This is a genomic window from Sphingomonas aerophila, from assembly GCF_014199305.1.
GTDB lineage: Bacteria > Pseudomonadota > Alphaproteobacteria > Sphingomonadales > Sphingomonadaceae > Sphingomonas > Sphingomonas aerophila.
In genome coordinates this window covers 1-56,519 of the sequence record NZ_JACIJK010000015.1, presented here as the reverse complement: position 1 = coordinate 56,519, position 56,519 = coordinate 1, and the positions used below count along the sequence as shown (strand labels likewise).

Here is a 56,519-nt window from a genome sequence, read left to right as displayed (position 1 = left end):
AGAGCAGGCGGGCTTGCTGCTGCGGGCACCCTGGTCGGTCTTCTTCAGGTCACAGAACCGGTCCTATTCGGCCGTGCTGTCAATGGCCTCACCGCCAGCGCCGACCCACTCGCCTTCGTCGCGATGTGGTGCGCGGTCAGCCTAGCCGGCTTCTTTGGCGCAATGGTCATCTCGCTCGTCTCGGACCGCATGGCACACAGGCGCCGCTTGAGCTCGATGTCCCGGTTCGTTGAACACCTGCTGGCGCTTCCCCCTGCCTTTCACTTCCAGGCTCGCGCCGGCCGGCTGATGCGCATCATGATCGCCGGCTGTGAGAACTTGTTCGGGCTGTGGCTGCCGTTGCTGCGCGAGCAGTCGGTGAACGCCGTGATCCTGGTCACTCTGATACCGGTGTCGCTGCTGACCAACTGGCGGCTGGCGCTGGTGCTGGTTGCGCTGCTTGTTTCCTATGCTGCCGTGAACGTCGTCGTGATGCGTCGCACCTCGCGCGGCCAGGAGGGCGTCGAGAACCGCTTTGCGGACCTCTCGGGTCAGCTTGGCGACTTGTTCGGCAATGTCTCCGTATTGCAGAGCTTTCTGGCTGTTCCAGGCGAGCTCCGCTCGGTTCGCACCTCGTTGCACGAGCTACTCCACGCTCAGTACCCCGTCTTGAACTGGTGGGCCTTGTCGGCAGTGCTCACCCGAGGCGCGTCCTCGATCGCCATCGTCGCGATCTTCGGTGTCGGCACCGCCCTGGTCCGGCAGCAGCTCGCGACCATCGGCGACGTCGTGACCTTTGTCGGATTTGCAACGCTGATGATTTCGCGATTGGAGCAGCTCACCTCGTTCATCATCGGCACGTCGCAACGCCTGCCCTCTCTCGAGCAGTTCTTTGAGGTACTGGACGCCGGCTCGCACATCACCGAGCGACCGGATGCCAAGGCGCTCCAAGTCGAGCGCGGTCATGTCGCGTTCGAGAACGTATCCTTCCGCTATCCGGGCGGCTCGGGACAAGTATGTGACCTGTCCTTCGAGGTTCAGCCCGGCGAGACGATTGCGATCGTCGGACCAACCGGATCGGGGAAGTCCACTGCACTGGGGCTTCTCCAGCGTGCGTTCGATCCCGACAAGGGCAGAATCCTGGTTGATGGCCAGGACATCCGTGACGTGACCCTCGCTTCCCTTCGCGCCTCGACCGGTGTGGTGTTCCAGGAGGCTGGCTTGTTCAATCGCACGATCGCGGAGAACATCGCCATCGGTAACCCTGAGGCCGAGATGTCGGCGATCGAGGACGCAGCCCGGATGGCGGGGTGCCACGACTTCATCATGCGCAAGGAAGGTGGCTATGCTGCCAGCGTCGGGGAACGAGGTCAGGGGCTTTCGGGCGGCGAACGCCAGCGCCTCGCGATTGCCCGCGCCTTGCTGAAAGATGCACCGATCCTGCTGCTCGACGAGGCTACCAGCGCGCTGGACGTCGCCACGGAAGCACGGCTTCAGAAGAGCCTTGATTGCCTGCGACAGGGCCGCACCACCTTTATCATCGCACATCGGCTTTCGACGATCCGCTCGGCTGACCGCATCATCGTTCTGGACCAGGGCAGGATGGTGGAGGCCGGCACCTTCAATGATCTCGTCGCTCAAGGTGGGATCTTTGCCATGCTGGCGCGCGATGCAGGCCTTGCTGAGGTGGCGAACGATGCGCCCGTGCTCGCCCTGGCAGCGTAGGAGCTACTCTCACGGGCGTTCGCGCAATGCTTGAAAGAGTGGAAACCAGTTGAGGGGGCAATTGCGGGACTGGGCGGTCCGGTAACGGATCGCGTGACGGCCTCCTTTGGCTACCGCTACTTCGCAACCCCGACCGCTGATCTAAGTACGCCACTTCTCAGATCAGGTCGCGTGCGCGGGCTGCGTCGCACGGCATCAAAGCCGGCCTGCGTTTCGGCTTCTGATAAAGCCAGGCCTGTCGTGTCACATGCCGGCGTTAGCCAGCTGCCTCGTCTGACGCCGCCTGTCTCACCAATGTTCTCAATAATGCAAAACCCGGCTTACGTTGGGTGCGAGTTGAACTGAACGTGCGGCTAGTTGCCGGCCTGACCGCCCCAAAAAGTTTATGGCCTCGATATCAGCTTCCGACTTTCAGCATCGTTGAGAGCGACCTCCCGAAAGGTTTCGACACCAAGATCCTCTAGCCCTGTTATGCCGTGCAGGTGATTAGCCGACACCCATGGCAACCAGAAACGGTGTGCGCCGACGCCTCGTCCCCGCCCACCAGGCCCAAGCCCGAAATTTTCCTGCTGCCAGCCTGGACCCAACATGTCGTAGGTCCGGCCCGGCATAGCTAGCATCGCCTTCGTGTCATGAAGCAGCACGCGTGCAACCGCGAGGTAGTGCGGGTCCCCCGTCAGCTGATAAAGCTTGGCATATGAGGGTACGGCCCAATCGAGGTACTCGTCAGTACCTCCGGCCGCTAGCGCAGTGATGCCCTGCAGCCCAGTAGTCGGCACGCCCTTTTTCCAGTGCAGAGCGCGGTCATCGGCGTCGATCGGCATCGGGAGATCCCAGATCCAGATCCAGCTCTCGGCGAAATCTGCCGCGGCCCGCGCGCGGCTGAGCCACCGGTCGTCACCAGTGGCGTCGTAGAGGCTAAGGAACGCTTCCATGCTAAGCATGCCGGCTTCCTTGTCGGTGATGTCAGGAGCATCGCTTGCTCCGCCGACAAAGAGGCCGCGACGGCCGAAGCTGTTCCAGACGTACTCGCCGGCCCGAGCTGCCGCATGCGTGTAGCGTTGATCACCGGTCTGTTTCGACAGTGCGACCAGCAGCGGAACCGGCGCATAACTCGCGGTCCCGCTCGGCTCAGCAGCGATGGTGCTGTTCGGGTACCACCGCCTCGGCCATGATCCATCAGGTCTTTGCTGCTGCAGCAACCAGTTGGCGTATTGGCGTGTCCAGGCGAGCCACTCGGGGTGATCACGCCCGAGTGCTCGCTCGCGTACATAGGCTCCCAAGAGCACGCGCATGTCCTCGCTGGCGTTGCGCAGCCAAGGAGCAAGCCAGTGGTGGTTGTACGGCTTGCCCGTCGCGAGGTCGTACCCCGTCGCGGGAAGCGGGACCGTCGGCAGAGATTTAATCATCGAGCCGATGATGGCCAGCCCTGTTTCCCGCATCTTGGTCCCGCGAGGACTCGGATCGCGATCCCCCTCGCGGAGAAGCTGGTCCGCGCACTCCAGGTTCTTCGAAACGAAGCCCATGCCGGCCATGGTCCAATTCCATTGTCGCTCGCGCACCGGAATTGTAGAAAGAACAAACGGAATGGCCGTGCGATCGCCAATCGTGACCGCTTGCGACTGGAGGTGGTCGAGCAGCACCTCACGCACGAGCGGGACGTTCAATGGCCGGACCACCGGGTTTAGCGTTTCCCAGGCCCAACGCCACGCCTCGCGGCCGCTATCTGGGAAACTTGCCTCTTTCCCGAGCCGGAAGCGAACTTCGTAGCTGTCCACGGCGCCCCGGACGACGGGATGATAGCGGTCGGCCCTGACGGGCTCGGTAGAGGGACGTCGTCGGTCGCCATAGCTGCTCACGCTCGCAGGGTAGCTGAAGCGCAGCGTTGTTCCGCCCTGCGCACCGCTCACCGACAGCGCGCCGACCTGAATCCGAGGATCAATCAGGGTGGGCGAGGCGAGGGTGGTATCGGCCATAATTGTGGACCCACCGGGCTTCGCGTCCAGCATGGCCAGTGATCCACCCTCCCCAAAGGAAAGCGCGAGCAGCGGTGCCGGCATGATATCCTCTCGGAACTCGAGCTTCCGAGCCGCATAGGCCAACGTCCCGCCCGGCGAGCGATCACCATCATGGCTTGGGTCACCATAGATGATCCCCGGCGCCATGACCTGCATGTCACCCCAGCCGACCGCCGGATCGATGCGCCACCCGATTGCGGACGAGAAGCCACCAGGCTGGGACGCGAGCACTTCCAAACGTCGGCGCACCGTGACCACTGCACCAGCGACGGACCAGCGATCTCGAACGCGGAACAGTGGCCTGCCTTCCTCAAGGATGTCGGCGGCTGCCTCCGCCTCACCAGAGACCAAATTTACGGTGTTGTAAGGGACTGAAATCGTCCGGGCTGCCGTCCCAGGCCGAACCAGCTCGATCTGGGCAGGCAGCGGCTGATCGAAGGAAGGCGTGGTTGGCCCTTGCATGAGAAGGCTCCAACCATTCATTCCGTGCACAAATGCGACCAGCGCGCCTGTGCTCGTGGCACCCAGCTTGACCGTTCCAGGCATCTGCTGGCCGGCACTCGCGTGCGTTCCGAAAGCAAAAAGGAAGCCTGCGCCGAAGACCAGAGGCGCAGCTGTGAACCGGAGCTTCTTCACAGGTTTAAGTCTCTCGTGTTGAGAACGCACTCGTGATCGGACTTCCATCATCCGTGACCCTCTAGGTTTGCTGTCGGGCACGGACGAGTTCTCGATCATTGGCCGAAGCGCCAGTAGTCGATCCCGAGCGTCGAGTGCTCGCCGGTGTTTCTGAAAACCAGGAAAAGGTCGTGGCGTCCGATCGCGTTCGAGACCGGAGTTGTGCGCTCCTGCCAGCGCTCGCCCACGTCAACGGCGGGCAATGCCCCGATCACTGGTCCGTCCGCCCGATCCAGACGGAGCTCGATGGTTGCTCCCGCCCTGCCGCCGGTAACGCCGGCGGTGAAGCTTTTCGCGCCAGCCTTTCCAAAGTCCACGCCGGCAACCTTGATGTAACTGCGATCGACCGTGCGAGTGACGTAGACGCCGACGCGGTCGTCCTGCGCCGTGGTGACGCCGGGCGCCCATGCATAGGCCCGATCACGGTCCCGCGGCATACGGGAAGTCCAAGCGATGGTCTCGGCCTCGACACGCCGGTACGGGTCAAGCAGCTCGATCTGTGGCGCGCTGGTCGCGTCCCACCAATGCAGGTTCGGGATTGTGCCGTCGGGATTGTAGCTGAAGCGGGCAACCGACACGGAACGGCGCTCGTGGTGCATCGGTGTCATGGCGAAGTTCAGCTCGTAGCTGAACCCGAAAAGGTAGGAGCCGCCCTTGTAGTCGATGATGCCGGGATGGTTTCCGGTCGCACGCCGGTCGTGGTCCATGATCGGCCCTTTGTAGGTCCATGGACCGGTTGGGCCGTCGCTCATCGCGTAACCGATGCCTTCCGAGCAGCAGGTGGACGCGAACGCCATGTAGTAGCGTCCGGCTCGTCCGTAGAACCATGGCCCTTCCTGATAGTCGGCGATGCGTGGCTGCACCTTTGTGATCGGACCGGCATAGGAGACCATGTCGCGATTGAGCTTCACGTACCAAAGGTCGGGATTGCCCCAGTAGAGGTAGGCCTGCCCATTCTTGTCGATCCAGACGGTGGGGTCGATATTGTCTTTGCCCGGCGCGATCAGCGGCTTGCCGAGCGCGTCCTTGAACGGTCCCTCCGGGCGATCAGCGACCGCAACCGCAATCACGTTCTTAGGCGAGCCGGCAACACTGACCGGGGCATAAAGATAGAATTTACCGTCACGCTCGACCACTTGGGGGGCCCAGGCGTCGTTGTCCTGAACCGCCCAGGGAAAGGTCTTCAGCGAAGCTACGGCGCCCCGGTCTGTCCAGTTCACCATGTCGATGGAGCTGTACAAGCGCCAGTCCAGCATCCTGAAGCCTTCGGCATCGTCTTCGTCGTGGCTGGTATAGAGGTATACGACGCCGTCATGCACGAGCGGTGCGGGATCCGCCGTGAAGCGCGTCTGCACGATTGGGCTTTGGGCTTCAGCTATGCTGCCGCTGGCGAGGGCGGAAACGCCCACCAGTGCTGCAACTCGCCACAAACGTGCCATCGACATAGCCTCTCCTATAGTCAGACTATTACAGCATGTGCGTAAGCAGCAGCTACGCCCTTCTCTACTGCGACATGCTGAATCGACTAAGGTCTTAGCGATGGCGCTCGACTTGCCGCATGTAGATCCTTTCGTTCCGATCTCCCCAGTTGCGACCGCGCACGGTCGCCCACAGCCAACGCCTCATTGCGCGATCGACAGTACCGTGACCGACTTGGGCGGCAAGGTCAGGGATAGCCGCCCCTCTGTCACGCGCGCCGTGATCGGCCGCGGTACGACTGAGTTCGGCTTCTCGAAGGTGTTGACGGTGTCGACCCGATCGGCGGTCAGCACCGTGCCGGAAGCGGTGCGAGCCCGTATGCCTTGGATCTGGGCGTTGATCTCAGCCGGCTTGTTGGCGTCAACATTCGTAAGCGCGATCCAGAGCTTCCCATCGGCACTTCGGGCTGCGATCACATCGATACGTGGCACACTGATATCGCCGGAACGGTACGTGCCGGCGTCGAAGGTGATCGGCAGCCGTGTCGCGTTCTGGAACGGCACGTACATCTTGAAGAGGTGATAAGTGGGAGTCAGCACCATCTTCGGTCCGTCGGTCAGGATCATCGCCTGTAGAACGTTCACCATCTGCGCGATCGCGGTCATGCGAACGCGGTCAGCGTGCCGGGTGAACATGTTCAGATTAATGGAGGCGATGATCGCATCGCGGATCGAATTCTGCTGGTGCAGAAAGCCATCGCGGCTACCGGGCAGCTTGGCGAGCCAGACGCCCCACTCGTCGATCACGAGCGGCACCTTCTTGTCCGGATCGTACTTGTCCATGACCGCCGAGTGGATGCGGATCATGTCCTCCATCTTCAGCGTGTCCTTGATCAGCGCAGCGTACTCGCGCTCGCCAAAGCCGGTGCTGGCATACGAGGGTGGCCAGCTGACCCACGTGTAGTTGTGCATCGACAGACCCTCGATGCTCCAGCTCCAGTCGTGCTCCTTCCAGGCGCGCATGACCGCTTCGGTGTAGTCGGTTCCTGGAGATCCTGGCCCGACCGCGATGCGCTGCATCGGGCTCGACCCCGCGATCGATCCTCCTGCCGGGTTGTCCGTCCCTTGCTGCTGGAGGTTCAGGTTGCGGACGAACCGGGCGTACCTCTTCATCTCGTCGACATAGTAGCCCGATCGGTATGCTCCGCCGCAGCTCCAGCTTTCATTGCCGATCCCAAGGAACTTGACGCGATAGGGCTCGCGGTGACCGTTGGTGGCACGCTCGGCACCAGCAGTCGTGCCCGGATCGGCCGTCATGTACGCCATCCAGTCTGCCGCCTCCTTGACGCTGCCGGATCCCATGTTGACTGAGATGTACGCGTCCGATCCGATCTGCTGGACGAAGTCGAAGAACTCATCGGTGCCGAAGTCGTTCTTCTCGAGCGCGTTGCCCCAGCTGCCGTTGACGGTGACGGCACGCTTCTGCCGCGGGCCGACGCCGTCACGCCAATGATACTCGTCCGCGAAACAGCCACCAGGCCAGCGCACGCTGGGTACTCTGAGGGCCTTTAGAGCGGTGACGACGTCCGTGCGCAGACCGCGCACGTTCGGGATGGGCGATCCTTCGCCGACCCAAACGCCACCATAGATCCCGGTACCCAAGTTCTCGGCGAACTGGCCGAAGATGTTGCGATCGATCGTGGGCCCCGTCGCATCCGCCGAGATGACGACCCTGATCGAGGCCGGCTGTGAAGCGGCCGAAGTCGCACATGTCGCTGTCGCAAGCGCGAAGGCACCTAATAACCTTTTCATTTCGTCCTCTTATCGAGCCACCCGAGCACCATACTACAGCGTCCGGCGTTGAGCGTAAGCAGCCCAGCCTTACCGTTGGAAGTCAGACGGCAGACTGCGGCATCCGGCTCTCGATGATCTCAAGTTTCCTGAGCGCTTGGTGCGAACTGTGCGTCCCATTGCTTATGCAACGCTAAAGCTTGCCGGTACATCCGCGAAGGCGAGGGGAATCTACAAGGGCGGCAAGGCGCGGATCGACCCTGAAGCCGTGCGCAAGCTGGCGAGTGAAGGGGTCAGGCCTTCTCACATTGCTCGTCAGCTCGGGATCTCACGCGGCACGGTACGGCGTGAGATCCCGAGCTGACAATGAGCCTATCGAAAAAGCAGGGGCGCCATCTCGTACAGGCTACGTCGCCAAGTCAGGAACTCATGTGCAGTTTCGGGTGAAACGTAGAAGACGCTGTTGATCCCGGCCGCTTTCAGAGCTGCAGCGTTGGCGCGTGGGTCGGACGAAGGCGCTCCTGGCGGCAAGTTCGACCCTCCGCGGTCGAGCTCGCGACTACCGAAGCTTACGAAAACGAGCTTCACTTTGTCTTTGAAAGCGGGCGTGCTGTTTATATCTTCGAGAGAGAACGTCCCGCCGCTCAGCAATCCGATATAGGCGAACTTGTCGAGGTTCTTGGGGGCAATCAGCTTGGTTTCAAATCCACCCATCGACAGCCCAGCCATCGCGCGATGGCGTGCGTCGGGCAGCGTACGAAAGTGGCTGTCGATGTAAGGCATCAGCTCATCAACCAGCACCGTCCGGAACGGATTTATATCGAAGCTCGCGAGACCGCGCGGTGCGCCAGGTCTGATGTCGTTGGTCATGCCGTAGGTCATGACGATGAGAAAGGGTTTGGCCCGACCTGCAGCGATCAGGTTGTCGAGGATGAGGTTGGCATGGCCCTGATTTGACCACGCTGTCTCATCTTCTCCCCAGCCATGCTGAAGGTAGAGGACAGGATAACGCGTAGCCTTGGTGGCGTCATAGCCTGGCGGAGTATAGACGAAGGCGCGTCGCTGGCTGCCGGTGCTTGGCGATGCAAACAGAACCTGCTGCACATTGCCGTGCGGCACGTCCTTGAGCGCATAAAAGTCAGCGTCGTGCGCTGGTATCTCGATGCCGCTCTCCCAGCGCGTCGAGCCATAGAAGTTGAGGGTGCCCGGATCGTTGAAGGTGCCGCCATCGACGGTCAGATGGTAGTAGTGAAAGCCTTCATCCAGCGGCCCCTCAGAAGTGCCGATCCAGCTTCCATCGGGTGCTTTGGTCAGCACCGTGCCTCCCCGGCCGCCCAGGCCCAGGCTGACCTTAACCGCTTTTGCGTCAGGGGCCACAATCCGGAAGCGGGCATAACCTTGCGAATTGACCTGAGGGTACTGCTGCCCGGGCTGGTTGAGGGATGATGGCCTGAAGTCTTCCACAGGAGCTGTGGTTGGAGCCGTGGTCTGAGCTGATGCAGCGCTGATTGCGAAAACGACAGCTGACACTCCGCCGACGACTGATCTCACCTCTGGCCTCCTTCTTCGTTCCGCTCCTTGTTTGGGCGGCTTCCGAGTTGTCTGAGTATTGAAGGAGATGTTGTAGATTGCCAAGGCAAGCTGATCGGGCGCCTGGTTCAGGACTTCGTCGTCGAGCTGGCACGCGCCTCGCACGAGGAGTTCAATCGGGGCACCGTGCGTTGACCCGCTGAGCACCTTTTGAAGAAGCATCTCAGTGATCGTCGTCAGTGTCTATGGCGTTCCAAGGTGTGGCCGATGGCAAACTGATGGCCGTCCGTTGCGGACCGTTCCCGTACTACCCTGGCCGTAGGCTCGTACCGCCAGCGCTGCGTGCTATTGTCGCGAATGTGCTAAGTTCTGCAACAGCGATGGAACGCACCTGCTCGCCTCGTTGCGGCGTGTCGCAAATATTTGTTGCACAAGAGGTTGTTTTCGGATCACATTTGCAACAAGCGGATCAGCTAAGGACTGTTCGTTCCTCCGCCTTACGCACAAATGATCACAGGTGGGACGATTGTCACGGATGATGACACTGCCGAGTGCCTTCGCAAATATGTGCGCCGATCGGCAGGGTGGCCGGCCTACCGGCCCCGGTTCCTAGTGCACTGTTCGCATCTATAGCGCGCTCGAGGCTCGCAGCAGTGAACATGGCTAAGGAACCGGCTGCCGCTAAAGTCGGGAACTGTGCGGCGAGGAGGGCAGGTCACCCTCCGGTCGAAAATGCCCACCCGTGTAAGTATCCCCTGACTCAGATCACGTGAGAACCTCTCGGGTTAAGCTTACATTCCTCTGCTCGACCTTCGACGATCATGACGGACGCAATAACTCCGATAACGACGTTGCCAGCAAAGAGGGGGCTAGCCATGAGAAAAGCGCTTTTTACAGCCTTAGCCTTCAGTGCCGTGTTTAGCTCCTCTGTAGCCGCTCAGGATCAGGTCGAACAAACTGCCTGGAAGCGGTACCTACTTGAGCTTCACGACCATTTTTGTGGCGAGGTCACACCCTGCACTGACGTTCACATTCCGACATCCACCATCGAGGCAGAGTGGAGCGGCGATACGGTTGGGCGCTTAAATTTGCACACGTTGGCCGATCCTATTCCAGCGCCCGGTCTCGTTCAAAGGCGAACTTCTTTCAACTTTGGGTCCGAGTTTCAGAGGTTTGCTGATAACATTGACTATACGCCGCGCATAACGTCGCCTGCGTTGCAGAGTCAGGTCCGCGCCGCGAGGAAGGTATACGATCGCGAGACGACCCGCTTCTTAACACTCTCGCGAAATAACGATGGAGAATGGAAGACCTTCAACGAAAGTCAGGCTGCACTGCCTCGCTTTCAGCAGAAAACCCGGCTGCAATGGTCTGCCCAGTATGCACCGAAGGAGTACACAGCCCGTCAAACTGCAGCCGCATCAAAGCAGTCATGGGATAGTATGGTACAAAAGACCTATCCTGGCCAGGTCGGGACCTGGCTTGATAGCGCTAAGAACCCGGCTCTGGAAACCGCCGTCGATAGCGCGGGTCAGTCAGTTGATGTCTACCCCTATCTTGTGAATGGTAACCTCGAGGACTTTCGTCGACAATCTCGGGAGGCGCTGACTGGCGACGACTGGCAACCTGAGCGGAGGATTGCAGTTAAGGCCAGTCGAAGTACGACAGACTTTGAACAGAAGTCGGGCGGTCTTACTTTAGGAGTAGAGTTCGACAACTTTTCGCTCGATCTCTCAGGTAGAAGGATGAGCTTTAGTCGGCATATTACAGCAAATAATCAAAGCATGGAAATCGGGTTTGGCCGAACAAAGACGTTCACTGTAACGCCGGGTCGTTGGTTCAACAGCGGATTGATCAGCGAGTTTGGTCAGGGTCCTTTCTTTAATAAGCCAGCGAAACCGTATTTTGGTGCGAGCGGCATGATGCCCGCGCGCGTACACGAGATCATCGTGGGTTACCGGCCGACCGTGTTGGTTGAACTCACGGCCGGCGAGTTGTCGGAAGCACAGACAATCTCCGCAGGAGGTGGTGGTCTGAAGATCGGCCCGTTTCGCATTGGCGGCAGTGGGAGCAAGCTAAAGTACACTAAAGTTGAGAGTGCGGGCGGTAACTTATACCGCCTATTCGACGACTCCGACCGGGTGTACATTATAGCAATGCGCTCCTTACCGCTTCAGTAGGTGTGTCAGCCCGGTCGTCCTTCATCGCGCTTGCTGCGCTGGTGATTGGGGGATCAGTCGCGCTCGCAGCACAACTCTCATCTTTGTCGATACCATACCTTCATCGACTTTCCTCTTCCGCGGCGCGCTTATTTATGACGCCTGCACCGGGGTCAGTTACGGCCGGCTCGGACCTTGGGAGTCAGTTCGAAGCGGTGCTCCCTTCCGACACGAGTATCCGCTTCTTACGAGAGCCGATCCGCCTAACACGAGATGATGCAGCAGCTGCCGATTGGCACTATCGCTTAAGCGACCACACTATACGGTTGCTTGGTAGCAGATACGCTCCTGGCTATGATTTTTCAGATCAGTATGAAGCGCTTGTTGAGAAGGTAGACCGCGCTAGCGCAGACGGCGAGATTCCAAGAACTAAGTCAATCAGTCGAGCGGTCCAGTTGTTGCGGAGCTCCGAGTTCGACGTGGTGAATATCCTCTCCGGAGGCACCGTTATGAAACAGGATCGACCTTACGCCTTGGGAGACGAGGACGAATTCAAAATAGAGATTGGCAGGGGCTTACCATCCTCCTTGGCGCAGGTCGCAATTCAGGACTCTGTGGCATATGTCGGACTGACAAATGGGAGTGCCTTCCCTTCCGCTGAGGTCAGAAAGGACGTGGTCGCGTATAGGACCGGACCTAGTTACGCGACATGTCGCCGGATCATACGCGGAGATTGGTACGATCCAGCGTTTCTAGCCGGTGTTGCTCCAGAGCTGCCGCACAATACTCGAGAGGTTTACTTCGGCGTATCGGCAGGCTCACTTCGGTATGTTCCTTACTGCATTCTCATTATGAAATCGCCAACCGTACGGTTAGATGCGCCATTCGCAGCTAGCGGTGTGGTACTACCGACGTCAGTGTACCTTGGAGGTTCAATCGATCGACTTGTGGTAGATGCGAGGCAGCGGCCGGAAGGAGGCTGGTCAGCGGTTGGAGGAGGCGAGTTCATTATCGTGGGAATTGCTTTCTCGGATTCTTTAAAGCCTGGGCGTACGGGTCATGATTAGGACCGCTATTCTGGGCCTTCTAACGGGAGCTTTCGGGTTCTTGGTCGTTTATACAGCGATAGACATGGTGAGACTCTTCGCAGGCAGAAGGGCGCTCGACATATTAGAAATACCGTCAGACAGGGTCTACGTGCTTGCGTCGCAGCCTGTACAAACCTCGATAAGATCACCCGCGCAAAGCGGATTCAGTATCTTCTTTGGCCGAGGCAGCTCGTCTCTCGGCAGGGAAGCTTCCGAGTTAGTAGGTCAGATCGGCGTCGCGTTAAAAGAATGTAATAGGACGGCGAGATCAGTCATTGTGGGATCAGCTAGTGCGGAGCCGTTTGCCGACCGGTCAGATGAGAAGAACATAGCTTTAGCCCACGAACGTGCGGAACTCGTCAAGGCGCTGATTGTGCAGTCCGGGCCCTCGCCCGACACTTTGACGGTGAAACGATGGAGCAGCTTCGGTCAACTTACTCGGTCAATAAGTCCGTCGAGGATAGCCAACCATATCGGGCGGGCGAATATGGCGAGACGGGTCGACGTATTTCCGGAACAGGGGCACGAGTGTGTTCCCCATTGGGCAAACGGCACCATCAACTCACCGTGAAGTGGGTACGCACGTGTTAGGCGCCATCGTAACTCGCTATAGCTTACCTGCTGCTCTTGTTGTCGAAAGAATGGTCCGCAAGCCGGCGTTTACAGTTTGATCCAATATTAGAGCGATGAGTTTCAATCGACCCTTCAGGGCCATCCCGATCCAGTTAGGCGAGCACTACCGGGCCAAAGAGAGGCGCAAGCGCTTAAGATTTAATCTGCTCTATGGTTTGCTGCTCGGAGCAGCGGCGCTCATCGGGGGCCTTATCGGGATTGTATCAACCGCGGACCAGTCAGGCCTACGACCTGGTTACGATGACGTCGTGTCTGGATGCACAGTCACGGACGGCGACACGATCCGCTGCAGTGGCGAGCGCATCCGCTTGCTGGGCATCGATGCTCCAGAATTCCCGGGCCATTGCAGGAGCGGTCGTGTTTGTGCGCCAGGGGACCCTTACGTCTCGAAGGCCAGCCTTGAGCGCGCGATGGTGGGAAGCTTACGGATCAATCGGTTTGGGCAGGATCGTTATGGGCGAACGTTGGCGGCAGTGTCAGGGGACCGTGGCGATCTTTCCTGTTACCAGCTCGAACACAGCCACGCGATCTACAAGAGCAATTGGGACAACGCTCGTCGGATAGCCCGAACGTGCCCTTCTGCGGCGCTGTTCTAACAGACGCTTCTCGTTTGAGTTGCTGCAATCCGATCTCGTACGCCGGTTTGAATAACGGCGGACAAGTCGCCTTGGACGACAGGAGCAATGACCCTTTAATTAGCCAGGCATGCACCTGCACTCGTCCGCGGTTGCGACAAGTCGACCAAACTGGCCATACGAGCTCTCGCCCTTTTCAATGGAAACACGCATGCCGCTAGAGCTCTATGGTGACTATGATCGTCGCGCGGTTCACGACATCTTCGATCCGAGCTCCTCCTTCGCTACCGGCGCCGGTATGTGGGGTATTCGTGGCATCATCCGAATACCTAATCAGCCACGCGATTTTGTGCTGTTCGTAACCCTCGGCAAGCAAGAGGGCGCACACCAATTTGATGAAAGCATCAACGATCAAGGTATCCTGCGCTGGCAGTCGCAGCCGAAGCAGGATCTCTCGAGCCCCGTGATTGCCGACTTGATCCGCCACGACGCTAAGGCAAGCACCGTCCACCTGTTCCTCAGAACCAATCGAATGCGTGGTGGCGTAGCTCCGCCGTTCACCTATCTCGGCCCCCTACGATACCATGATCACGATGTGGACCGGGCTCAGCCTGCGCACGTCGCCTGGGAGTTGCTCGCTTGGCCTATCCCTGAACCGGTGCTCAGTGCGATGCAGCTTACGCTGGCAACCGAAGTAGCCGACCACAATGACACCGCCATTCTACCGAACGGTGTGGAAGCCGAGTCACTGATTGAGGAGGAGCCGCCGACCACGGCAACTCCGCCCGGCGAACCGACAGGTAGCTTCAAGGCACGCAAGCTTCGATACCAATCTTCCGACCAGTCGCGTGCGCTTGGTCTTGCTGGTGAGCTCTTGGTGCTAGAGCGCGAACGTGCACGGTTGATTGAGGCGGGGCGTAGCGATCTTGCCGCTCAGGTGGAGCATACCTCGGTGCTGAAGGGTGACGGTGCCGGGTACGACATTGCATCCTTCTTTCTCGACGGCCAGTCTAAGTATATCGAGGTCAAAACGACCACTGGTACCAAAACCGCAGACTTTCTCGTTTCACCCAACGAAGTAGCTTTTTCGGAGAAGCATGCCGATCAGTTCGAGTTGTGCCGTGTGTTCGCCTTTAACCGCGAGGCAGCCTCGGCGCGCAGCTACTCGATATTTGGGAGTATGAGAGAGAAGCTGTTCCTGATTGAAACCCAGTATCGTGCACGAGCGAGCATGGCTTAAGTGTTCTTGATGGGGAGCGGAGCGTGTCAATGTGAATATCAGACTTGATCCAGGCTAGTCTGCTGACAAGATGCACGCGGAACTTCGAGCCATCGGTCACAACATCGCTGACTCTCTTGGAATCGGCATCAGCATATGAGACCGACGAGATAAGTTCGCCGAGCGATTGATGCGATGGATGGTCGAACTGCGCGAGGGCGGCAAACTGTGCTTAGATCGAAGCCTCTCCGGGCGTCGGGCAGGTTGAGGGCCAGCCCGCGTTAGGAGGCGCACCGCGGTTGAAGAAAGACGCTAAAGGTATCTACAGCTTATAATACATTTTGACAATGTCACCTATACCTTCCATATACCTCGCCGCGGTCGATAAGGCTGTAACAGGAGGCAGGTATGTCGGATAATGTCGTTCAGGTCCTTACTTACAAGTCGGTGGCAACGATTTTAGCTGTTGGCGGAACGCAGTCGTGGACGCTCGATCGCAATCGAGCCAAAGGGTGTAAGTATGTCGTTTGCTGCCGAAACGCGAACACGCGCGAGGCGGAAGGTAACGAGGCACATGGCTCCGCGTTCATGGTCGGAAAAGTGTCTGACGTGGTGTCATCAACCGACCATGACGGCCGGTGGCTCATCTTATTTAGCGAATATGCAACAGTCGATGTTGGCGAGCAGTGGGAAGGACGTAACCCGGTGCGCTTCTACACCGTCGAGGATTATGAAGGGCACATCGATTTTGACGCTCTTGACTGGAAGCCTATGCCCGAGCCGGAGGCGAAGATTGGTACGGTGCCGCCGTCACAGGGATTGACCATCACGCAAGCCAAAGCAGCTCTGGCTGCAACGTTCGGAGTTGACCCGTCCGCTGTGGAAATCACCATCCGAGGCTGAGTTATGGCTGTTGTGCCAAACGCAAACGAGGCTTGGAGGGCGGCAACCTCCAGGCCTCGATTGATCGCCGTGACACATGCAGGTGCGAGGCGGGCGTGAAGATAGGACGTTCTCCACGATCTGCCGTTACAGTTGAACCGACAGCTGCCAGTTCATGGACTTGGTACGAGCAAGGATCTCCGAGACCGACGTGAGCAGCAGCTCTCCGGTCAGCTTGTTGAACAAAGCAACACGATGCCGGGAGCCAAGCTGGTCGGCCGCGGCGATCTCACTCTCAGTCAGCGCAAAGAAGAACCCGGCAAAGTCGGGCTGTACCCGCGGCTGATTAGCGGCCTTGATTTCCACAAAGGTGATTGTGGAAAGGCAGGCTCGAACCTGCGTCCGATCGGCGAGATCGATAGGGTGAGGGATAGCGAGCGCGTCGAAGCTGGATGCCTTAATGACGATCCCGGTCTCAGCCAGTTCCTCAAGCAGAACCCGCAAGCCTGGGCCTTTCGGGCGAGGAACCCATTGCTCCATGGAGAGGATTGCTTGCTGCTCTCCGGCAGCACCTCCCTCATTCGCAAGCCGAGCCAGATGGGCCCGCTTCGCGGCAATCACCTCCAACGGAGACAATGCTCAGCTCTCTGCTTCCTGGGCCGGCGTGACTGGCACCGATCGTCCCTCATAGTCGAGACCAGCAATTTTGAGGGCAGGGGAGTCCGCAGCCCATTCGAGCCGGCGCGTCTTGCTGGCGAGATCCGGTGCGCTGGTCACGAAGCGCTCATCATAGCGAAGATAGAGCGTGTTGAAGAACCGCTCGATGCGGAGCACACTGTCGTCCTCCGGATAATGATCAAGCAGGCCGCCTCGAGCGCCGGGTTTCATTTCGACCATGCCAAAGCCGATAGCCTCGTATCGGCTCACGTCATTGCGGATGCCGCGGCGCCCAACCAGTTCGCGGAGGGCATTATGAAAGCGCATGATGCCGGCGACTGGATCACCCCCAGCCGTTAGCGCCAGGTCATTCGCCGCCAGAACCTTCTCAGGTTCGGTACCCGCGGCCTCACCCACTTCCTCCAGCAACTCCTCTGCCTGCCGATTTGCGCGCAAGAGAACGAGGTATCCCAGAACCAGAGCCGGATAGGTGATGTGCAGATTGGTGCACTCGCCGATTGTCTCTTCCATGCGGTTGGTGAGATTGCGAAAGGCCCCGGTCACCCCTTTGCACGAAACGGCCAGCACTGGCCCGATACCGTCGCGTGTGACCACTACATCGACGTTCTTGGTTTTGAGGCCCCCGAGAATGGTACGCTCGCCCCCGCCAGCGCGACCCTCATCATAATGGAGGACCGGCGGTCGACCGGACCGGCGTTCAACCCTGAATGGCGGTCGCGGCGTAATGTCGTCGGGATCGAAGCCGCCCTCGAGCACCAGCCGGCACGCAACGTACCAGTGGAGAGGCTTGATGTGGCTGGCGCTCTGCGTCTTGCCGGTGAAGTCCGCGAAAGCGGAAAGAGCCTGAGCTTGGGTCGTCCAACGGCAAACCTCACCCGCCATAATGACGCCAGCGCTGCATGATCGAAATTCCCTCTTCCAGCGCCGATGCGCTCGCCGGCGTGATTGCGCCTGATGGCGCGAACAGCAAGCGGCCCGCCTCCCGCGGCTCCAGTTTCAGCATGCCACCACCCAACGGATGACCCTCGAGCTCGCAACTGAGCTGGGAGAGGGGGGTCCCCCAGCCTGGCAATAGCTTGGTCGCCAGCGTCCGATCGCGCACGCGAACGCCATGCACCGTATTTGTGCAGGTCACACCTGCCGAGTTTTGCACGAGGTTGGCGCTACGACCGGCCATGTAGCTCATGATGAAATCGGGCACCTGGACATCGGGGACCGCGTACCAGGGTTCACGGTTGCGGCATTTATAGCCCTGCCGTGCTTCCTGACCCGCACTGCTGTCGAGATAGCGGCGCACCGATGGCGAGATCTCTTGCCCACGCTGCAGACGGAGTAACATGACCGGCTCATCCGCCTTTTGCCATGCTGCGACCGTAGTGGGCGTGATTGATCGCTGAGCGAGCATGCGCCCCGTCCGCACCGTTGGGTGGAGATATGCAGTTGGGATCTTCCAGCGCTTCGCCTCTGACGGTCGAAGGTGGAAGAAGCCGTTGTCGCCACTGACATAGCCGATCCCGACGCTAGCAAAGCTGCTCAGCCGATGGCTGCCAGGATCGCCAGCTATGGTGCGGTATGCGTCCCGGATCGAAGCGGGCAGCAGGTAAGGCCGCAACCGCCGGTTCCAATTCTCGCGCCATTCGCTGAGCGGTATCTTTTCCGCCTGCTTAGGCGGCCGGGCAGACCACGCGAAACGGTCCAGAACGGTGAACGCGATGTGGTCCGTCGTGCCGCCAAAGCCTTCGGTGTAGAGAAGCCAGCAGTCCTCAGACAGGTCTGGAAACAGCTTTTCACGGACGGCGACGAGCTGCACGCGCTTGAAGTGGGCCACGAGGTACTCGAGCAGCGGTGCGGCGTAAGGAGCGTGCCCAATCTCGGCCGGCACGACAAACGCCATGCGGCCTCCCGGCTTCAACAATCCCGCTGTCGCGACCAGAAACGGTGCCCACGAGGAGGCCAGCCCGCTGAAGGTTGCTCCCTGTGCTGCACACAGAGCTAACGCTCGAGCGCGGACTGCGCCTTTGAAGGTCTGATAGCGGATGAAAGGCGGATTGCCGGCTGTGCACTCGAAGCGTTCAGCCGTGGCCTCGGCCCATTGGAAGAAGTCACCCTCGTGCACGAGGGCCGCTGGCGCCCGGGTGATCGCCACATGAGCTGACACAGGGTCTTGCTCGATCCCGACGCTATTTGAGTGCTCGACCAGGAAGCGGCCATCGCCGCAGCTTGGATCAAGCATGCGGTCCCCATCTCGCCGTACCGCCCAGCTGACGAGGGCAGATACAACGTCGTTGGGGGTGTAATAGGCGCCGGCCTCCTTCTGCGACAGACGCACGGTCATGCTGCCTGCCCGAGCGAGCTACGGCCACCTGGTATGTGCCGGTATAGCGTCGATGGCTGAACCCCCATCTGCCTCGCGACTTCCTCAACCGTGATAGACGGATCAGACAGCATCGCCTTGGCACGCCGGATCTCAGCTTCGCCCATCGAGGGTTTACGACCACCTCGACGTCCTAAAGCACGTGCATGAGCCAACCCAGCCTGGGTGCGCTCGAGGGTTAGCTCACGCTCAAACTCAGCAATGGCCGCGAGCAGGTGAAAGGTTAGCCGCCCGCCCGGGCTGGTTGTGTCGATTGCCTGGGTGAGGACCTTCAGACCGATCTCGCGCCCCTGCAGCAGCTCCGCCGTCTCGACCAGCTGACGAACGGACCGGGCAAGGCGATCAAGCTTCCACACTACCAGCACGTCACCGGCGCGGAGGTACTCTAGCGCAGCCTGCAGCTCAGGCCGGTCGCGCTGCGCGCCCGACGCCTTCTCCATGAAGACTTTCTCGCAGCCGGCTCCACGAAGAGCCTCGAGCTGCAAGGCTGGGTTCTGATCGCGGGTCGAGACGCGTGCATAGCCGACGAACAAGGCTCAACCTCCGAAAACTCATACCGGCAGCCCCGGATTTCGGAGACGCGTACAAGAGAGCGTTTTCGGAGACAATAGAAAAGAACAGACGGGGTACGCTGACCAGAGGGGTCAGCTCCCCGTTAAACCGCCGTATTTCGGTGAAGCGTCGAATGATTATCCGAAGCAATAAGATCAGGAAAGCGCTCCGAAGTGCTTGCCCGATACATAGGCAGTCAAGCCCACAGACGTGCTGGCGCGGTATAGGGACGTACGCTACCCAGCCATCATGCCCTCCATTCCCCTAATTGAGCGTCGTCGCTCCTGCGCTTAGGCCACTAGCAGCTAGCGAGCATCATAAGCCATGTGATGGTCGACATTTCAGAGTCACAGATTGTAACGTGTCGTGACGCTCGGGCCAAATCGATGCCTCTCATCAAATCTCCTGGATTAATCAATGAAGCAGCAGGCCGAGCCTCCGGCACCACATTGGATCATGGCGCTCATCGGTATCGTTGTGGCCCTGATCCTCGCGTTCGGTCTCGGCTTCTCCATTGGGACGGACCAGCACCTTGGAAGTAGCTTGCGAATCCCGACTTATCGTTTCGCAGCCGATGATCCAGGCTTAGCTGAGCCGTCCAAGAATGGTCTGCACTCTTCGGCTTTAGAGCGAAGGCGACCTTGCTCAAATCCGAGGGGCCACGAAGAGGCTGACCTGTGCGCGCAATGGCGATCAGCTGTAGCCGGTGAACGAGCGGCCTGGGCCAGCGAGTGGTCGATGCGCCTCACAGCAGTTGGAGCCTTACTAAGCGCGTTAGGTCTGTTCGCTCTCGTGGCAACTTTGAGCCAAGGCAGAAAGGCTCTTGCACGCGCGAGGAAAGCAAACAGAATCGCGGACAAGTCGTCCAGAATTGGGCTTCGTGCCTACCTTGTGTTCGGCATAGAAGTAATTGATGTTGACCTTAAAGGACCTAGTCCCAGCGTAACCGTAAAATTCTATTTGAAGAATACCGGTCAAACGCCCGCTAAGGGTCTGATGGTCTCTCGGCGACTTAAGGTTGGTAAGCCGTTTGAGGATGACGCCTTTTTCATGACGAAGACGTGGAGGCCTACTCAGAGTCGCGCTCTTTTAGGTGCTGGTCAAGAGGCACCGCGGACTAAGCGTTACGGCATCACAATCGGCGATGCCCGCGATATTCAGATGGGAAAGAAGCACATCTACTTCTTCGGCGAAGCCGAATACGAAGACATCTTCGGACAGGCTCAAAGGCTTCAATTCCGCCGGTGGATGAGCAAGTCCGACCTGACACACTTCAACTCCAGCCCTTCGGGCGAGACATCAACGTGAGGAACACAAGGGAGCGCCCATTCACACCTGCCCTATAGTACAAGGCGTCAGCCGGTTCGTCTCCCCACTACTTTGTCTAGGTTCCGAGTTTAACAGCTGCTCTGGCGACCACGCACGGTCTAACGCAGTTCTGGAGATGGTAATGTTACTCAAGCGCGTCAAGATCGAGAACTTTCGTGGAATTGTTAGCTTTACCATCGACCTTGATGACATTTGCGTTCTCATTGGCGAGAACAACGCCGGCAAGACTTCCGTCCTTGATGCTGTTCGGGCATGTCTAGCTAGAACAGCTAGTCGCCGGTCGTCCCCATTTTCGGAGTACGATTACCACTTGGACGATGAAACAGCTGATCCAAGGCAGGCGCCTCCAATCGCGGTCACACTCCACTTCGAGGAGACGCCGGGCCTTGAGTGGCCCGACGAGGTTTTCCAGCTTCTAGAGGGCGTCACGCAGGACCTTGGCGATCGAAACTCGGTGACCCTGAGGGTAAGCAGCCATTTTGACGACACCCTGAATGACTATGTTACAGACCATTCTTTTTTGGACAGTGCGGGAAATATTCTTTCACCTGCCAAAACTGGTAGGGCCTTAAGCAACCTTCCACAGCTGGTGCCCAACTTTTACCTTGCCTCCCTTCGGGATGCCGCACAGGAGTTCAAACCCCGTTCGCAGTTTTGGGGCCCTTTTGTTAAAAGCCTCAGTCTAAGTTCCGAGGACCAGCGTGAGCTAGAAGAGGCTCTTGCTGCTCTCAACGCGAAGATATTAGAGAAACACACCGCGTTTGACGAAGTGAAAACTCATCTCGCAAGGGCGACATCACTTCTGCCATCTGGTTCATCCGATCCTGTTTTGATTGAGGCGCTTCCAGCTCGCGTCTTCGACATTCTCTCTCGTACTCAAGTCAGCCTATCTGCGCGTACAGGGGCGAAGATCCCGATCATGAGACATGGGAACGGAACGCAGAGCTTGGCTGTGATTTGCCTATTTGATGCGTTCCTGAAGAGCCGGTTGGCTGATGGATATGGCACATCTGCTACTCCACTCCTCGCTCTCGAGGAGCCGGAGGCCCATCTGCATCCATCGGCTATACAGGCCGTCGGCAAGATGCTGCAGTCCTTGAGCGGGCAGAAAATAATCACCACTCATTCGGGCGACCTGTTGGCAGGTGTTCCCCTCACGAAGATCAGGCGTCTTCATCGTAAAGATGGTCATATTCAGGTCAAGTCGCTCAGGTCTGCCGCACTAAGCCCGGACGACGTAAGAAAGCTTGATTACAAGGTGCGTGCGACACGTGGCAGTCTGCTATTTTCTAGATGCTGGCTCCTTGTTGAGGGTGAAACGGAGGGGCAGCTTTTGATGGAGTGTGCTCGTACGATGGGACACGACCTCTATGGCGAGGGCGTATCGTTTGTAGAGTTCGCTCAGGTTGGCCTAGAGAAATACATCACGCTCGCAGACGAGTTTGGCATTGCGTGGTTTGTTTTAGTGGACAGGGACACAGCAGGATCGGCCTATCAGGCGACAGCGACTGACTGTTTAGGCACCCGATCGGCAGTAGATCATATAGCTATGCTAGATCATGGCCCTATGGAGGTATACCTCTCCGTAGAGGGTTATGGGAGCATCTACGAAGAGAACGTGTCCGAGCAGAAAAGACATAGCATTCTAGCCTCCCCGGGAACGCTCGATTATTGGACGCAGGTTTGCAAGGCGCAGGCCAAGGGCGGGAAGCCCGCCGCTGCCCTCAAGGTCGCCGAGAGAATCGTAGAACAAGGAGCCGCTGGAGTGCCTGAGATTTTGAAGAACACCATAATTCAGGCTATCAAGCTGGCGCAGGAGGCGGCTTGATGCTGGATCTCTCCACTTTAAACGAAAACCAGCTTGCCGCGGTCGAATGGAACGACGGCCCGTTGTTGGTCCTGGCCGGACCCGGCTCCGGGAAAACCAGGGTTTTGGCCTACCGCCTGGCAAGACTGATCGACGCCACGCAAGATAAACACTTTAAGGTTCTCGCTCTCACGTTTACCAATAAAGCGGCAGCGGAAATGCGCGAGAGAGTTGGCGACCTGTTGAGCGGGTCGCTGCAGCGTACTCTACTCACCACCTTTCATTCCTTTGCTGCGGACATTGTTCGCCAACATGGGCAGCATTCCGGACTGCGTCCCGATTTTACCATGTTAGTGGACGATGGAGATCGGCACTCGTTGCTTGAAGAAGCCATAGCCGCCGTCGAGGATCACTCGACGCGTAGCCAGCTTTCCAGCGAACGTCTGCTACCTCTCGTCAATCGCCTAACTGAGAACAATGTGAAGCCTGACGAAGCGTTATCTACACTGGAAGCAGGGGGTGTCCAGGAGACAGGTGCTCTAGCTTCAGTGTATAGAAGCTATCGGCGCCTTATGATTGAGCGCAATGCCCTGGACTTTCCTGGCCTGATGGCTGAGGCTCTCAATCTCCTTGAAACGCGTCCAAATGTAAAACGACAGATTCAACGCATCTACCCTTACGTATGCATTGACGAGTTTCAGGATACTAATCAGACGCAGTACCACATTTTGTGCCATATAGTCAATCCGGCGACTCGCAACCTTTTCGCTGTCGCAGATGACGACCAGATTATATATCAATGGAACGGGGCGAGTCCTGACCGCCTTCGCGCTTTAGAGAAGGACTTTAGGGTATCCACTATTCAGCTACCCGACAATTATCGCTGTCCGCCCGCTGTAGTGGCGTTAGCAAACAAGCTGATATCGCACAACTTCGAGCGCTCTGAGGGTAAGTTGGCTTTGAAAGCGCATCGTCCGCATTCGGAGGACGAGGTTATCCGGGTACAACGCTTTGACACTTTCGCAGGTGAGACATCGTGGGTGGCTGCTGACATCGCGTCCAGGCCCGAGCCATATCGAAGTAATTGCGCGGTTTTAGCTCGAACCAGAAAGGCTTTGGAGGGGGTTATAGCCGCGCTAGAAGCGCAAGGCCTTAGCGGCTATCTTGGCGCACGAAAGAATGAATTTGAGAGCGCCCCGCTGCAGTGGGTACATGCTATCCTACGACTTGCAAACGCACGTAGTAGTCGCGAGTGCTTGCGCAAAGCCAATAAGGCGTTCTCCGCTTTAGAGGGTATAGACCTTGATACTGGTGATGTGATCTCAGCCGCCTCGACGATGAACGGTGATTATTTGCGGGCCTGGATTGCAGCAGTGTTAGCACGAGATGCAATTGCCGCCGATACGCGTTTGCTGGTTGACGGGCCGGTTCGGGCTTTAGTGGACCGCCTGGACTTCTGGAATTTCTTATCCTCCGCGTTTGCGTGGCTAGATCGCCTCCCTGAGGCTGCCCCAACACAGGATACGATCTTCGACGATTATCCGAGCGAGAAGGCAACTTGGATTGAGTTAACCCAAGAGATCTGTGCACAGTACGGCAGGGACGAAGTCACTTTGCACCTCCTTCTCCAAGAATTAGACCTGCGATCTAAGTCTGCTCTGCCTGCGGCAGGCGCTATTCCCTGTTTTACGATCCACGCTTCTAAAGGTTTAGAGTTCGCCCATGTCTATCTAGTGGCGTTAATTGAGGACCAGCTTCCCAGCTGGTCGGCTGTTAAGAAAGGTTTCGACTCTAAAGAGATGCAAGAAGAGAGACGCAACTGCTTCGTCGCGATTACTAGAACGCAAGAGACTCTTACAATGACCTACTCAAACCGGATGGACGGCTGGGCTAAGAGTCCATCTAGGTTCTTAACGGAGATGGAGGTCATTTAAAGCCAGTGCAGGCGTTGGTACGGTCTGCGCGAGGCGCTCGCAACTCGTCTACAAGAAGCTCGGGCTTTAAAAGATCACTGATGGCTAAGTCCCAGTCGTGTCGCTTAAAGGTGAACCTACCGTTAGCGCTGACCTTGCCAGGCCAGGTGCGTTGTCCCCGCGCACGGATCAGCGCGGGCGTCGCCCAGCCAAGTATAATTGCCAACGGCCCTTCTTCAAGGGGCCGCTTGCCGCTTATCTCGACGAAGATGTGCAGGGCGTTCTCTATTTCCTGCTTCCCGATGTTCACATTGTATGTCGCTTTTGGCGGAAATGGGCTCGCATCCGAGCGCATCTTACTTTTGATCTCGAGCCTGTGCCCATTTACAATGAAGTCGTCCTCTGCAACCTTCTTCGTGTAGTCACCCCTAAAAGGCGTGTGATCTGGCGTCAGGCCGATCTCTAATAGCCAGTCAAAGAACGCTAGTTCTCCATATTTACCCTTGGCGTGTGAGAGAACATCATTGCCTAACTCTGCGGAAGGTGTCCTATGTGCTCCGGGGAGCTGAGAGTGGTCGTGAACCAATTGACCTACTTGCCAGGCAGCGACACCGTTTAGCCGCGTGCTTGGCAGAGCCATGTAGCCAGATTGGTAGATTTGCTGCATAAGTAGGTCGAAATCGAAACTGATCCAAATGTTTCAGCGTGTCTAGGCTAATCGGCATCTTCCCTCCGCACGATGAGATGCCAGGCTTACGCAGCCGAAATCGACAGGTTGTTAGCTGGCGAGGATCGCTCAGAACCGGGACCGGTTTCGACCCGGATCAGCAGAGTTGGTCCGTCATCATGCCATTCCTTATCGTCCCCTCCCCCTGTCACCGCGGCCACGCTCTCTATCGCGCTGCCTGATCCGCTCGCGTTCCTGCTCCTGCTGGCGGGCCCGCTCGACACGCTGCTCCCGCACCAGCGCCTCATATGCTCTGGCGAGGTCAGGCTGCTCACGCGCGACCCGGCGCTGCGCGAGCTCGTCACCGCGGTGCCGCTGGCGCCCGGTGACCGGGCCCAGATACTCACGAAGCCGGTCGATGCGCCCGGCAAGCTGGCGGGAGCGCTGTTGCAGCAGCCGCGCCGTCTTCTCCCACGTCCCCCGCGCTTTTTCGTAGGACGAGCGCCTGAGTGCCGCGAGCAGCCCGGCTGGCGGAGACGGCTGTGTGCGGGCGTGCGCTGCCCTGACGGCGTCGTGACGGGCATGCATCCCCCCTGCCCTCTCCAGTGCCCGCTGTGCCTTCGCCTGCACCCTTACCAGCTGGCGGGCGTGCTCCGCCTTCCAGCGCTGCGCGACAATTTCCCGGGTAACTGGTGCCGGCTTTGGTGCGGAACCCGCCGGCACGCCTCTGGCGACACCTGAGGCAAGCCCACGGCCCCGATCCCGCGGACGCTGCGGCCACCGGATCTCGCGCCGCTCGGCAAACACCTCACGCCGATCCTCGTCGGACAGGATCGGGTAATCGCCCGCCATGTCCTTGGCCCGGTCGCGCGACAGAACCCGCGCAAGCTTGCCCTGGTCGGCAAAGTCGTCCCGGCCATAATGGAGCTGCACGCCATCCCGGTGCCGTGACAACCCGACATAGGCGCTGTGCCGGTCCATGCCGGGCGTCGCGAGAAGATGGGCCCGGTCAACGGTCACGCCCTGCGATTTGTGGAAGGTTGCCGCATAGCCATGGTCGACCGCGGCATAGTCCTTGAGATCGAACGCGACCTGGCGCCCGCCATCGAGGCGCACACCCAGCCGGCCATCACTGACCTGCTCCAGCGTGCCAAGCGTGCCGTTCTTCACGCCAAGCGAGCGCTCGTTGCGCAGGAACATGATGCGGTCACCGGGTGCAAAGTCACGCTGCCCGCGATCAACGCTGACCCCGACATTCTTACCCAGGTCGCCGCTGGCGCGCAGCCGGCCACGCGCTTCCTCGTTGAGCTCCCGCACCTCGGCATTGGTGTGGGTAAGAATGATCCGCGTGCTGCCCGGCTCGGCCTGACGCTGCCGATCCCAGCCATCGACTAGACCGGCCCGCGCCGCTTCCCGCGTGTCGAACGCATGGACCATGTCGTGCGCGGCATAGGCGTTGAGCGCCTCCCCTGTGCGCCCGGTCGCCAGCGCTCTGGTTGCGTCCTTCTGCCACTGCTCACGCTGCCGGCGAACCTCGGTGATCTCGGCCGCGCCATGACCTTCCGCGATCGAGCGGAATGCTGCCCCTGCCTCGATTGCCTGAAGCTGCTCGGGGTCACCGACCAGCACCACCTTGGCACCGGCGTCGCGCGCATGGGACAGCACCCGCTCCATCTGGCGGGTACCGATCATCCCCGCTTCGTCGACTACCAAAACGTCTTTGGGCCCGAGCTGGTCACGACCCTTCGCCCAGCCATGCTCCAGGCTGGCAATGGTGCGCGATGCTATCCCTGACCCGCCCTCCAGGTTCTCGGCCGCGATGCCCGATAAGGCCGCGCCGCGCACGGTGTAGCCTTCGCGCTCCCATGCCTCGCGCGCGACCCCCAGCATCGCCGACTTGCCGGTACCGGCATAGCCAATGACAGAGGCAAGCCCCTGCCCGCCGGTGACATGGTCAAAGGCATCGCGCTGTTCACCCGACAGGGTAAGCCCCCGCCCCTCTGCCGCCTCCAGCGCGCCCGCACGCTGCCGCTCCGACACACCGTGCCCGTCGCGGCGTGCCAGCTCGTCGCCGGCCTTTTCCAGCCGCGCCTCGGTCGCGATCATGTCACGGCTGGTGAACCGGTCCTCCCCGCGCCCGTCCTTGCCGAGCGCCACCAGCTCCGGGCTGGCGCGCACCGCTGCCGTCACCTGGTCGAACTGCTCCTTGCTGTCCGAATGCCGGAACGCGAACGTCGCCAGATCGCGGGTAGTGAAGGTCGACTGCTGCCGCGTGATCGCGTCGAGCGCGATGCTCGGGTCGGCGACGATCTTGTCGCCATTCTCGCGCGCGATCCGCCGATGGTCCTCAGCACGCTCAGCCCCCTCATCACGCTCCAGCCGGCGCATGCCCGCCGGCCCGATCTTGTGCTGTGGCTCTAGCTCGATACCCTGGTCGGCATAGGAACGGTGGTCGATCCGAGCGTCGATCCCCAACTCCGCCATCCGCTGATTGGCATGGCACGCCCACGCCTCACGCCAGCCCTCCAGCAGCGCGTTTGCATTCCAGTCGCGGTTCTTCTGCCCGAACCCGTCCGGGCCGACATCGCGCATCGTCATCATGACATGCGCATGCGGCTTGGGGCTGCCATCCTCTGCCTTGTCCCAGTGCACGTTGAGGTCGGCGACCATGCCGCGGCTGACGAACTGCTGATCCACGAAGTCGCGGGCAAGCGCGACGCCCTGCTCCTGGTTCATCTCGCGCGGGATCGAGAACTCGACCTCACGGGCGAGCTGCGCATCCTTGCGCTTCTCCCCTGCTTCCACTTCATTCCAGAGCGTCGTGCGGTCTGCGAGCCGCTCGGGAGCGCCCTTCGGCAACAGCACCTCGGAGTGGATCACGCCGGTCTTGTTAGAGAAGTCGTGGTCTCGTCCTAGCCGCTCGTCATAGAGCTCGGATGCGGAACGATAGGCCGCTGCCGCAACGGCGCTGGCGCCGTTCGCACGGCTGATCACTTTGGCGCTGAAGTGGTAGATCGCCATCCTGTTCTGCATTCTGCACTTCTGAGCGCACGTCGGCAACGACGTATAAGCGCGCACTCACGTTTCGCTGCGCTCTCCCCGATTGACTGGCTCTCGCTTCCTGATCTGGGTTGCCCTGCCCCGTTGGTTTGCTAGGCTGTGCCGGTATCCACGCGGAAGATGGAGGCACCATGCGCAAGGTGCGGGACTATGACGCGGAACTGAAGGCACTCGGCGACAAGGCCAGGGCGCTCAAGGCCAGGCGGATCGAGCAGCTCGGCCAACTCGTCACCGCGACCGGAGCCGAAGCGCTCGATGCGGAAACCCTCGCCGGCGTACTGCTCGACGCCGTTGCTTCCACCGATCCGCAAGCAAAGGAGGCATGGCGTGCGAAAGGCGCCGCTTTCTTTCAACGGCGCAGGCGCAAGGCTGGGCGAGCGACTGACAGCATTGACGACAGCGGTACGTCGCAATCGGGCGTTGACCCGGCGCCTGGAAGCGGCCCGGTTTCGGACTGATACGCGGAGCTGGGTCGTGCAACGTCGCGAGCGAACCCGTCACCTGATCGAGCTGGGCGGTCTCGTTCAGAAAGCCGGCCTGGTCGAGCTTACCGAGGACGATCGCGCGACCATTTACGGAGCTCTGCTGGAGCTGGTCGGACGCGCTCGCGGCGATGATGCCGGCGACACGCTCGCGCTCTGGAAACGGCGCGGCAAACGGGCCTTTGACGCGGAAGAGGAAGCTCGTGAGATGGCAGGGTGATCGATCCGGTAATCGGCGCTGCCAACATCATCCCGCTTTACGAACGCACGGCACCGGTTTGGCTGGCCGCACGTGGCACCGAGCTCATCGAGACCGAATGGCTCGACCTGTTCACTCGCCTTCTCGCTCCCGGTGCCACGATCCTCGACCTGGGCTGCGGGGGCGGTGCCCCGATCGCTGCCGAGCTGCTGCGCCGCGGGTTTGCCGTTACCGGAGTGGACAGTTCCGCCAGCCTCATTCGTCATGCTCGCACGGCGCTACCGGACGGCACCTGGCTGGTGGACGACATGCGCCGCTTCGATCCCCCGGAAAGGTTCGCCGGCATCATCGCCTGGCATAGTTTCTTCCATCTGAACGTCGACGATCAGCGGGCCATGATCCCGCGCTTCGCGAAGCTGGTCCGGCCGGGCGGTCCGATCATGTTTACCGCCGGACCGGATGCCGCTGTGGCCTGGGGTGAATGGCAGGGCGAACCACTGTTTCATGCCAGCCTGGCACCCGAGGAATATCGCGATCTTCTGAGTGCGGCCGGGTTCGGATCGATCGAGTTCATCGACGCCGATCCGGTTGCTTACGTGTGGCTGGCAGTGCGGGAGTAGTAACCATGGCGGCATTGAACATCGAGGCGATCCGGGCAGAGGTGCGCGCGCTGGATTATGTGCGCGGCACGCCCGCCGAGGTCGCGGCATGGCGCGAGGCGGACGAGGACTCCCGCCACAACCATGTGATCGAGGGTATCAGGTTCGAGCCCGATGAGGACGCGCTCTTCGCCATGCTGCTCGACGAACGGGTACCACCCGAGCTGATGACGCAGATCGTCCGAAAGCTCCTCGATGTCCCGGCTGCCGATCCGAACCTTGCGATCACACCACTGGCAGGCGCTCACTGATGCCACCCCGTCGGATCGGCCCGATGTGGGCGGTGAGCGTCGCATTTATCGTGGCGCTGATCAGCACTTCCTGGCTCAAGGGCATTTTCGGCGTTGGCCAGATCTCGGGCACCGTGCCGCTCCTTCTTGCGGGCCTGGTTCTATTCGCCGCGTTCAAGTTCAATCGCCGGGGCGGCAACCGCGGTAACACGCTGATGGGCTCGGCCCGCTTCGGTGGGCGGGCGGAAGCGCGCAAGCTGGAAGAGTCCGGCGATCTCATTATCGGCCGCTCGGGCAAGTCGGGCAAACTGCTCCACTATGATGGTGCCGCACACCTCCTCACCATGGCCCCGACCCGATCGGGCAAGGGGGTGGGTACGATCATTCCCAACCTGCTGCTGCTCGACCGTTCGGTGATCTGCATTGACCCCAAAGGCGAGAATGCCCGGATTACAGCTCGCACCAGGGCCATGAAGGGTCCAGTGTGGTGTCTGGACCCCTTTCGCGTCTCAGGGCGCCCTGCCGCCCGTTATAACCCGCTGGCGGGGCTGGACCCGCGTAGTCCGGATCTCGCCGAAGATGCGCAGACGATCGCGGATGCTCTGGTGCACGATGCTCCGGGCCAGTCGGGTGATGCTCACTGGAACGAGGAAGCCAAGGCACTGATCGCTGGCATCATCCTGCACACCGTCGTGCACGAGGCGCCCGGTCGGGTTACGCTGGCAACGGTACGCGACAAGCTGACCCGTGATCCCGCCGGCTTCTCGGGCCTCCTTGCTGACATGCAGGCGAGCACCGGCGCCCATGGCCTGATCGCGGGCGCTGCCAATCGACAGCTCGGCAAGTCCGATCGTGAAGCGGCAGGCGTGCTGTCTTCGGCGCAGCGCCACACCCACTTCCTCGACAGCCCGCGGCTGGTCGAGAGCACGTCGGCGTCCGACTTCCGGTTCGCGGACCTCAAGGAGCGACCCGGTACCGTTTTCCTGTGCCTGCCACCCGACCGGCTCGACACCTATGCCCGCTGGCTACGTCTGCTGGTGGCCCAAGCGGTGACCGACATGGCCCGCTCCCCTGCCCGCCCCCAGCGCCCGGTCCTGTTCCTGCTCGATGAGTTTGCCGCGCTGGGTCGTCTCGAACCGGTGGAACGCGCGATGGGACTGATGGCAGGCTATGGCATGCAGCTCTGGCCGATCCTCCAGGACATGCACCAGCTAAAAGCTACTTACGGTGAGCGTTCGGGTACCTTCATGTCCAACGCCGGCGTCATTCAGGCATTCGGTGTCAACGACGTCCACACCGCCGACATGCTCTCGCGCACCCTCGGCGATACGACCATCGAATACACCACCACGGGGTCATCTAGGCCGGTGAGCATCCTTGACAAAGGCTCGTACTCGGAAAGCGTGAGTGGTCACGTCTCTGCTCGCCGGCTGGCAACGCCTGATGAGATCATGCGGATGGATCCCGACAGCCTCCTGCTGCTGCGACAAGGCCAGGACCCGCTCGTTGTCGGGAAAGTCCGCTATTATGCCGAACGTGAGTTCGCCGGCCTTCATGATCCCGCGTGACCCGCAGACGCGATCAGCTCTGATCCCAAGTGACCATCCCGAGATGCTGATCAGCATACAGAGAGAGAAAGCCTACACCGGCGTTAGATGAGGCGCTCGGGTCCATAAGCACCATCGACAGGGTTCCGGCCCTTTGCAAGCCATCGAATCCCGCCCAGTCGGAGTGTCCACACGTCCGTCCCGATGGACCGCGTCGCCATCCGACCGGGCGAGGACGTCGCACTGAGCCTACCCCCCGGCCACTACTGCCTCCGCCTCGTCGATGTTGCTCACCCGCAATCCCAAGCGGAGCGAAAGCGCCGAGCTGGTGAGAGCAGCGATCGAACTCGTCTGCCATCATTTGTGGCGCGCTGGTTCGCCTCATCGCCTGCCACGGAAAGGGCGAGGGTCGCCCTGGCCCAACTCAGACAATAAAGAGCATTGGTCAGTTCCAGCGGAACACTCATCCGTCTTCCCTCAACAAAACATATCCCGAAGTGTTAGAGGGTTCATAGAATAGGTTAGAGGGTTAGCGGCTCGCCAAAGCAGCCTATGACCACGATTAGATCGGCTTTCGTGTTCCTGATGTGTCGGGGCAACGTTCCTGTAAGGTCGACACCGCCGTTCCCGAAGTGTCGGTTCCGCGTTCCCGAAAGCACGCGGTGCGTTCCGGGAGTGTCGACGCATAGACTTTCGGTGTCGCCGAGTCCCGTGATTGAATCAGTTTCGCACGGGTGTCGACGAATGACGTTCAAAACTCGAGGCCATCATTCCCCGGCCGATCGACAACCGGCATAGAACCGTTCGTGACCCGACACTTCGGGAACAGCACAGGCGCTGATAAGCGGGCGGCATGATCGAGCATGAGCCCGTCGACATCCTCGGCCTATCCGAAAACCTCGCCGCCATGACGACCGGCGTGATCGCCCATGCGGTCGATGAGACGAACGGGTTGTGGCTGTATCGAAAGGGTGGCTCACCCCTGCTCCTCTCTGCCTGGGGCGTCGATATCGCGGACAGGTTCGAGGTGTTCACGCTGACCGTGATGACACTGGAGCAGGCGCAGGCTGCTGCAGGCGGCGTGGCCGCGACAGCAGGCGGTGTTCGCTGAACTCCAGGCGGCCGGGCTGACACTGCCGCCCCAGCCCTCACCGGCCCCGATCGTGCCACCTGCGGACCCGCAGCCCTGGCCCTTTGCCGAATGGCATGTAGCTGTGCTGCGCCGGCGTGAGTTAACGGCCGATCCCGCCCGGATGTTGGAGCGGTTGGCTCCCGGCCGGCTGGAAGCACTCCGTCCTGGCGAGGTACCGCCCGGTACGCTCCACAACTGCTGGGTGACGCTCGGGCTCTTGTTCACCGGCGGGACGGGCGAGCGCTTGTTGGTCGCGCCTGATGCGATGCCGTTCTCCCTGCTTGTCACACGAGAGGGTGCGGCGATCGACGCCTTCGCGCGCTGGTGTAGGTCACTCGATCTCAACGCCTATCTAGGCCAGCGCTAACGCGCTTATCGCGTCGAGGGCTGCCTCCTCAATCGCACGCGCTGCAGAGGCTCGCCTCATAACCGGCCTGCGGGGCAGGCGCGGGCGCGCCGCAGTGGATGCAGCGATGCTCGGTACCGGACCGACTGGCCTGTGTTTCTTCCTGAGCCTCATCCGGCGCCATTCTTCTAGGTCATGCATCACTTCCTCAGCGATTGTGGCGCACACCCCCTCACCAATCGCTTAAGCCACCCGCCTAACCTATCGCCCAAGCTCGTGGCGATGCTTCGCGTCCCATCGCCTTACAAAGCCGATAAAGGCATTCTGGTAGCTGACGGGGGTGCGTGCCGGATCCGCATCGAGCCAGCGGCGGAACTCGGCATGCAGCGTCTGATAGTCCCAGCCCGGACATTCCGCGCGCAAGGTCGCCAGCGTCCCGTCCGTGATCTCCCCGGCCGTGGCGCGGGTGGCCAGGCCCTTGATCGACCGCCGGATCAGCGCAGCCGCGCTCGACAGTTCCTCGGCCCGCTCGGGGGAGGGGGACGCGATCGGTATTTCCGCGGGGAAACACGCTGGTTCGGCCTGGTTCGGGTCAGGCTGCTTGCGGCCATTCGACTTCGGCCCGATTGCCTTGGCCGCGCCTTTCACCGTTGCCTTGCCCTCCGCCCGGCGCCGCATCCGCACCGCTGGCTCTCGCTTGCCCGCGGGATGCTCCAGCTCCAGCGTATAGCCGGGGAGGGGGTCCTTCTCGACAATCCTGGCGATCTCGAATTTGAATCGGCGATACTGGCCCTCTGCCCCCGACTTCTCGAACAGCGTCGGCATGGAAATCGCGAACCCAGCCTCGCCCGCCCCGCCCGCATGTTTGCGCGCGACCTTGTACAGCCAGCGCTCGCGCCCGCCCGTCAGGTCGAAATAGGCGCGGTCGATCGACAGGACTCCGCCCGTCATCATCACGCCTTCCCAGAACCAGTTCGACAGCTCGATCGTCATGCCGCGCGACCGCTCGGTCTTCTCTTCCACCAACTGCGTCCAGCCGTCGAGCCAGCTGAACGTCGCCTCGCGCCGGTTCTCGGCACGGATGTTGGTCTTGATCGTGGTCGACACCAGCCGGTCGAGCGATTGCCCCAGCAGCTCGTACGCCCGCCCGGTCGTCGGCCGCCCGATCGCGCGCAGCAGGTCATAGGGCATCAGGTGCAGCTTGCGCGGCACGTCGTTGACCCCGCGTCGCGCCATGTCGGCCAGCACCGACGCGCAATAGATCAGGATGTCCGCGTCCCAGATCGTCGCCATGCCGTAATCGGGGTTGGCGGAGACATGGACCCACAGCTTACCGTCGGGTGACTTGTAGTCGATCGGCTTGACCCGCTTCGATTTCGCCAGGCTGAAGAACGGCCGCTCCATCATCTCGCGCTGGTCGCGAAGCGGCAGGTCGGCGAGATAGGGGAGGAACAGGTCGAATTGTTCGGACACGGCTTCCCGCGCCGCCCGGCTCATGCGGAGGCTCCCAGGGGCCGGGCGGTGTTTCCCCGGGGAAACACGGTTGCGCCACCGCTGTGCCAAGCCGCCTGCGCACCCCGGTCTGGATCGCCGTTGAACGACACCGTCGCAGACGCGCCGCATCCGACGCCATGCCTTCGGCCCGACGCCGAACATTCGGTGGAAAGGCTCTGGGAGAGCCTTTCCACACGAATGTTTCCCCAGGGAAACATCATCGCTGTAGCCCCCGGCCTTCCGCCTCCAATTGCGCCAGCGTGAACTTCAGCGCCTCGACCAGCTCGGCCGTGCTCGCGCCGGACCCGGCGTGAAGTCGTATCGTGATCCCCTGCCGGTTAATCGACTGGACCGACAGGGCAGGGCGGCCAAGCTCGCTTTTCAGCACCAGCGGTTCCAGGGCCGGCACCGTTTGCTTCGGTGCGTCGAGAAGCCGGCGGATCACGTCGGTCGCGGGCAGCAACGCCTGGCTAGCCTCGCGCCGGCGCTTCTGTTCCTTGGCGACCAGCTTGGCTTCGGCCAGGATCGCGGGCGCGACCGCCTTGTCGTCCAGCGCCTGCGCCAACGGATAAGCGGGCTTGAGCTGCACGTCCGCAGGCGACGCGAACGCCGCCACCACCGCGTCGGACAACCCCGCGACCTTCAGCATCTTCGATAGCCAGCCTTTGGAAAGCCGCAGCCGCTCCGCCATCCGCGTCAGGTGGTTGCCGTAATGCGACTTCAGCGCCGCGGCGTAGTTCCTGGCCCGCTCCAGGTCGGATACGTCCTTGCGCGCGCGGTTCTCCAGGTCAGCGAGGCGAAACGCCGCTTCATCGTCCAGCACCGCGACCTGCGCCACGAACACCATGTCGGGATAGCTGTGGGCGCGCAGCCAGCTGATCGACCAATGGCGCCGCGTGCCCGCGATCACCTCATAATCATGGTCCGGATCGCCCTCGATCCGCCGCACCACGGCGGGCACTTTTTGCCCGCCCTCGGCGACAATGGAATCGATCAGCTCGCGGCAGCCTTCCTCCGACAAATGCGCATAGGATCGCGCATTGCCGGGCCAGATTCGGACGCGCGCCGGGTCCAGCAACAGCTGCGTCACTTGCCGAACCTCGCCCGAGGCGACGCGTGCGAGGGCAGACTCCCGGCCCAGCAACGTACTCCCGCGCAGCCGATCGCGCGTCAGCTCGGGGGCAGGGGAGGGCGCCTGCGCTTGCACTATTTCCGCCTTTGCCGGGGCGGGTTCGTCGGCCAGCAGGGCCGCCAAATAATCAGATTGCTTACGCGCCATAAGGGAGCTCCTGCGCGGAACGTATGCAGAACAGGCTCTTGTAGGACAGCGAAAAATGCATCGCGGCCCGACCGCAAGTATTTGTCGCTACATCACGCCGCGGCATGGAGCAGCTCCTCCTCGCTCGCCGGCGCCACCCGGCCCCAACCCTGCCGGACCAGCTGCTCCACCTGGCGCAGCGCTTCGTCCAAATTCGCCCGGCAACGCTTGTGCGTCTTGGGCGTCCCGATCGGCCGTTCCAGCTCGTACACCGTCATCATCCGCATCGCCGCGTGGCTGATCTCGGCGGAGTCGAGGATGGGAACCGGCAGCAGCGCCGGCCCGAAGCTCCCTTCCATGATCGCGCGCACCATCGCGTGGCTCGGATCGTTGGAATCGAACTTGGAACAGATCAGCCGGACGAACTGGTAGTCGACCGCGATGCCGGCGCCCTCCAATTGTTGCAGCACCTGGTCCATCATCGACAGGAACTGCACGGTGGAGCAGAAGTCCGGCGTCGTCGCTGCCAGCGGCACCAGCAGCGCATTGGCCGCCTGCATCACCGCCAGGCTAATCGTGCCCAGCGCAGGCGGGGGATCGAGGATTACCACGTCGTAATTGCGGGCGAGATCGGCGAGCCCCTGCTTCAATTTGCGAAATCGCGCCGCGAGCACCGATTGCCCGTCAGCGCCCGACGCGGCGAGCTCATATTCGACGTCGAACAGCTCAAGGTTCGACGGGATCAGGTCGACATTGGGCCAGGGCGTCCGCTTGACGGCATAATTGAGGTCCGCCTGGGTCGGGTCAATGGACAAATAAGGATAGAGCGTTTCCTCGCGCTTGATGTTGAAATGCGGGTTGAAGCCGAACAGCGTCGTGGTCGTCGCCTGGCTGTCGCAATCAACAACCAGCACCCGATAACCCTGCACCGCGAAATAGTGCGCGAGGTGGGTGGTGACGGTCGACTTGCCGACCCCGCCCTTGAAGTTCTGCACCGCGATCACCGCAGGGACATCAAGGCCACCGCGCGCAGGCGAAGCGCCCAGCACCTCCCGCATGTGCAGCATCTCCTCCACCGTATAGCCGAGGCGCCGTCCGGTCTCGGAAGAGGGGGGAGGGGGCAGACGCCCGTCCTCCTCCGCCATGCGGATGCGATTAGTCGAGCAGCCGAGCAGTGTCGCTGCCTCCGCAATACCGAAACGGACGTTCAGCCCCTTGCGGCTCTCCGGCAAGAACGCCTTGCGTCTTAGTCGCTCGATCATTCTCTCGCCTGCCTCAGCGAGGTCGCCGATCTGGCTCACAATTAAATTCATGGTGACGCCCCCGCGGCGAATTGAAGCTTGTCTATCAGCATATCACACGGAAAGCTTCAACGGGGCAAGTAGCGCTTGTCGCCGTGGCGTTGCTGACCCAGATTCGGTCCGAATATAGTAGCAGACTTGTTTCGGGTATGCTCGAGCGGATCCAGCCGGTGAGCTGGTTCAAAGCCAATGCTGCCGAGGTGCTGCGCAACGTGGCCGAGGACCGTATTCCCTACATCATCACCCAGAATGGCGAGGCCAGAGCGGTAGTGCTGGACGTTGCCAGCTACGAGGCGGCCCAGGAAACGCTGGCGCTTCTAAAGCTGGTCGCGATGGGGCGCGAGGACGTGAAGGCCGGGCGGGTGGTCCCCGCGCGTGAGGCGGTCGAGGCCTTGCGCCAGCGGATTCGTGACGAGTGACGCGATGCTATCGCGTAGACCGCCCGATATCGCAGGAACACTGCATTGAGATAGCGGACACGCAGGGCACAGTCCTGCACACGGTGTACTTCGCTGAAGCCATACAGCTGAGACCATGACGACCTCGAACAGTGCGACGATCTGAGCTGAGCGCAAGGCGCCATTCAAACCATTTAAGCCTTTGAGCCGGAACGGCTGCGCTTCCGTGTCTGCTCGCTCTGAAGAGCGGTCGCTTAGCGGAGCTCCGGGCCGGCACGTCACCGGCGCGCCATGCCAGGTAGCCGGCACGCAAATGAGCGGCGATCGTCACGGCCGAGGTCGTCCCGATTAGGATGGTATTTTGGGACTGTCCGGCTTTGGGAGGATAGCGGACCGGCTGCTTTCTGACCCTGAAAGCGGAAAGCCGCCTTTGGTGCAGCCGAGGCCGATGGCCGGGACTTAGAAGCCGCTACGGCCGAGTTCACAGGTGTGCGAAAACCGCTCCTCGGCCGAATATTCGCTCAGCTATTGGACAGAGTGTAGGTGGGCGTAACCTTCATCTCGGTCACCCAGCGGGCGGTCGTGTACTCGTCGAGGTCGTGCTGGGTGCCGATCCTCGTTGTGTTACCCGATGCCTTTACGCCGCCAAAAGGTGCTCGCGTGTCGACCTTAACCGGCTGGTCATTGACATGCACCATGCCGCTCTCGACCCGCTTGGCGATCTCACGGGCGTGGCCAAGCTCACCGAAGATAGAGGCTGCCAAACCGTACCCGGAGCCGTTGGCGAGCCGTAGCGCCTCCTCGTCGTCCTGGAAGGTGACGATCGGTGCAATGGGTCCGAATACCTCCTCTTTAACAAGACGGGACGAGGAGCCGAGATTGGTGACGACCGTCGGGCGATAGAATGACCCTTCGTAGGTGCCGCCCTCAACCACCTTCGCGCCTTCGGAGACGGACTCCTGCACCATCTGGTGAATATGGTCGCGCTGACGCTCGCTGATGATGGGGCCGAGAGCCACCTGCTCCCGCCAGGGATCACCAACCTTCATCTCGCGAGCCAGTTCGGCAAGGCGCGCGGCATAGGCGTCAGCGACACTCTCGTGAACGATGTGTAGGCCGACAGCGATGCAGATCTGTCCTTGGTGCAGGAAGGTTGCGAACGCGCCAGCACGCGCCGCCAGTTCGATGTCTGCGTCATGCAGGACCACAAAGGGGTTCTTGCCGCCCAGCTCCAGCGCGAACCGCTTCAGTTCTCCCCCCGCTGCCGCTCCAATGTCGCGGCCGACGCCGGTCGAGCCAGTGAACGCGATCATGGCCACGTTCGGATCGCGTACCATGGCTGCGCCCGCTGAGCCGCTCCCCGTCACAACGCTCAGCACGCCAGCAGGCAAGCCAGCCTCTTCGAACAGGCGCGCCAGCAGCAAGCCGCCTGCCACAGCTGTGTTGGAGCTCGGCTTCAACACGACTGCATTTCCAGCGGCCAGGGCTGGCGCAACGGCGCGGAGCCCAAGCACCAATGGCCAGTTGAATGGGCCGATCACCGACACCACGCCAAGCGGGGTGCGCTCGAAATAGCTCAGCGTTTCGGCATCGTCCTGGATCACCGTCCGCCACGGCGCTGAAAGCAGGTTGGCCGCGTGGTCGAAATAGTCCTTCGTGACCGCGATCTCGAACTCGGCCTTGTAGCGAGTGGAACCTGTTTCCCGCACGAGCCAATAGACAGCCTCGTCCTTGTGCTCGATCATGAGCTCGCCCGCGCGGCGGATGATATCGGCACGCTCGGACGGCGCAACCGCGGCCCATGAGGCGGCCACCGCATTCGCCCGAGCGCAGGCATCGGCGATGTCAGCCGCAGTCGCATCGGCCACTTTGCCGATCGTCTCGCCCGTCGCCTTGTCGGTGACATCCAGCGTCGCACCGGTCGTGATCCACGAACCGGCATACATCTTCTCGGCCCAGAGGTCGGAACGCATCAATTCGAAATTGGGAACAGAAGCCTCAAACATATCAAAGCCTTTCTGATAAGAGGGTGCGTTCAGCCGCCTTGCGACTGGATGAGGTCGACGGCCTTGCTCGCCAGCGCCATGGTGGGCGCATTGGTGTTGCCGCTGGTGATGTTGGGCATGATGGAGGCGTCCACCACGCGCAGGTTGCGGACGCCACGTACGCGCAGGCTGGCATCAACAACGGCGCGCTCATCCTCACCCATGCGGCAGGTCCCCACCGGGTGCCACATGGTGCTCGCCGCTGATTTCACATAAGCTTTGAGCTGGCCTTCTTCCCTGACGTCGAGTCCCGGCTGCATTTCGGGATAGAGCACATCCCTCAGTGCCGGTTGGGCGATTACCTCGCGGATGTAACGCAGGCCGCTAACAATTTTGCGGACGTCCTCGGGATCGCTGAACCAGTTCGGATTGATCAGCGGCGCCGAGGTCGGGTCGGTGTCGCGCAGTTTCACATAGCCACGACTGCGCGGCTGCATGACGACATTGACGAAGGTTATGCCGGGTTTTGGAAGCGCCTTACCGAGAGAGGCACCGAGCAGGGCGGGATTATGGAAGCTCTGAATCGTCGGCGCTGCAGACAGGTCGTCGGGGTTGAAATACGAGTTCGTCTCGATGCCGCTCCCAGAGGCAGGGCCATCGCGGAAGGCAAGGTAGCGCATGCCGTTCAGCAACATGCGGTAGCCAACCGCATCGCGATAATAGCCCCACTTCTCGCGGGCTTCGACCATCACCGGCACCTGAGCATGATCCTGAAGATTGGCGCCCACCTCCGGCGAAGACACCTTGAGCGGTATGCCAAGGTTCTTCAGCTCGTCCTCCGGACCGATCCCTGAGAGCATCAGCACACGGGGCGAGTTCAGTGCTCCGGCGGAAAGGATCACCTCGCCGGCATGTGCCCTGCGTGCCTGGCCTTTCCGGGAGTATTCGACGCCTGTTACCCGGTCGCCGTCGAAAATTAGCTTGTGAACGGTTGCGTGTGTTTCCACGACCAGATTGCGATTGCGCGCAAGCGGCCGAAGATAGGCGTAAGCGGAGCTATACCGGCGAGCGTCGTAGAAATTCGACTGCACCGGACCGACGCCGCGCTGATCGGCGCCGTTATAGTCGGCATTGAAGGGAAGTCCGGCTTCCTGGAAGGCCCGCACCGTTGCGGCATTCAGCGGGTTGATCTTGGGCGGATAAGAGACGCGGATTGGACCGCGCGCGCCGTGGTACTCGTTGTCCAGCAGCGTATGCGCCTCAATCTTGCGGAAATGGGGCAGCAGGTCTTCATGCGACCAATGACCAGTGTCGCCAACGGCCGCCTGCCACCCGTTATAGTCTCTCGGCTGTCCAACTACCCAGCACATGGCGTTGAGCGAGCTGCCTCCGCCAAGGCCCTTGGCAGCAATCATCGGGCGCGATCTGCCGTCCAACTGTGTCTGCGGCGTGGTCTCATAAGGGTAGAGAAAGCGGCCCGCAGCCAGTAACTTCTGAAAGCCTGCCGGCATATGGATAAGCAAGCTGGAGTCCCGCCCGCCAGCCTCCAGCAGAAGCACCTTGGCGCCGCCCTTGACCAACTCGGCCGCTACCAGCGCACCGGCCGAGCCGGCGCCAGCTACAATGAAGTCGTAGGTCACCGCTGCCGTGGTGGTCGCTTCGGGCTTGTCGAAATCCGACACGATGCTGCTCCTGAATGCCTTCTGTGTCGAAATCTAAGGAGGTTGCAGCCGCTGCAGAATTAGCGATTTCCCATCAGCAGCTGTTCAAAAACGCACAGGCCCGAACCGGCGAACCGTATATCGTCCTGGCGATTGCGCGTTATAGAACCCTGTAAGCTAGCGTCCGTGGTACCGCTGTGAGCTACACGATGATGTCGTCTAGCCTCGACTGACCTGACACGCTGGCCTTACCGACAAAGCTACGCCGCCCGGTAGTCCAACTCCCACGGCGCGGCTGGATTAGTCGCCAGTTCCCACATGATATCGGCAACGCCGACGGACTCGGGTGAGTTGGGCAGCACTTTCTCGCGGACAGTCGCCGTTCTTATGCGGATGCCGCGTTCTGCCAGCGGCTCGACAAGCGCTTCGACGACGTGGCGCATGGCAACCTTGCCGACACCCAAGCTCACCGCGTTCGCGTTTGGCTTCGTCGCGATACCGCCCCCAGTGACGAGGATCGTGCCCCCACGATCGCTGAACAGGCCGACTGCGGCGCGGATCGTGTGAAGTCCCGCCGCTACGTTGATCGCAAGATCACTGGTCACCTCTGCATCCGTCATGCTGAACAGGTCCTGGATGCGAACCACGGCTGCATTGAAGTGCACCACGGTCAGACCCCCGGTAATCTCATCGCCCTTTGCGATCGCGGTGCGGAGCGCGACAGGGTCCGTCGCATCGACAGGTACGGTGTGAACGGTGATCCCTTTTTTCGAAAGGGCGGCCGCCTCCTCGGCCAGTCGATCCGGGTTGCGTGCAGCAAGCACGACCGACCAGCCAGCCTTTCCAAACTTCTCTGCCACACCGCGACCAATTGCCGGACCGGCCCCGAGGATCATGATAGATTTCGACATACTTCTTCCTTTTGAATAGGCAGTTGTGGGGCCAGCTTGCAGGGGTAGCGAATACCAGGCGCTATGAAGCACGGCCGAGCACGGAAGAGGCCGCTCAGCCGTGCCAGTGCGAGCTGCGGATCACCGCGCAGAAATTGCCGCGGTGGAAACGCGGGTCCTTGTCGGCCAGCACGTCGGCTTTGACGTTGCCGAAGGTCGTGTCGGGCTTGTGCTTGATGCCGTCGTAGAAGGCCTGGATAATGTCCTCCTTGAACTGCGGCGTGCGCGGGAAGGCAGAGACGACGGCCTCGCGGGTGGCATCGTCATACTTGTCATAGGTGAGCCCCAGCACATCCATCTCGACGCCGGCGGTGGTCAGCGCGATCACCGGGTGCATGAACTCAGGGACCCCCGGTGTGGTGTGAAGGGCAATGCCGGCCCAGACCTTCTCGACATCGGACGGATCAACATGGTGGCTTTCAAGGAAATCGCGGGCCGCGTTGGCGCCGTCGACCTCGAAACGTAGGTCCTGGCTCGAGTGCGATGGCATCAGGCCGATGTCGTGGAACATGGTTGCCGCGTAAAGCAGCTCGGGATTGAACGTCAGACCGCGCTGCTGGCCGGCGATCGCGCCGAAAAAGTAGACGCGGCTCGAGTGTTTGAAGAGTAGCTCGGTCTCCGTGTCGCGAATGAACTCGGTGATCGTGTGGCAGAGCTTGCTGTCGGGGATCGACACGCCATGGACGATGGTCACGTTCTTCTCCTGTGGAGCTTGGTCATTCGGCGGCTTGCGCGAAGGGGAAGGAGATCCGTCCTGCCCGGCCCGATCCATGTCGCAGGACAGCCAGTTGGCAGCAACAAGGGTGAGCGTTGATATCCTGCCGAGGATGGCGGAAAAGCGGACACGCTCGATCACCGGTGTTTCCGGCAGCTGATCGAGCCGAGTTAGGGGAGGTGCGGATGGCCAAGGAAATCGCGTTGGTCATCCACAACGGCGTGCAGGCACTAGACGTGGTCGGTCCGCTTGACGTGTTCGCTGAGGCCGACGCGATGGTGCCGATCGGTCAGGGCTATCGCTGCCTCCTTGTCGCGTCTTCGCTCGATCCTGTCCGAGGTTCCAACGGCATGGTGCTCATGCCCGACCTTTCGTTCGCGCAGGCTTCGCGCGATTTCCATACCGTGCTCGTGGCAGGTGGCCCGACGCTACCCGAGGCTAGCGCGGACGAGGCGCTGTCCGCCTGGCTCCGACGCTGGGGCGTTCGGGCTAAGCGCCATGGTTCGGTCTGCACCGGCGCTTTTGTACTCGGCCATGCCGGGCTGCTGGACGGACGCGTGGTGACCACCCACTGGCAAAATGCCCCGCGACTGGCGGCAATGTTCCCTCATGCCCGCGTCGAGCATGATCGCATCCATGCCCGTGACGGCGCGCTGGTGACGTCCGCGGGCGTGACCGCCGGGATCGACCTGGCGCTAGCGCTCGTTGCCGAAGATCACGGACAGGCGCTGGCGCTGGCCTGCGCCAAGCGGCTGGTGGTGGTGGCTCAGCGGCAGGGTGGGCAGTCTCAGTTCAGCCCGCTGCTCACGCCCTTGACCGATCCGGAGACGCCGGTCGGCCGGGTGCAGGCCTGGGTCATCGACCATTTGCGCGAGCCGATGCCGGTGCGGCGACTTGCCGAAATTGCGGGGGTGAGCGAGCGCAGCATCGCTCGAGCCTTTGTCAGCGAACTGGACGTCACCCCCCACGAGTTTGTCGAAGGCGTTAGGATCGATCAGGCGCGCAAGCTGCTCGAGGCAAGCGATCGCGCCCTGAAAGCGGTTGCCTATGATTGCGGCTTTGCCAGCCCCGAGCAGATGCGCGCCGCGTTCCAGCGTCGCCTGGGTACCAGCCCAGGACGGTACCGCGACAGCTTCCGTTCGTCGCAAGTGGCGTAAGTCGGGGCGACCTCGGCGCCCGGCTCGCCGATCCTGCAACAGCCGGGCGCATGCGAAGCGAGACTGGTTTCGCGACCAAACCAGTCTCGCAGACCCCTGACATTCATCTCACCAGCCGCGCCGACACGGGCACCGTTGGGTTCGTATCAGGCGTCCGAGGCAGGGACGAGGCGCATCGCCGGGAAGCCGAGCTTGCTGGCGAAGACTTCCTGGACCTCGACGGTCGCGGGGAGCGGACGCCACGCCACTTCGATACTGTCGATCAGGCCGTCCTCGTTCAGGTGGAGGTGCTCGTTACCCTTTACCTCGAGGCCGTTGCAGGTGAAGCTGAAGAACACGGCGACATCCCGGTCCTGCGCGAAGCGGAGGTTCACCTTGAGGCTGTCGATCGTTTCCAGGAAGCCGGAGAGCACCTCCACCACCGCGTCCTTGCCGATCGTGGGTTCGGGGAAGATCGGGCCAAGCAGGACGATGTTCTCGGCGAGATGCGGTACGATCCGCAGGCTGTCCCTGTTGGCGAGGGCCGCGAAATAGTCATCGACATGGGCGGTATTCATCGGAAGATACTCCTGAGGTGTAAATTGGTTGGTGATCTGGGGTAAGCGGTTGGCTGGATCGGAGTTGGCAGGCCTCCCGAATGGTTATCGGGCAGCGCGCTCGATCAGCGCCGCGACTTCAGCCGAGTGCGAAACAGGTGAGGCGTGGCTGGATTGCAGCGTCACCGTCTGGGCGTTCATGCGCTTGGCAAACATCGCCTCGGCCTCTGGCGGGATCATCTGATCCTTGGCGGAAATGGCGTAGAAGGTCGGCTTGTCGTGCCAGGCTGCAACCGTCGCTTCGGTTTCGAACACGGCGCTGTTGAGCGGCAGCTGGTGCGCGACCAGTGTCTTGCCTTCGCTGGCCGGCAGGTCGCCGGCAAATACGGTCGGCAGCGCGGCAGGATCGATCGACAGATAGCCACGAGCGTCCGGCCGCAGCGTCTTCTGCCCGGGGCTTGGTGACGCGCCTTCGGACAGCTTCTTGAGGCTCTCGCCGCGGTCGGGCGCATAGGCGGCGACATAGACCAGCGCCGACACCTTGGGGTCGCTCCCCGCCTCGCCGATCACCACGCCGCCCCAGCTATGCCCAACCAGCACGGTGGGGCCGTTTTGCGCGGCGAGGGCCTTCTGGGTCGCGGCCACATCGTCTTCGAGCGAGGTCAGCGGGTTTGCAACCTGCGTGACGTGGTAACCCCTGCGGCGCAGCAGCTTGGCAACTTTGTCCCAGCTGGTCTGGTCGGTGAAGGCGCCATGCACCAGCACGACATTGCGGGCGGGTTTGGCATTGGCGGCGCCCGTGGCGGCAAGGGACAACGCTGCGGCGATGGTGGCAAAAGCTTTGGCCATAGGTGTTCTCCTTTCAATCGGTGTCGGCGGACGAGAAAGAGCCTCGCCGTTTCGGTTCGGTTGGGTTATGTCGATCAGATGTGATTGTGTCGGCGTCCGGCTGATCGTGAGCCGGACACGGTGTCAGGCGCCTGTCTGACGACCCTGAGCGTGCTGGCGCCGATAGTCGGCCAGCGGCAGGCCGCCCTGGCCCAGATCTTCGATCTCGTGCTCGTGGAAGATCACAGTGGTGTCTTCACGGGGCTTGCCCATCACGTCGAACAGCAGATCGGCGATGCCCTTATAGACCGCGTTCTTCTGCTCCGTGGTGGTGCGGTCCGCACCCGGGGTGGTGCCCTCGCGGGTCACAAGGATGTTCACGATTGGCATGGGAGGTCTCCGGAGGAGACGGGGAGCGCCCGGCGCTCCCCGCGAAGGGGTCAGCGGCCGGCGATCAGGCCGCCATCGACGTGCAGGATCTCGCCAGTCGAGAAGACGGCATCCTCGAGATAGAGTACGGCGCGAACGATATCCGCGACTTCGCCCACCTTGTTCATCGGGTGGAAGCCGGCCGCTTGGTCGATCTTCTTCGGATCGTGCATGGGTGTGCGGATGACGCCGGGCGCGACCGCGTTCACGCGAATGCCGCGAGTGGCATACTCGATCGCGAGGCTCTTGGTGGCCGAGTTCATGCCGCCCTTGGTCAGCATCGCAATGAAAGCCGGCGAGGCTGAATGGGCGAACTCTGCCGTTGATGCGGTAATCTGGACGATGTGGCCGGTGCCCTGTTCCAGCATGACGGGCACCACAGCCTGTGTCGTGAAAAAGAAGCCGTCGAGGTTGGTCTTCAGCTTCAGCCGGTAATCCTCCTCCGTATAGTCGGTGAAGGCCTTGCCGATGAAGATCCCGGCATTGTTCACCAGCGTGTCGATGCGGCCGAACTTTTCGAGTGCGGCTGCCACGAGGCGCTTGCCCGTCTCGGGGTCGCCGATGTCGCCCGAGACGGTCACCAAGTCAGGATCGGTCGAGGGCTGGATAGAGCGCGAGGTAGCGACGACGCCGTAGCCGCGGGCGCGGAACCCGTTGACGATGCCCTCGCCCAAACCCCGTGAGGCACCGGTGACGATGGCGACTTTCCTGACGTCCGACATTGCTTGGCTTCCTTGATGCTTGGCTGATGACCGGCATGTATGGCGGTGTCGGGAAGCCCGGAATTCGCTATCTGTGATCAATGGCTGATCAAAAACGCACAGACCTCGACTGGCAGGACGTTCGGATTTTCGTAGCACTTGCGCGGCACGGCAGCCTCTCCGCTGCCGCCCGGATGCTCTCGGTCAATCATGCGACCATCGCCCGCCGGCTTCATTCGCTAGAGGAGAGCCTCGGCGAAAAGCTCGTCGAGCGCCGCCCCGAAGGCTATGTGCTGACGCCGGCTGGCGCCCATGCTCTCGAGGCTGCGACGGACATGGAGCAGGCTGCCCAGATCCTCGGCCGCGGTATGGCGGACGGCACGCCCAGCGGCCTCGTGCGGATCAACGCGTCGCCGGGCCTGACCGCCGGATTTCTGGTATCACGTCTGCCGACACTTGCGGCTCGTTATCCCAGGCTGGACATAGACCTTGCCCCCGCTCTGCGATCCATCAGCCTGGAACGGCATGAAGCTGACATCGCCATCCGCTTCGACAAGCCCAAGGACGGTGATGTCATCGCCCGCCCTCTGACCACCGTTGGCTACGGTTTCTATGGGACGGAGGAAGCCTGCAGCTCGGTCGAGGCTGGCAGTGATCCGGTCTTCATCAGCTTTAACGAGGCGGACGCTTATCTGTCCGGGGCCACCTGGCTGACGAAGCACTTTCCCCGCGCTCGCGTGGCGTTCCGCGCCAAGGACCAGTTCCTCCAGTCGATTGCCGCGCGATCAGGAACGGGCTTGGCGCTGATTCCGCACTTCATCGGTCGTGCCGACCCGCTTCTACGACCCTGCGATCTCGGTGCAGCGCCATCCAACACCGAGGTATTCCTGCTGACACGCAGCCGCGACCGGAAGAGCTCGTCCATCCGGGTCGTTGCCGATGAGATCGGCGGGATGTTCGAGCAGGAGCGCGATTTGTTCACGTGACGTATGCGTGATCCGAGATGCGTAACTTCGGTCCACCTATCGAGATCAACGCGCTGGCGAGATGAACGAGCGGCCGGAGTTGGAGGGCCGAACCGACGCCCTGAATGGCCGCATGTGGGCGCTTCCGGTCGCGCCAGCAGTCCCGATTGGGATGGTATTTCGGGACTGTCCGCAGTTGGAAGAATTGAGGGCTTTCGCTAATCTACCACCGTGAGGTGTACGGTCGCACCGTCGGGCAAATGCTGAATTTGTCGGAACAGGTCGGCGGTGAACGAAAACCACTCCCGCCAAGGTGCAACCCACACATTATCCGACGAGTACGCTCCTCCGAGCACGGGTGGCGTTGTGAACGCATAGCACTGGTGGGCCGCCAACACCTTCCCAGCCCGCCGGCACTCATCCGCTAAGCGGCGGAGTTGCCAACCTTCCGCATCGTCTTCAACTTGGCGCCAGATTCCCTCTTCTGACACTGCGATCCGTTGGACCGAGCAGCCGGCTCGCTCAAGCATGTGCACCTCGCCGGCGCTATCCACGAGAAACGAGTCCCCGAAAAGGCTGGTGCGGAACACACGGAAGTGGCTCGGCAGGATCGAAGCCCACGCCGACAGGTCCTCATCGTCGGCTGCAGCTTGGAGGAAGTAGTCAGTCGCGCTCATATGACCTTGGTGCCTACTGCAATGAAGGTCGGCAAGTGGGCGAGAGCAGACGTCGGAACAGAGCGGGTCAGCCTACGCGGCTCGGCTAGGTGGGCAAGCTCTCCCGATTTCCTTTCTCGATGGTTAGGGAACCCCTCCTGCCAGCATAGCAAGGCGCGCGATCCTTCAGTTGGGCAGCGTTATAGAGGCAGGTGAGGTCCGCCCGCGCCTGTTCAGGCATAGGCGCATCGAGAGCCTGATCGGCGCATACGCGATGCCGCTGTCTGTCCCATCGTCGTTGCTCGCTAACCAATCTTGAGACTGCAAGACCACCGCTGGTCGAGCGAACGCGCCTGATTGCAAGCGTCAGCTGACGCTGCAACTCACGTTCTATCTCGTTGTTCGAGGTCTCCGCTAGGCACAAGGTAAACGGCCGAGCGTCGTCAGGACTTGGCCGGGTGCATTCGGACGGGCCGATCCCGACCTGGATTGCAAGCACCGCCAATAGCAATCCGACCATGCGCACCTCTCAAAGGATACAGCTGTGCAACTTGCCTTGGGCTGCGACTACCAGCACTTCTTTTCTTCTCGCCCGTCTGTTCAGGTCAGCCTACCCGGTTCGGTGAGGTGGGCAAGCGGATGTCCGCTTTTGGGTGGTTAGGCGACGTTCCGCTTTCTGGCGGGTGCGAGCATACGCTGCCGTTGCCGAGAGTGGCGTTGCCGCTAGGCTGAGATGATGGCGGCGCAACACGACAATATGCAGGGTCTCTATCTTGAGGACAGCTATCTCCTCGGGATTGCGGTTACGGGAAGGCAGTTGCAGCTTAGCGTCCTGTTCGCGCTGACCAAAGATCACCCGGCTTACACGACCCCAAACCCAGGCGAGCAGCACTGCTACCACGAGGGTGTAATAGAATGGACCCAGGTCGCAATCATCCACTCGCGGGGGCAGCCCCAGGTCTTCGGTTCGGCAGACCCGGATGGAACTCTCGATCTAGGGTCGATTAAGTACGTCAACGTCGAAGGCACCCACCATGTAAAGGCTGACTGGTTTGATCTTCGGTTTACCGCCGACAGCATGGAGATCGTGCTTGCAACTTGATGACTGAATTTGACGGATAGCGGAAGGGCCGCCGCCTTCGGCTAGCTGCGCTGGAAAGCAGGCGGCAGCGCTGGTAGCTTCTCAACATGGCAGCTTATACCAAGATTGAAGATGTTTCGGCCTTACCCCAAGACATCAATAGCGGCCCTAAAGGGTGGGGGTTTAGGATGTGGAGCGACAAGCTTGATGATGAGGCTCCTCATAGGCTAATCTTAGAGAGGTTTGCGGCGACGCATCCCGAGGCGGGTATTAAGCTCCCGCCCTATGATCGATATGAGGATTACGTTGAAGCCACTGCCATTTGGAATGGCGCACTAGTCGCGATCTACTACGAAACCATCCTAAGCTATCTCTGGCTATGGTCGCCGGATCGCGCAACGGTGTCATCTTTTCGGACAGCTTTATTACCTTTGGCCGGATAAACGAACGTCGGCTTTTACGATCAGCTAGTTTGCTTCGTAGTGGCCGAGATTGGGCGAGAGCGGAAGGGCCGCTTTGGGGGCGGGCAGGTAGGTAGGGACACCGTCCCAATTGGGATGGTATTTTGGGACAGCCGGGGTCAGGGCAGCCACTTCGGCCTTATTGCCGCCAGCTTGCGAGTGAATCGGAGTCTGTGTCAGCCGACTGGCAGGTTGTGAGCTCTAAGCAATTGAGCTGATGCTCTGATACGCCTTTGGCGCTGCCGAATGGCAAGCGGCACCGCAACAATCACGAAAACGCCGAATGCCAGGAACAGCCAGACTAGCATCCTGTCGTGCTCGAGCAAGGCAATCCAGACCAAGCATGGCGCCATGATTGCTGGAGTAGTCTTCGTGACCCACCACAGGACTGTTCCCCAACCCGGTCGGTCCCGAGCCTCCATGTCGACAAGCAGAACAAGAGCTGTGGCCATGACCTCAGGCCAAGGGCGAGAACCACGATCCAGCTCAGAGCGTCGATCGCGTCCGAGAAGCCAAGATGCAGCATGTTATCTTTGATCCGGGATTGTCACCCGGTGCAACGGCGTTGAACAGGCATATGCGACCTTGTAGGGCTGCCCCCAGCAGCGTTCGAGGCCTTCAAACACGTTCATGTTTAGCGGCCATCTGACCGGCATCGGCTTTCCATCCGGGCCTTCCATGGTGAAGTGCGCCGGGCGAGGCAGGGCCGCAAGCTTGCCCTTGGCAGCGGTGAAGGCTTGCCGATCCTGGATGAGGAAGGCGATGGTGCCGTCGACGTAAGAGTTCCAGCCGATGCCCTGGTCCTCTTGGTGAGCTTTGTACGACCTGCGGAACAGCGCAATCGCCGCAGGGATCTGGCCGATGTCCGCACGGAGCTGCCCTTCATGCCAGTACAGCACAGGATCCTGTGCCCGATGGGCCTTTCGCCAATCGCGGATGAGGTCTGCGGCTTCAAGCTCACAGCCAGCGTCTTCCAGCTTGCGCCATCCACCGGTCACATCCTGATCGAAGGCATCTCGATCTAGCGCCAGTAGCTCGTTTCGATCGTACCGGCAGCTTTGCACGCTGGGGCTTGCTTGGGCGATCAAGGCGGCCATCATCGGCATACCGCGCCAGACTTCCATGTCGGCCCGCGTCAGGCAAGCTTTGCTCTCCGCACCACTCGGGGGAGGTACTCGCCGCATCGTCTCGCAAAAGGGATGGTCGTTGCTCACCAGCTTGGCAGCGGCTCCCCATCCGCTGATAGGACGCTCTTATGATCGTTGTAGTCGAAGGGATCAGCGCGAGCGGTAAAAGCACCTGGTGCGCTCGGCACGGCGGTTCCCATGTCGTTCCCGAGAATGCCAGGCTCGACGGAGCGCCCGATCGTGTCGCCGAACCCGCGGGCGCAGCTGCGTTCTGGGCAGAGTGCAACGTCGCTCGGTGGCAGCAAGCCTTGGCCGTGGAGCGGGCGACAGGACATGCCCTATGCGACACCGATCCGCTAAAGCTGCATTATATCTGGTGCCTATGGCGGACCGCTGAAGCGTCCGAGCGCGACTGGTCGCTGGAACTCGCGGCAACCCGCCAGACTATCGCGGATGGCCGGATCGGCTTCGCTGATTATTATCTAATCGCCGACACCGATGTAGAGACAGCACGGCAGCGGGCGATGGCCGACATCTCGCGGCGTCGGCGCAACTTCGATCGTCATGCTCGGCTGCGTCCCGCACTGCTCGAATGGTATGCGGCGCTCGACATGGTGCTACCGGGTCGCGTCCGGTTCGGCTTACCAGCGACTCTGCCGGTTGGAATGGTGGTCGGGGAACGCCACAACCTCACTGCTTTTGACGCGATGATCTCGCGTCTGCCAACGCCAGAATAGTTCATGTAATCGTCCAGAGCCCTTCCTATTTGGAAGGCGATCGGGACCGTCGCAGCTGTCCCGTTTGGGATGGTGTTTTGGGACTGTCCGGGGGTTAGGTGCTAGCGGACATTCAGCATCGCTGGTGTTAAAAGTCGGTCATGATCGGATCGGCTGATGAATTTGTCCGGCTCAGGACGAGCGACGAGCCTGACGAGTATCGTCGAGCAGCGATGGATGAGGCACCAGAAAGCGTCTGGTTGGAGGTAGTCCAAGCGTATCCAGAGATGCGCCGCTGGGTCGCTCACAATAAGACGGTACCCATGTCCGTCCTCGACCTTCTAGCTGCCGATCAGGATGAGGATGTACGGATCGCCGTGGCCCAGAAGCGTAAGCTGACAGCCGACTTGTTCAGCCAGCTGTCTCGCGATCCGTCGCCAAACGTGCGGCAGCGCATCGCGTCGAACGCTAAAACACCCACCGATGTGCTTGAGCGTCTGGCTTCCGACGCAGATAAGAGCGTCGCAATCGAAGCGCGAACTCGGCTCGGCTGAATAGCCGCGAATGGGGCGTTAGCGGGCTTTGGTCCAAACCGGAAAGACGGCGTTCGCGGTCGAGCCCATCGCTCTCACCATCTGCCCGTGATCGAAATTGGGAAGTCGCGTGAAATAATCGAGCGCGCCGCTCTCCCCGGTCGCTCCTTGCGGAAACGCACACGCGAGCTGTCCCTCAGATCCGAACAGGAGCCACCACACGTCAGCACCCCATGGACCTGTGTCGTTGGTCTCGATTGCCACTCCAATCATGTCGGACTTGGCCAATGTGGTTGTGCGGCCCGCGTCATCGGTGACTTGAACGTGGTAGGGCTCAACCGATACGACCCACAGTGCTTCGGGTTGTGGATGATCCCTCCGTTTTCTGAACCAGCTCATCTAGCCTCCAGGCCAGTAAACCCTAAGGCGCCCCGCCGGTGTCCGCTACTCGGCGCTTCCGGCCTCGCCAGCAGTCTCGAATGCGATGGTATTTTGGGACTGTCTGGATTGCGGGCTCTGGCGCAGCGAGCCAATGTGGCTCTATGCCAACCTATGTAGCGATCGATATTGGCATCAAACTGCGAGCAGTTGCCAGCGACCTTCTTGCGTTTGAGTGGAAGACGAACGGCATATCTGCGGACTTCATCTTGCCAGACGACGACGCGCACGCCCTGCGCGTCTCGTTCGACCGCCCTTGCATCGTGCGTCTATCCGATGAGGTGGCCGTAAGCACCGAAGAGGACACGCCCAACAAGGGCTTGGTTTCTAACCACTTCGCATACCGGCTGGAAGGCGCATGTTTCAGCCGCTCGCAGTCCGAGACGTGGAAGGAGGTCAGCGGGCCTGTAGCTCACTACCAGTTTGTGACCGGATGGGCCTGTATGGACGTACTGAGCGGCGGTTCACCCTCATTTTCAATCGTCAGCCGATCCCGTTGAAGGTCCAGAGTTGGACAAAGCTGGCGTCCTACGAGGAGAGTAGCGTGGGAGAACCTGCCAGACCGCAGACTTTGGCAAGAGGTCCCTGCAAGTTCACGCCTCCGGGTCATAAGGAGGGAACGGAGGTGGCAAGTCGAGGTCGCGCTGTTGTAGGTAGGTGAAGCGTCCGGCTCTGTAGCTTTCGCTATCCACCAGCTCGGTGTGAACAACCCGCATGGCAAGAAGCAGCGCCTGCACTCCATCAATACCGTGCGCTGAATGCGATTTTGTTTCACCAGCCCACGTCAGCGTCCAAGCGCAGCGATACTCGCCCGTTGGCTGCTGCTGCGGGGTAAAGAACCGGCAGCGGACTTCTCTTTCACCATCTTCAAAAATCCGCTCTACAAAAGCTGCTCCCGACACGTATCCCTCCGGACTGATCAACCAAGCTATCGCTAGCACCCGCAATCCCTGATTGGGATGGCCACCACGACCGGCGAAGCCGTCCCGTTTGGGATGGTATTTCGGGACTGTCCGGCTTTGGGTGGAGAACGGGAAGGCGGCTTTCAGGGGCGACTAGGCGATAGCTGCCATTGCCGTACGGTGCCGACAAGGGCACCATCAACCTATGAGGCGCCATCCGTCTTTCGTTCTCGTTGCGTGCGCGAGTTTCGTCACGATGGGGTGTACTCGCGCGCCGGAAAACTACGCTTCGAGCTGCTCTATCCCGCGCAAAAATTGGGGCCGGGAAAAGGACGGCATTGGTCATCTTAGGATGGTGCAGCCGATCTACATAGGCTCGGACGGCTCAACCCTCTGGAATAAAGCGGCGATCTCAGACGCCACACTTCGGCGTTACATGGCGCTGATGAGCAACATGAACCCAGAGCCGCAAGCCGTCCTTGACATCGCGCCTACTGCGCCATGTAGTCGCGTAGAAGCTGTTCGGAAGATCATGGATGCTACCCCGCTCTGCAAGGGGCCGCATTCGCTCTGCAGCGAGGGATGGAATTGGCGACAATGGCCCGAATTAGGCGGCCCATAACGTCCGCTGCTCGGAAAGGCGGGTGCAGGGCGCTTCTTGCCGCGCCAGCAGTCGCAATTGGGATGCTATTTTGGGACTGTCCGGCTTTGGGTGGAAAGCGGCTGGTCCGCTTTCGAGTTTGCGGATTAACTTAGCGGCCGTGAGGCTTGGCCCTCTTTTATAGCCAACTCTCCGCTAGCTCGTGCGTCAATAAACGGGAGGAAGCTCCTCGATCCGACACCCAAAGCATCACCTATGCGCTTAGCCGGATCGTCACTACACCTGTCGCGGCGAGCAGCGGACATTGAGGAGTGCGTGATGCGTCATTGGACTTTGTCGGCAACGATCGGAGCTGCCATTTTGAGCTCTAGCGCGGGCTCCGCGAGCCCGGTGCAAGGTGTCATCTCAGGCAGCTATGTCCAGGACCGGGAACGGAGCGACAACGCTTTTCAAGTGATTGAGAACGCTATTGCCGGTCTTACAAACGCCCAGCGCCCTCTCGCTCGCATGACGCTGCTCAAGTCCATTGCAGTCGACAGGATGAGGATTTCGACTGCCGGGGGTCGAGTTGGAATTACATATGATGACAAAGCACCCATCATCGTTTGGATAGGCGGAGAGCCGGTCAAGTGGAAGCTCATTGAAGTGCTCGTTTTCGATGTGTCGGCAAAGGCTAATGGTGACGCTATTCTAATAACATTCCGCGGCGAAGACAGTGAGCGGGTTATGACGTATCACAATGTTGGTCAGGACTTGGTGGTAGACACCACCATGACCAGTCCATTACTCTCCAGACCCATTGTTTATAAGCAAATATTCAATCGAACGAACTGACAGGGTTTTCGAGGAATACCTTCTGGTTAGAAACCGTCGAACGGCCTTCGTCTCGTAGATGCAGATGCGAAGATGATCTCTCCAGCGCCTGCTTTGAGGCGCCGCGACCGTGAATGAACGGCAGCGACTGGGCGGGAGCAGAAGGTCCGCTTTGGAGGCGGGCAGGACGGGACCGTCCCAATTGGGATGGTATTTCGGGACTGGCCGGGTTTGGTGGGAAATGCTCGGACCGCTACTAGCGCCGTCCCGCAATGGCGTTTTGCGCCATCAAAGCTCATGATGTCACACAGCGGGGCGATGAGCGTTGCGAAAGGTACCTCTTTTGCGACAAGCTCGTAGCTGACTTTCTTTTGGGGTTCTCGGCAAAGGGTAAGAATGCGAGCTTGGGCAATTATCGCCGGCGTTGTGATGATTCCAGGAGTCGCTGGTGCACAACAATCGTCAAAGGATGTTCTAGCCAGTTTTGGCATGAAGATTGTCGAGCCGATGACGGCAAAGGAGTTAGCCGCCACCAGGGTGCGCGTTGATGCCGAGCTTGCGAGGTCCGGCACCGCAGCATTGTTCGAGAACGTCAGCGACGCAAATGGCGGCAGGGCCCGACACCGGGCGTCTGGTCTAGTGTGCCCTCTTGGCAAAAAGGGGCAGCGCGTTCTCGCAGCTTCGATGGACCAGGCCTCGTGCGAAACCAGAGATGGAAGCACTGTTTATAAAACAAAGGTCGAGAGGGCTCCCGAGGGGGCGACCCTCGATACGGTTGCCGCAAAGGCTCTCACGGACGCACAGAAAGAGCCGGGATATGCTGCTTCGGGCGGCGTATCGGTCACTGGGCACCCTAGACCAGGGTCGGGCCTGCCAGACCATCAGACCTTGCGCTTTCTGAGCCGCATTGACGGACACGAGCGCGCTAGTCGCCTTCAGATAGGCGTTGTGCGGGGCTGGGTCCTCACCGAACGTCGGGAAACCCCGAACACGAACGCACAGCCTTCAAGTATGAGCGAGATTCTGAGCGAAGCTACGTTCGGCACGAGTATGACCGCGCAACAGTAATCGATAAAGGGACCGCTTGTGCAACGCCAGCACGTCCGCTCTCGGGACCGTCAGCCTCAGGCCAGGCGTCGTATCTGGGCGCTAGCTGCCGTCCCAATTGGGATCGATCTCTGGGAAAGCGGCTATGAGGCAGGCAGGAAGTGCTGCCGCAGCGATAACCAATTCAAAGCGTGAAATCCTGCCCTTCCGGCCAGCCCGCTGGATCATACGATTTGATGTGAGTGCCAGCAGGAAGCTTACGCTTCAAGCAGTCGCGCGCTGCAACGATCTCGCTACGCGGAGCTATTACGTGAAAGCCATCTGTGTCGGTGAGCAGACCTGTAAAATCGAAAACCTCGAACTTCCTGACCCCACAAACTAGCAAGTCTTCTAAAACCGAACCTTCGATGATTGGTGACCCCTCCGGTCTGACGTATCTGTCAGTCATTAGTACACCTCGATCTGCGAATAGCACTAAAGCGTCAGATTGCCACGGGGGCTTAGGTCCGCAGCTACTCAAGATAAAGCAGGCTGCAATGAAGACTCTCACTGGCTTACGTAAATGCATCCACATACCGTCATAATGACGCTAATTGCGTATGTGCGCCAGAGCGACTGCTATGAAAGACTGTTCCCGTTTGGCATCGTTTATTGCGCTCAAGTGCGCGCGCTTTGCTGAGTTAGCTGAGACCGCAGCTCTTTAACGAGCATCCAGTTCCGGACCACCTAGCCGGGCCAACGAATGGCCGGTTGTGGGCGTGAGCGGCAGTCCCACAAAGGAAGGGCGAGTGAGGCAGCAGGCCAGTTAGGGCAGGGCCTCACGGCCTCTGTGGCTACTTCCCAAAATATGTTCCCGATTGCTCTTTCCCGAAACTGGCGGAAAGGGACGGAGATACGGGACACTCGTCGTGTCGCAAATGTTCAAAGTTCTGCAACAGCCAATCTACGTCGGGTGCCGGCTGTTGTTACGTTCAGCCAACTCGCCTTCGAGGCTGGCGATCGCCGCGCCAATCGCTTCCGATTGAGTGCATGCAGGGTCTTGCCGCAGGCGCCGGGCTTCCTGCACCAGGTCACGCCAGTACGTCAGCGTGTCCTGGTA

52 protein-coding genes (1 of these 52 running past the window's edge) are annotated in these 56,519 nt (G+C 60.7%); 26 read left to right on the top strand and 26 right to left on the bottom strand.

The window, feature by feature from the left end:
• Positions 1 to 1,704 carry the 3' portion of an ATP-binding cassette domain-containing protein gene (locus tag FHS94_RS17880; protein ID WP_184060445.1) on the top strand. Its footprint begins 81 nt before the window's first position, so 1,704 of the gene's 1,785 nt are visible here — the last part of the coding sequence; its start codon lies off the left edge, out of view; the stop codon is at positions 1,702 to 1,704.
• A 383-nt stretch (positions 1,705 to 2,087) separates the two neighbouring features.
• On the opposite strand, the gene FHS94_RS17875 is transcribed toward FHS94_RS17880, so the two are convergent.
• From FHS94_RS17875 to FHS94_RS17865, 3 genes are all read right to left on the bottom strand, one after another.
• A complete protein-coding gene (locus tag FHS94_RS17875; protein ID WP_184060443.1) occupies positions 2,088 to 4,184 on the bottom strand; it encodes a glycoside hydrolase family protein in 2,097 nt (698 codons plus the stop codon).
• A gap of 269 nt (positions 4,185 to 4,453) precedes the next feature.
• Positions 4,454 to 5,842 (bottom strand): glycoside hydrolase family 43 protein, encoded by a 1,389-nt coding sequence (locus tag FHS94_RS17870; RefSeq protein WP_184060441.1) that lies wholly within the window; start codon positions 5,840 to 5,842, stop codon positions 4,454 to 4,456.
• A gap of 177 nt (positions 5,843 to 6,019) precedes the next feature.
• The gene (locus FHS94_RS17865) at positions 6,020 to 7,627 is read right to left on the bottom strand and encodes an alpha-N-arabinofuranosidase (RefSeq protein ID WP_184060439.1); all 1,608 of its coding nucleotides are present in this window, start codon (positions 7,625 to 7,627) and stop codon (positions 6,020 to 6,022) included.
• 148 nt (positions 7,628 to 7,775) lie between these two features.
• Between FHS94_RS17865 and FHS94_RS17860 the strand changes: the two genes are divergently transcribed.
• On the top strand, positions 7,776 to 7,970 hold the full coding sequence (locus FHS94_RS17860; RefSeq protein ID WP_246348877.1) for a helix-turn-helix domain-containing protein: 195 nt from the start codon (positions 7,776 to 7,778) through the stop codon (positions 7,968 to 7,970).
• A gap of 8 nt (positions 7,971 to 7,978) precedes the next feature.
• Here the strand turns inward: FHS94_RS17860 and FHS94_RS17855 are convergent, their stop codons facing one another.
• The gene (locus FHS94_RS17855) at positions 7,979 to 9,358 is read right to left on the bottom strand and encodes an alpha/beta hydrolase-fold protein (protein ID WP_221234870.1); all 1,380 of its coding nucleotides are present in this window, start codon (positions 9,356 to 9,358) and stop codon (positions 7,979 to 7,981) included.
• A gap of 653 nt (positions 9,359 to 10,011) precedes the next feature.
• Between FHS94_RS17855 and FHS94_RS17850 the strand changes: the two genes are divergently transcribed.
• From FHS94_RS17850 to FHS94_RS17830, 5 genes are all read left to right on the top strand, one after another.
• On the top strand, positions 10,012 to 11,316 hold the full coding sequence (locus FHS94_RS17850; RefSeq protein WP_184060437.1) for a hypothetical protein: 1,305 nt from the start codon (positions 10,012 to 10,014) through the stop codon (positions 11,314 to 11,316).
• A gap of 1,038 nt (positions 11,317 to 12,354) precedes the next feature.
• The gene (locus FHS94_RS20005) at positions 12,355 to 12,954 is read left to right on the top strand and encodes an OmpA family protein (RefSeq protein WP_184060435.1); all 600 of its coding nucleotides are present in this window, start codon (positions 12,355 to 12,357) and stop codon (positions 12,952 to 12,954) included.
• Positions 12,955 to 13,069: 115 nt separating this feature from the next.
• The gene (locus FHS94_RS19825) at positions 13,070 to 13,612 is read left to right on the top strand and encodes a thermonuclease family protein (protein ID WP_184060433.1); all 543 of its coding nucleotides are present in this window, start codon (positions 13,070 to 13,072) and stop codon (positions 13,610 to 13,612) included.
• A 190-nt stretch (positions 13,613 to 13,802) separates the two neighbouring features.
• Complete coding sequence (locus FHS94_RS17835; protein ID WP_184060431.1) at positions 13,803 to 14,831, top strand: DUF3427 domain-containing protein; 1,029 nt, start codon at positions 13,803 to 13,805, stop codon at positions 14,829 to 14,831.
• A gap of 387 nt (positions 14,832 to 15,218) precedes the next feature.
• Positions 15,219 to 15,713, top strand: coding sequence for a hypothetical protein (locus FHS94_RS17830; RefSeq protein WP_184060429.1), 495 nt, complete (start codon positions 15,219 to 15,221; stop codon positions 15,711 to 15,713).
• Between the two features lie 126 nt (positions 15,714 to 15,839).
• Here the strand turns inward: FHS94_RS17830 and FHS94_RS17825 are convergent, their stop codons facing one another.
• Genes FHS94_RS17825 through FHS94_RS17810 form a run of 4 tightly spaced genes read right to left on the bottom strand, consistent with a single transcriptional unit; the run spans position 15,840 to position 19,277 of the window.
• Entirely contained in the window at positions 15,840 to 16,319 is a 480-nt protein-coding gene (locus FHS94_RS17825) for a hypothetical protein (RefSeq protein ID WP_184060427.1), read from the bottom strand.
• A 12-nt stretch (positions 16,320 to 16,331) separates the two neighbouring features.
• The gene (locus FHS94_RS17820) at positions 16,332 to 17,252 is read right to left on the bottom strand and encodes a hypothetical protein (protein WP_184060425.1); all 921 of its coding nucleotides are present in this window, start codon (positions 17,250 to 17,252) and stop codon (positions 16,332 to 16,334) included.
• A complete protein-coding gene (locus FHS94_RS17815; RefSeq protein WP_184060423.1) occupies positions 17,242 to 18,705 on the bottom strand; it encodes an N-6 DNA methylase in 1,464 nt (487 codons plus the stop codon). Before FHS94_RS17815 ends, FHS94_RS17820 begins: the two co-directional genes overlap by 11 nt.
• A complete protein-coding gene (locus FHS94_RS17810; protein ID WP_093008072.1) occupies positions 18,702 to 19,277 on the bottom strand; it encodes a recombinase family protein in 576 nt (191 codons plus the stop codon). Before FHS94_RS17810 ends, FHS94_RS17815 begins: the two co-directional genes overlap by 4 nt.
• Before the next feature lie 436 nt (positions 19,278 to 19,713).
• Here FHS94_RS17810 and FHS94_RS17805 point away from each other — a divergent pair, with 436 nt between their 5' ends.
• The 3 genes from FHS94_RS17805 to FHS94_RS17795 all read left to right on the top strand — a co-directional run bounded on the left by FHS94_RS17805 (position 19,714) and on the right by FHS94_RS17795 (position 24,366).
• Positions 19,714 to 20,604 (top strand): hypothetical protein, encoded by an 891-nt coding sequence (locus FHS94_RS17805; RefSeq protein ID WP_184060421.1) that lies wholly within the window; start codon positions 19,714 to 19,716, stop codon positions 20,602 to 20,604.
• A 142-nt stretch (positions 20,605 to 20,746) separates the two neighbouring features.
• The gene (locus FHS94_RS17800) at positions 20,747 to 22,453 is read left to right on the top strand and encodes an ATP-dependent nuclease (RefSeq protein ID WP_184060419.1); all 1,707 of its coding nucleotides are present in this window, start codon (positions 20,747 to 20,749) and stop codon (positions 22,451 to 22,453) included.
• The gene (locus FHS94_RS17795; protein WP_221234869.1) at positions 22,453 to 24,366 is read left to right on the top strand and encodes an ATP-dependent helicase; all 1,914 of its coding nucleotides are present in this window, start codon (positions 22,453 to 22,455) and stop codon (positions 24,364 to 24,366) included. Before FHS94_RS17800 ends, FHS94_RS17795 begins: the two co-directional genes overlap by 1 nt.
• On the opposite strand, the gene FHS94_RS17790 is transcribed toward FHS94_RS17795, so the two are convergent.
• Entirely contained in the window at positions 24,359 to 25,012 is a 654-nt protein-coding gene (locus tag FHS94_RS17790; RefSeq protein WP_184060415.1) for a hypothetical protein, read from the bottom strand. The two genes, FHS94_RS17795 and FHS94_RS17790, sit on opposite strands and share 8 nt — an antisense overlap.
• Positions 25,013 to 25,201: 189 nt before the next feature.
• Entirely contained in the window at positions 25,202 to 28,033 is a 2,832-nt protein-coding gene (gene traA, locus FHS94_RS17785) for a Ti-type conjugative transfer relaxase TraA (protein ID WP_184060413.1), read from the bottom strand.
• 170 nt (positions 28,034 to 28,203) lie between these two features.
• Between traA and FHS94_RS17780 the strand changes: the two genes are divergently transcribed.
• The 7 genes from FHS94_RS17780 to FHS94_RS17750 all read left to right on the top strand — a co-directional run bounded on the left by FHS94_RS17780 (position 28,204) and on the right by FHS94_RS17750 (position 32,688).
• On the top strand, positions 28,204 to 28,530 hold the full coding sequence (locus FHS94_RS17780) for a conjugal transfer protein TraD (RefSeq protein WP_184060411.1): 327 nt from the start codon (positions 28,204 to 28,206) through the stop codon (positions 28,528 to 28,530).
• A gap of 16 nt (positions 28,531 to 28,546) precedes the next feature.
• A complete protein-coding gene (locus FHS94_RS19505; RefSeq protein ID WP_184060409.1) occupies positions 28,547 to 28,774 on the top strand; it encodes a conjugal transfer protein TraD in 228 nt (75 codons plus the stop codon).
• A complete protein-coding gene (locus FHS94_RS17770; protein WP_221234868.1) occupies positions 28,771 to 29,373 on the top strand; it encodes a methyltransferase domain-containing protein in 603 nt (200 codons plus the stop codon). Before FHS94_RS19505 ends, FHS94_RS17770 begins: the two co-directional genes overlap by 4 nt.
• Positions 29,374 to 29,378: 5 nt before the next feature.
• Complete coding sequence (locus FHS94_RS17765) at positions 29,379 to 29,663, top strand: hypothetical protein (protein ID WP_184060407.1); 285 nt, start codon at positions 29,379 to 29,381, stop codon at positions 29,661 to 29,663.
• On the top strand, positions 29,663 to 31,210 hold the full coding sequence (locus tag FHS94_RS17760) for a type IV secretory system conjugative DNA transfer family protein (protein WP_184060405.1): 1,548 nt from the start codon (positions 29,663 to 29,665) through the stop codon (positions 31,208 to 31,210). The genes FHS94_RS17765 and FHS94_RS17760 overlap by 1 nt, the downstream gene beginning before the upstream one ends.
• Before the next feature lie 832 nt (positions 31,211 to 32,042).
• Entirely contained in the window at positions 32,043 to 32,300 is a 258-nt protein-coding gene (locus tag FHS94_RS17755; RefSeq protein ID WP_184060403.1) for a hypothetical protein, read from the top strand.
• Positions 32,290 to 32,688 (top strand): hypothetical protein, encoded by a 399-nt coding sequence (locus FHS94_RS17750; RefSeq protein ID WP_184060401.1) that lies wholly within the window; start codon positions 32,290 to 32,292, stop codon positions 32,686 to 32,688. Before FHS94_RS17755 ends, FHS94_RS17750 begins: the two co-directional genes overlap by 11 nt.
• Positions 32,689 to 32,928: 240 nt before the next feature.
• Here the strand turns inward: FHS94_RS17750 and FHS94_RS17745 are convergent, their stop codons facing one another.
• The 3 genes from FHS94_RS17745 to FHS94_RS17735 all read right to left on the bottom strand — a co-directional run bounded on the left by FHS94_RS17745 (position 32,929) and on the right by FHS94_RS17735 (position 36,732).
• Positions 32,929 to 34,164: a replication initiator protein A gene (locus tag FHS94_RS17745; RefSeq protein ID WP_184060399.1), complete on the bottom strand. Its 1,236-nt coding sequence runs from the start codon at positions 34,162 to 34,164 to the stop codon at positions 32,929 to 32,931.
• Positions 34,165 to 34,378: 214 nt separating this feature from the next.
• Positions 34,379 to 35,440 (bottom strand): ParB/RepB/Spo0J family partition protein, encoded by a 1,062-nt coding sequence (locus FHS94_RS17740; protein ID WP_184060397.1) that lies wholly within the window; start codon positions 35,438 to 35,440, stop codon positions 34,379 to 34,381.
• 92 nt (positions 35,441 to 35,532) lie between these two features.
• Entirely contained in the window at positions 35,533 to 36,732 is a 1,200-nt protein-coding gene (locus tag FHS94_RS17735) for an AAA family ATPase (RefSeq protein WP_184060395.1), read from the bottom strand.
• Between the two features lie 158 nt (positions 36,733 to 36,890).
• On the opposite strand from FHS94_RS17735, the gene FHS94_RS17730 reads away from it, so the two are divergent.
• The gene (locus FHS94_RS17730; protein WP_343055351.1) at positions 36,891 to 37,139 is read left to right on the top strand and encodes a type II toxin-antitoxin system Phd/YefM family antitoxin; all 249 of its coding nucleotides are present in this window, start codon (positions 36,891 to 36,893) and stop codon (positions 37,137 to 37,139) included.
• Between the two features lie 500 nt (positions 37,140 to 37,639).
• Here the strand turns inward: FHS94_RS17730 and FHS94_RS17725 are convergent, their stop codons facing one another.
• From FHS94_RS17725 to FHS94_RS17710, 4 genes are all read right to left on the bottom strand, one after another.
• On the bottom strand, positions 37,640 to 39,091 hold the full coding sequence (locus FHS94_RS17725) for an aldehyde dehydrogenase family protein (RefSeq protein WP_221234867.1): 1,452 nt from the start codon (positions 39,089 to 39,091) through the stop codon (positions 37,640 to 37,642).
• 62 nt (positions 39,092 to 39,153) lie between these two features.
• On the bottom strand, positions 39,154 to 40,785 hold the full coding sequence (locus tag FHS94_RS19820) for a GMC oxidoreductase (protein WP_221234866.1): 1,632 nt from the start codon (positions 40,783 to 40,785) through the stop codon (positions 39,154 to 39,156).
• Between the two features lie 239 nt (positions 40,786 to 41,024).
• A complete protein-coding gene (locus tag FHS94_RS17715) occupies positions 41,025 to 41,675 on the bottom strand; it encodes an SDR family oxidoreductase (RefSeq protein WP_184060389.1) in 651 nt (216 codons plus the stop codon).
• A 94-nt stretch (positions 41,676 to 41,769) separates the two neighbouring features.
• On the bottom strand, positions 41,770 to 42,570 hold the full coding sequence (locus tag FHS94_RS17710; protein ID WP_343055350.1) for an HD domain-containing protein: 801 nt from the start codon (positions 42,568 to 42,570) through the stop codon (positions 41,770 to 41,772).
• A gap of 44 nt (positions 42,571 to 42,614) precedes the next feature.
• Between FHS94_RS17710 and FHS94_RS17705 the strand changes: the two genes are divergently transcribed.
• Positions 42,615 to 43,586 (top strand): GlxA family transcriptional regulator, encoded by a 972-nt coding sequence (locus tag FHS94_RS17705; RefSeq protein ID WP_184060385.1) that lies wholly within the window; start codon positions 42,615 to 42,617, stop codon positions 43,584 to 43,586.
• Between the two features lie 146 nt (positions 43,587 to 43,732).
• On the opposite strand, the gene FHS94_RS17700 is transcribed toward FHS94_RS17705, so the two are convergent.
• The 4 genes from FHS94_RS17700 to FHS94_RS17685 form a co-directional block, all read right to left on the bottom strand.
• Positions 43,733 to 44,143, bottom strand: a complete 411-nt coding sequence (locus tag FHS94_RS17700; protein ID WP_184060383.1) for a nuclear transport factor 2 family protein — start codon at positions 44,141 to 44,143, stop codon at positions 43,733 to 43,735.
• 84 nt (positions 44,144 to 44,227) lie between these two features.
• A complete protein-coding gene (locus tag FHS94_RS17695; RefSeq protein ID WP_184060381.1) occupies positions 44,228 to 44,971 on the bottom strand; it encodes an alpha/beta fold hydrolase in 744 nt (247 codons plus the stop codon).
• A 123-nt stretch (positions 44,972 to 45,094) separates the two neighbouring features.
• Positions 45,095 to 45,340, bottom strand: a complete 246-nt coding sequence (locus FHS94_RS17690) for a tautomerase family protein (RefSeq protein WP_184060379.1) — start codon at positions 45,338 to 45,340, stop codon at positions 45,095 to 45,097.
• A 50-nt stretch (positions 45,341 to 45,390) separates the two neighbouring features.
• Positions 45,391 to 46,101: an SDR family NAD(P)-dependent oxidoreductase gene (locus tag FHS94_RS17685; RefSeq protein WP_184060377.1), complete on the bottom strand. Its 711-nt coding sequence runs from the start codon at positions 46,099 to 46,101 to the stop codon at positions 45,391 to 45,393.
• 80 nt (positions 46,102 to 46,181) lie between these two features.
• Between FHS94_RS17685 and FHS94_RS17680 the strand changes: the two genes are divergently transcribed.
• On the top strand, positions 46,182 to 47,066 hold the full coding sequence (locus FHS94_RS17680; RefSeq protein WP_184060374.1) for a LysR family transcriptional regulator: 885 nt from the start codon (positions 46,182 to 46,184) through the stop codon (positions 47,064 to 47,066).
• Positions 47,067 to 47,263: 197 nt separating this feature from the next.
• On the opposite strand, the gene FHS94_RS17675 is transcribed toward FHS94_RS17680, so the two are convergent.
• Positions 47,264 to 47,722: a T6SS immunity protein Tdi1 domain-containing protein gene (locus tag FHS94_RS17675; RefSeq protein ID WP_184060372.1), complete on the bottom strand. Its 459-nt coding sequence runs from the start codon at positions 47,720 to 47,722 to the stop codon at positions 47,264 to 47,266.
• 715 nt (positions 47,723 to 48,437) lie between these two features.
• On the opposite strand from FHS94_RS17675, the gene FHS94_RS17670 reads away from it, so the two are divergent.
• A complete protein-coding gene (locus FHS94_RS17670; protein WP_184060370.1) occupies positions 48,438 to 48,803 on the top strand; it encodes a hypothetical protein in 366 nt (121 codons plus the stop codon).
• Positions 48,804 to 48,889: 86 nt separating this feature from the next.
• Positions 48,890 to 49,225 (top strand): hypothetical protein, encoded by a 336-nt coding sequence (locus tag FHS94_RS19235; RefSeq protein WP_221234865.1) that lies wholly within the window; start codon positions 48,890 to 48,892, stop codon positions 49,223 to 49,225.
• Between the two features lie 545 nt (positions 49,226 to 49,770).
• Here FHS94_RS19235 and FHS94_RS17665 read toward each other — a convergent pair.
• Complete coding sequence (locus FHS94_RS17665; protein WP_246348873.1) at positions 49,771 to 50,367, bottom strand: hypothetical protein; 597 nt, start codon at positions 50,365 to 50,367, stop codon at positions 49,771 to 49,773.
• 131 nt (positions 50,368 to 50,498) lie between these two features.
• Between FHS94_RS17665 and FHS94_RS17660 the strand changes: the two genes are divergently transcribed.
• Both FHS94_RS17660 and FHS94_RS17655 read left to right on the top strand, forming a co-directional pair.
• Positions 50,499 to 51,107: a hypothetical protein gene (locus FHS94_RS17660; RefSeq protein WP_184060368.1), complete on the top strand. Its 609-nt coding sequence runs from the start codon at positions 50,499 to 50,501 to the stop codon at positions 51,105 to 51,107.
• 140 nt (positions 51,108 to 51,247) lie between these two features.
• Positions 51,248 to 51,640: a hypothetical protein gene (locus FHS94_RS17655; protein ID WP_184060366.1), complete on the top strand. Its 393-nt coding sequence runs from the start codon at positions 51,248 to 51,250 to the stop codon at positions 51,638 to 51,640.
• Between the two features lie 18 nt (positions 51,641 to 51,658).
• Here the strand turns inward: FHS94_RS17655 and FHS94_RS17650 are convergent, their stop codons facing one another.
• Positions 51,659 to 52,018, bottom strand: coding sequence for a hypothetical protein (locus FHS94_RS17650; protein ID WP_184060364.1), 360 nt, complete (start codon positions 52,016 to 52,018; stop codon positions 51,659 to 51,661).
• A 143-nt stretch (positions 52,019 to 52,161) separates the two neighbouring features.
• Here FHS94_RS17650 and FHS94_RS17645 point away from each other — a divergent pair, with 143 nt between their 5' ends.
• The gene (locus tag FHS94_RS17645) at positions 52,162 to 52,557 is read left to right on the top strand and encodes a hypothetical protein (RefSeq protein ID WP_184060362.1); all 396 of its coding nucleotides are present in this window, start codon (positions 52,162 to 52,164) and stop codon (positions 52,555 to 52,557) included.
• Between the two features lie 93 nt (positions 52,558 to 52,650).
• Here the strand turns inward: FHS94_RS17645 and FHS94_RS17640 are convergent, their stop codons facing one another.
• Positions 52,651 to 52,959, bottom strand: coding sequence for a DUF6968 family protein (locus FHS94_RS17640; protein ID WP_221234864.1), 309 nt, complete (start codon positions 52,957 to 52,959; stop codon positions 52,651 to 52,653).
• Between the two features lie 919 nt (positions 52,960 to 53,878).
• Between FHS94_RS17640 and FHS94_RS17635 the strand changes: the two genes are divergently transcribed.
• Positions 53,879 to 54,394, top strand: coding sequence for a hypothetical protein (locus tag FHS94_RS17635; RefSeq protein ID WP_184060358.1), 516 nt, complete (start codon positions 53,879 to 53,881; stop codon positions 54,392 to 54,394).
• Positions 54,395 to 55,604: 1,210 nt separating this feature from the next.
• Here FHS94_RS17635 and FHS94_RS17630 read toward each other — a convergent pair.
• Entirely contained in the window at positions 55,605 to 55,868 is a 264-nt protein-coding gene (locus tag FHS94_RS17630; RefSeq protein WP_184060357.1) for a hypothetical protein, read from the bottom strand.
• Positions 55,869 to 56,519: the final 651 nt, after the last annotated feature.

Bases quoted from the DNA above. Each gene is read 5' to 3' on its own strand.
- FHS94_RS17805 (WP_184060421.1), top strand. From the start codon at position 19,714: ATGAAGCAGCAGGCCGAGCCTCCGGCACCACATTGGATCATGGCGCTC.
- FHS94_RS17675 (WP_184060372.1), bottom strand. From the start codon at position 47,722: ATGAGCGCGACTGACTACTTCCTCCAAGCTGCAGCCGACGATGAGGAC.
- FHS94_RS17670 (WP_184060370.1), top strand. From the start codon at position 48,438: ATGGCGGCGCAACACGACAATATGCAGGGTCTCTATCTTGAGGACAGC.
- FHS94_RS17755 (WP_184060403.1), top strand. From the start codon at position 32,043: ATGATCGAGCATGAGCCCGTCGACATCCTCGGCCTATCCGAAAACCTC.
- FHS94_RS17645 (WP_184060362.1), top strand. From the start codon at position 52,162: ATGCCAACCTATGTAGCGATCGATATTGGCATCAAACTGCGAGCAGTT.
- FHS94_RS20005 (WP_184060435.1), top strand. From the start codon at position 12,355: ATGATTAGGACCGCTATTCTGGGCCTTCTAACGGGAGCTTTCGGGTTC.
- FHS94_RS17820 (WP_184060425.1), bottom strand. From the start codon at position 17,252: ATGGCGGGTGAGGTTTGCCGTTGGACGACCCAAGCTCAGGCTCTTTCC.
- FHS94_RS17700 (WP_184060383.1), bottom strand. From the start codon at position 44,143: ATGAATACCGCCCATGTCGATGACTATTTCGCGGCCCTCGCCAACAGG.
- FHS94_RS17855 (WP_221234870.1), bottom strand. From the start codon at position 9,358: ATGCTTCTTCAAAAGGTGCTCAGCGGGTCAACGCACGGTGCCCCGATT.
- FHS94_RS17725 (WP_221234867.1), bottom strand. From the start codon at position 39,091: ATGCGTTCCGACCTCTGGGCCGAGAAGATGTATGCCGGTTCGTGGATC.
- FHS94_RS17870 (WP_184060441.1), bottom strand. From the start codon at position 5,842: ATGTCGATGGCACGTTTGTGGCGAGTTGCAGCACTGGTGGGCGTTTCC.
- FHS94_RS17740 (WP_184060397.1), bottom strand. From the start codon at position 35,440: ATGGCGCGTAAGCAATCTGATTATTTGGCGGCCCTGCTGGCCGACGAA.
- FHS94_RS17800 (WP_184060419.1), top strand. From the start codon at position 20,747: ATGTTACTCAAGCGCGTCAAGATCGAGAACTTTCGTGGAATTGTTAGC.
- FHS94_RS17630 (WP_184060357.1), bottom strand. From the start codon at position 55,868: ATGACTGACAGATACGTCAGACCGGAGGGGTCACCAATCATCGAAGGT.
- FHS94_RS19235 (WP_221234865.1), top strand. From the start codon at position 48,890: ATGGCAGCTTATACCAAGATTGAAGATGTTTCGGCCTTACCCCAAGAC.
- FHS94_RS17735 (WP_184060395.1), bottom strand. From the start codon at position 36,732: ATGAATTTAATTGTGAGCCAGATCGGCGACCTCGCTGAGGCAGGCGAG.
- FHS94_RS17695 (WP_184060381.1), bottom strand. From the start codon at position 44,971: ATGGCCAAAGCTTTTGCCACCATCGCCGCAGCGTTGTCCCTTGCCGCC.
- FHS94_RS17780 (WP_184060411.1), top strand. From the start codon at position 28,204: ATGCGCAAGGTGCGGGACTATGACGCGGAACTGAAGGCACTCGGCGAC.
- FHS94_RS17680 (WP_184060374.1), top strand. From the start codon at position 46,182: ATGGCTGATCAAAAACGCACAGACCTCGACTGGCAGGACGTTCGGATT.
- FHS94_RS17660 (WP_184060368.1), top strand. From the start codon at position 50,499: ATGATCGTTGTAGTCGAAGGGATCAGCGCGAGCGGTAAAAGCACCTGG.
- FHS94_RS17745 (WP_184060399.1), bottom strand. From the start codon at position 34,164: ATGAGCCGGGCGGCGCGGGAAGCCGTGTCCGAACAATTCGACCTGTTC.
- FHS94_RS19825 (WP_184060433.1), top strand. From the start codon at position 13,070: ATGAGTTTCAATCGACCCTTCAGGGCCATCCCGATCCAGTTAGGCGAG.
- traA (WP_184060413.1), bottom strand. From the start codon at position 28,033: ATGGCGATCTACCACTTCAGCGCCAAAGTGATCAGCCGTGCGAACGGC.
- FHS94_RS17760 (WP_184060405.1), top strand. From the start codon at position 29,663: ATGCCACCCCGTCGGATCGGCCCGATGTGGGCGGTGAGCGTCGCATTT.
- FHS94_RS17650 (WP_184060364.1), bottom strand. From the start codon at position 52,018: ATGAGCTGGTTCAGAAAACGGAGGGATCATCCACAACCCGAAGCACTG.
- FHS94_RS17665 (WP_246348873.1), bottom strand. From the start codon at position 50,367: ATGGAAGTCTGGCGCGGTATGCCGATGATGGCCGCCTTGATCGCCCAA.
- FHS94_RS17690 (WP_184060379.1), bottom strand. From the start codon at position 45,340: ATGCCAATCGTGAACATCCTTGTGACCCGCGAGGGCACCACCCCGGGT.
- FHS94_RS17795 (WP_221234869.1), top strand. From the start codon at position 22,453: ATGCTGGATCTCTCCACTTTAAACGAAAACCAGCTTGCCGCGGTCGAA.
- FHS94_RS17685 (WP_184060377.1), bottom strand. From the start codon at position 46,101: ATGTCGGACGTCAGGAAAGTCGCCATCGTCACCGGTGCCTCACGGGGT.
- FHS94_RS17765 (WP_184060407.1), top strand. From the start codon at position 29,379: ATGGCGGCATTGAACATCGAGGCGATCCGGGCAGAGGTGCGCGCGCTG.
- FHS94_RS17635 (WP_184060358.1), top strand. From the start codon at position 53,879: ATGCGTCATTGGACTTTGTCGGCAACGATCGGAGCTGCCATTTTGAGC.
- FHS94_RS17830 (WP_184060429.1), top strand. From the start codon at position 15,219: ATGTCGGATAATGTCGTTCAGGTCCTTACTTACAAGTCGGTGGCAACG.
- FHS94_RS17850 (WP_184060437.1), top strand. From the start codon at position 10,012: ATGAGAAAAGCGCTTTTTACAGCCTTAGCCTTCAGTGCCGTGTTTAGC.
- FHS94_RS17835 (WP_184060431.1), top strand. From the start codon at position 13,803: ATGCCGCTAGAGCTCTATGGTGACTATGATCGTCGCGCGGTTCACGAC.
- FHS94_RS17865 (WP_184060439.1), bottom strand. From the start codon at position 7,627: ATGAAAAGGTTATTAGGTGCCTTCGCGCTTGCGACAGCGACATGTGCG.
- FHS94_RS17815 (WP_184060423.1), bottom strand. From the start codon at position 18,705: ATGACCGTGCGTCTGTCGCAGAAGGAGGCCGGCGCCTATTACACCCCC.
- FHS94_RS17715 (WP_184060389.1), bottom strand. From the start codon at position 41,675: ATGTCGAAATCTATCATGATCCTCGGGGCCGGTCCGGCAATTGGTCGC.
- FHS94_RS17655 (WP_184060366.1), top strand. From the start codon at position 51,248: ATGATCGGATCGGCTGATGAATTTGTCCGGCTCAGGACGAGCGACGAG.
- FHS94_RS17790 (WP_184060415.1), bottom strand. From the start codon at position 25,012: ATGCAGCAAATCTACCAATCTGGCTACATGGCTCTGCCAAGCACGCGG.
- FHS94_RS17705 (WP_184060385.1), top strand. From the start codon at position 42,615: ATGGCCAAGGAAATCGCGTTGGTCATCCACAACGGCGTGCAGGCACTA.
- FHS94_RS17875 (WP_184060443.1), bottom strand. From the start codon at position 4,184: ATGCAAGGGCCAACCACGCCTTCCTTCGATCAGCCGCTGCCTGCCCAG.